The organism is Yoonia sp. KMU-150 (genome assembly GCF_056858355.1).
In genome coordinates this window covers 1-57671 of the sequence record NZ_JBXEQF010000003.1, presented here as the reverse complement: position 1 = coordinate 57671, position 57671 = coordinate 1, and the positions used below count along the sequence as shown (strand labels likewise).

The window sequence follows — 57671 nt, the reverse complement described above, 5'->3', positions numbered from 1 at the left end:
ACCGCATGCGCCGCGCGCGCTTCAAATGGGTAGAGGCGCTGCTCGACCAGATCCTCGCCGCCAAATCTCCCGGCGAAAAGGCCACGATCCTCGATATCGGCGGCCGGCGGGAGTACTGGAAACTGCTGGATGCATCCTACCACGACCGGATCGTGATCACGATCCTGAACACCGAAGAGGACGTGGGCAAGGAAAGCGCCGAGGATATCGGCATCGAAATCGTCACCGTCGTGGGCGACGGCACCGATATGCCCGAATATGCCGACGGGTCGTTTGATCTCACCCATTCCAATTCGGTGATCGAACACGTCGGGCTCTACCGCGACATGGCGGGGCTGGCGGCGGAAACCGCCCGGGTGGGCCGCGCCTATTACCTGCAGACCCCGAATTTCTGGTTCCCGCTGGAGCCGCATTACGGCGTGCCCTTCTTTCACTGGCTGCCCGAACCCTGCCGGCTCTGGCTGCATGCCCGCGTCAACGTCGGTTTCGCCCGCAAGACCGATTTCGCGGGTGCCATGACCCGCATCGACCACACCCGCATCGTGTCGCGCAGGCTCTTGCGCCACCTGCTGCCCGACGGTGTGCAGGAATCCGAAAAATTCGCGCTGCTGACCAAATCGCTGGTGGTCTATCGGGATTACCGCTGAAAACAGTGTCTGATACAAGCCATTCGCTGCCATATCCAAGGCGCGCCTGTCCCCTTCTTTTGGTCTGAAATACCTCGGGGGTGCGGGGGCAGCGCCCCCGTTCCGGCGACGTGCACCGCGCGGCGCAATCCCTTATATTCGCGCAACAATCGCCCAAATTTCGCCCGGATTGTTCACCATAAACACCCCCATGACGACGGGGCTGACCACATACGCACGCACCCTCCCCCTGCCGCGCGCGGGGCTGGTCTGGCTTGTCCTGCTCACCGCCGCCGCCCTGCCCGTCTTCTGGCTGGGCCTGCAATCGCTGGGGGCGGCCTGGCTCACCCCCGAATACAGCCACGGCCCGCTGATCCCGCTCATTTCGCTCTACCTCTTCCTGCGCGAATTGCGCCATGCGGCGGCCTGCGACCGCCCCGTCAACCGCATCCCCGGCATCGTGCTGATCGGCCTGGCGCTGGCGCTCGGTATTTTCGGCAACCTGATCCGCATCCCCGACGTGGTGACCTATGCGCTGATCCTCTGGGTCGGCGGCGTCACCCTCACCGGGTTCGGCTGGCACCGGGGCCGCCGCCACTGGGCGCCGGTGCTGCATCTGGTGTTCATGCTGCCGCTGCCGCAATTCGTCTACTGGCAGCTCACGATCTTTCTGCAGCTGATTTCCTCCGAACTCGGCGTCTGGTTCATCCGCCTGGCCGACATCCCCGTCTTCCTCGAAGGCAACGTGATCGACCTCGGCGTCTACAAACTGCAGGTCGCCGAGGCCTGTTCGGGCCTGCGCTACCTCTTCCCGATCCTGTCGTTCTCCTATCTCTACGCGATCCTTTATCGCGGCCCGTTCTGGCACAAGGCGCTCCTCTTCGTCATGGCGGCGCCGCTCACGATCTTCATGAACGCCTTCCGCATCGGCATGATCGGCGTGCTGGTCGACAGCTACGGCATCGGGCAGGCCGAGGGCTTCCTGCACTGGTTCGAGGGCTGGGTGATCTTCGGCGCCTGCATCGGCATCCTGTTTGCGACTGCCGTGGCGCTGCAACGCCTGACCCGAAACCCCCTGCCCCTGCGCGACGTGATCGACCTCGACTTCGACGGGCTGGGTGCGCAGGCGGCGCGCGTCACCCGCATGGCCGCAGCCCCCGGCCTGATCGCGGCCACGATGCTCAGCACCGCCCTCACCGCCGCTTTCATCCTCACCCCCGCGCCCGACCGCGTGGTGCCCGACCGTGACGCCTTCGCGCTCTTCCCGCGCCGGATCGGGGAGTGGTCGGCGACGGTGGTGCCGCTGGAGCCTGCGGTCGAACAGGTCCTCGCCGCCTCCGACTACATCAACGCGACCTATGCCGCCCCCGGCAGTGCGGCCACGGTGAACGTCTTTTCCGCCTATTACGACCGCCAGACCGAAGGGGCGGGCATCCATAGCCCCGAGGTCTGCCTGCCCGTCGGCGGCTGGGAGGTCTTCGGCATTTCCCCCACGCAGGTCAGCTTTCCAGACACTGTCTATGGCGATTTCACCCTCAACCGCGCGGTGATCCAGAAGGGACTGAGCCGCCAGCTGGTCTATTACTGGTTCGAACAGCGCGGCCGGCGCATGACGAACGACTATGCCGCCAAGGTCACCGTGGTCTATGACGCGCTGATGCTGGGCCGCACCGACGGCGCCATCGTGCGCTTCGTCACGCCCATTCTCGACGGCGAGACGGAGGCGCAGGCCGACGCCCGGATGCAGGCATTCATGGGTGAGATGCTGCCCGCCCTGCCGCGGTTCATCCCCGAATAGCCGTTGCACGCCCCACCGCACCCCCGGCTCACCTCTCCTTCACCCTGTCGCTCACATCCTGCGCGCCATCCCCTCATGCGGAAGGCCTGCACCGATGTCCCAGAACTCCACCCACCTCGACCTGCCCTATATCCAGCCCGCCCAGGCGCAAAAGCATGTGACCCATAACGAGGCGATCGAGCGGCTCGACCTGATCGTGCAGCTGACCGTACTGGATTTCGACGCCGACACCCCCGCCACATCGCCGCTGGAGGGCGAGACATGGGCGCTGGGGGCGGCTCCGACGGGCGTCTGGGACGGGCATGCCGGACAGCTGGCCAGTTTCCGCAGCGGCGGCTGGCTGTTCGTGACACCGGTGGCGGGCTGGCGCGCCTGGGGCGTCAACCCGGGGGTGATACGGGTCTATGACGGGACAGACTGGGTCTCGGCCGCGCAGACCCCGGTGCTCGACAACCTGCCCGGTGTGGGCATCGGCACCGCCTCGGATGCCACCAACCGGCTGGCGGTGACTGCCGATGCCACGCTGTTCAGCCACGCAGGTGCCGGCCACCAGCTCAAGCTCAACAAGGCCGGTGCGGCCGATACCGCCAGCCTGCTCTACCAGACCGGGTTTTCGGGGCGCGCGGAAATCGGGCTGGCGGGCAATGACGATCTCAGCGTGAAGGTCAGCACCGACGGTGCCGGTTTCACCGAGGCGCTGCGCATCGACGCCGCCAGCGGGGCGGTCACCATGCCCGCGAGCCTCAGCCGCCAGCATCTGCAATACCGCTACCGGCATTACCTTTACACCGATCACCGCTGGACCGCGCCCAGTTCCAACAGCGGATCTTTCAACGCGGTGCAGAACCTTGGCACCGGCACGGCACCCGCCGTCGATTACCGCTGCAAGGGCATCTTCCTGACAGCCGGAACACAGTTGCGCGGCTTCAGCCTGACCGGCAGCCTCAGCGATGCGGAGGTCACGGACCTCGATCTGTGCCTGCTGGTGCAGCACGGCCCCTGGGGCAGCGGCTGGTCCAGCGATGCGGCCACCACCCAGACCGTCCTCGATCTGGCCCCCGCCATCGGCTGGACCGGCGGTACGGCCACCCAGCGCAGCACGCACGCGCTGTCCCATACGATGGCCGAGGACGGGTATTTCCTCGTCGCCCTGCGCGCAACGCCCACGGCGACCCTGACCGCCACGCGCTATGCCTATATCGCGGGCATGCTGGATGTGGCGATGCCGGCCTCCTGATCGGCCTCAGCGCGTCACCCGGCCCCGCAGCCAGCCCAGAAACGCCTTGTCCGGGCTGGTCAGCTTTTGCCGCCCCGCCTGCATCCAGAAGGCGCGCCATTCGGCCTCCAGCGCGTAGATGTCGAAACCGGGCGCCATGTCTTTCGCGCGCGCCAGCGTCTCTGCGGCAAAGGCGGGCAGGCCCGGTTCGTCCTCCACCAGCCGCCTGGCGTGCACGCGGATCACGTCGCCCACCTCTTCCTCCAGCGCATAGTCGGGCAGGTTGTCGCCCTGGATCATCCGGCGCACGGCGGCGCGGAACACGCGCAACGGCGCGTCCGACCCCGCCTTGGTGTGCAGCGTGGCCACGGTCACCCGCCATTCGCGCTGCTGGCCGCAGTGCTTGCGCGCCAGCTCATAGACGCGGCGTTCCAGCGGTTTGCGCAGGGTGAAATAATCGCGTGACAGCGTCAGCACCGATTTCGCCGTCACCGCCCGGAACAGCCAGTCGGACAATGTAACGGCCACGCTGACCATACGGCCCCCACGGGACTTGCGCACGATCTCCCAGGCCTCGATCAGGCCGAAACCGCTGGTGGTCTCCTCCTCGCCGGTCACGATATTGGTGGTGATACGCGTGCCCGCCAGCCGCTCGAAGGCCTCGCGCAACCGGGTGTAGCTGTCGCCGCCCGTATCGCGCCGCGTGGCGAGCAGCAGGTCATGGGCGGTCAGCGTCAGGCGGCGGCTGATCGTCTTTCCTGCGTTCACCGCCGCCATCAACTGGCTGATGCAATAGATCAGGATGTCCTTGTCGTGGATCGTGGCCCGGCCCCGCACGCTCGGCGTCACGGTAATCGTCGTGCCCTTGTGATCGTAATGCCGGATCGTCCGGTCGGGCCGGGTGGAGAGCGAGAACATCGGATGTTCCAGCGATCCCAGATCCGCCTTCGGGCTCGCGTCGAAAAAATCGCAAACGAAAAAATCGCGCATCCCCGCCGGGCTGACTGCCGCCATCTGATACCTGCCTTCTTGCCTCGGCCGTTCGGATCGTTCGTCGCCCGGATACCGCCAACCCTCGTTTCGGGGTTTCAGTGACACCCTAAAGTTATCCACAGGTTCCTGTCCACGATTCTGTGCGCCACGCATCGGGGGATCGGAGTCACCGCTTTGGGGTATCGGAATCGCCCTATCGGGGTTTCAGAGTCGCATCGGTGTTTCGGAATCGCCTTTTGCGCTGTTTCCACAGGGATTTGTCAAAAACCCGTCACGCCATAACGTTCAACTAACAGATTCTAACTTCCCTTTTTTTTCCTTTGCGCCCACACTTGAGCCAGATTTCCCGTCAAAACCGTCGATTTACTGAGAAAAGAGAAGGAATGATCAACCTTTTCTTTCATGTGCGCCGTTTTGTGGTATCCGTATCAAAACAGCGCACATCAAGAGGCGATACATGAGCAGCACCGATCTTCCTCCGTATTTCCGGATCAACCCCGACGAGGCTCTTGCGGGCCTCGACGCACCCACATCGACGAACGGGTTCGCCAGCATCGCGCGCGCCTGCGAGGCGGGGCGTGACGATCTGGCGGGCCGTGGCCTGTCCGAAGACGGGCGGCGCACGTTGCGCAAGTTTTCCACATGGGAGATCACCCGCTACCTGATCCCCGTGGCGCAGGCCCATTTCCGCCGCGTGCTGAAGCAGAACCCCGATCTGCCGCAGGGGATGAGCGAGACGGAGACCGGCGCAAAGTGGTTCACGCTGGACGAGGTGCTGAAACTGCGCGCCTTCTTCGGCAGCCAGGGCTCCAAGGCCAAGGAATACCAGCCCTACCGCCCCGCGGGCCTGCCTGCGAAGATGGTCGCCGTCGCCAACTTCAAGGGCGGTGTGGGCAAGACCTCCACCGCGGCCCATCTGGCGATGTCGGCAGCCTTGGACGGCTACAAGGTGCTGGTGATCGACCTCGACTCCCAGGCCTCGATGACCTCCGTTTTCGGCGGCACGGTGCCCGACGAGTGGAAAACCGTCTTCCCGCTGCTCGCCCGCCACTACGCCGCCCACCTGCGCCACGACAACCAGCGCCGGATCGACCGGGGCGATGCGCCGATCCCGCTCGACGACACGCTGACAGAGGCGCTCGCCGTCAAGGCACAGGATCTGATCCAACCCACCCACTGGCCCAACATCGACCTGATCGGCGCGCAGCTGAACCTCTACTGGGCGGAATTCCAGGTGCCGGTCTGGCGCATGCAGGGGCGCGGCTGGAAGCTTTGGGATGCGCTGACGGACGTGCTCGATGCCGACGGCGTGCTGGATCAGTACGATCTCATTTTCGTCGATACCCCCCCTGCCCTGGGCTATCTCACGATCAATGGGCTGGCCGCCGCCGACATCCTGCTGGTGCCCGTCGGCGCCTCCTTTCTGGAATTCGACAGCACGGGCCGGTTCTTCGACATGCTGCACACCACCTTCTCCAGCATCGAGGAGGGCGAGAACCTCGCCGCCCGCGCGCTTGGCCGCCCCGAGATGGCGTTCCAGTGGGACGCGGTGCGCGCCGTCGTCACGCGTTATGACGGCAGCCAGCAGGCGGAACTCGCGGCCCTGATGCAGGCCTATCTCGGCCGCACCCTCAGCCCGCACCGGCAGGATTTCACGGCGCTGATCGGGCAGGCGGGCGAGCAGGTGCAGGGCATCTACGAGGCCGATTACCGCGATTTCAACCGCGAGACCTATGCCCGGGGCCGCGAGACCTTCGACGCGACCTACGCCGCCTTCAAGACCCTGCTGCTGGGGACATGGCGACGCGATGAGTTGGCCGCGCAACAGGCGGCGGAATGACCATAACTGAACATAATCCGTTTCGCGTGCGAAACCGCACCGTACGGTGGTGTGACGCATCGCTTACGCATCAGGCGGCAGGATGGCGCCCCGCAACAAAGGAGCCTGCCCCATGGCCAAACGCAAACGCCTGACCCCCGCCCGTCTGGACCCGAAACCGGACGCGCCGCCGCTGGAGACCAAATCCATGGAGGCCGCCCCGCCGGGGCAGCTGTTCCGCCCGCGCCCGCCGATCGCCGATGTGGCGCATGACGCTTCCGCCTCCGCCGCCCTGACCGAGGTCGCCCAGACCCTGTCGGACGCCCGTGCCGAGGGGCGGCTGATCCAGCGCCTGCCGCTCGACGCCGTCGACGCCACCTATCTGGTGCGCGACCGGATGACAGCCGACGCCGACGAGATGCAGGCGCTGATGGAGAGCCTCAAGGCCCGGGGCCAGCAGACGGCGATCGAGGTGACGGCGCTGGAAGATGGCCGCTACGGGCTGATTTCCGGCTGGCGGCGGCTGACCGCCTTGCGCCGGTTGCACGACGAAAACCCCGATATAGACACTGTCCTTGCCATTATCCGCACCCCCGCCGATGCGGCGGAGGCCTATCAGGCGATGGTCGAGGAGAACGAGGTTCGCGTTGGCCTGTCCTATTACGAACGCGCCCGGATCGTGGCGCGGGCGGTGGATCGCGGTGTCTACAAGCGTGACCGGGTGGCGCTGGCGGCCCTGTTCCATGCGGCCTCCGCACCGAAACGGTCCAAGATCGGGTCGTTCCTGCGGATCGTGCGCGCGCTCGACGATCACCTGCGCTTTCCCACCGCCCTGACCGAGCGTAACGGGCTGGCGCTGGCGCAGGCGCTGGAGGCGGACGAGACCGCGCGCGCCCGCCTGATCGGCGCGCTGGCCCGGGCCGATGCGCAAAGCGCCGAAACCGAACTGGCGGTGATCGACGGCATCCTCGCGCCCGCGCCGGCGGACACGGCATCATCCGCGTCCGCGACTCCTGCCCCCACGACCCCCGCCCCGCAGACGCCGCGCGCCGCTGCGGGACCCGCGCCGGAAACCCTGCCCAACGGGATCGTGCTGACCATGGGGCAGTCGGGACGGATCACCTTGCAGGGCGCGCGGATGGACGATGCCGGTTTCCGCAGGCGGCTGCGCGACTGGCTGGCAAGGAACTGATCGCCGGAACGCCGAGAGCCTGAAAAACAAGGGGCCGCCTGTGACAGATCGCAGGCGGCCCTTTTGTATTTTGTGAACATAATCCCTTTCGCATGCGAAACAATCTGTTTCCCGCCACCCCCGCCATTGCCCGATTTCCGCCATGCAGGCGACGCGGGTCAGCCCATGTTTACCGGCTGTTATGAGGCTTCGATTTATGGAGTGCAGGACAACCACCTGGGGGGCGGGTGCAGGCATGAAAGAGAGATCACATGGCGCTGACCGCTGCAGAACAATATCTGATCGAACTGATCAACCGGGCCCGGCTTGACCCGCTGACCGAGGCGGCGCGCTACGGGCTGGGGCTGAATGCCGGCCTGTCGGGCACGGTGATCAAGGAGATGGCGCTGCAGCCCGTGGCCCCCAGCACGATCCTCGAGCAGGCGGCACAGGGTCACGCGACCTGGATGCTGGCGACCGACACTTTCGATCATACCGGTGCGAACGGTTCGACCCCGGGCGGGCGGATCAGCGATGCGGGCTATAATTTCACCGGGGCTTGGGCCTGGCGCGAAAACCTTGCCTGGACCGGGACCACCGGCACCCAGGACCTTGAAGAGGCGATCACCGAACATCACGAGGGGCTTTACCGCAGCGCCGGGCACCGGGTGAACACGTTCTCCGAAAACGTCCGCGAGATCGGCGTGGCCCAGGTTGCAGGCGACTTCACCCATCAGGGGCAGACCTACAATTCCTCCATGCTCACCCTGAACTACGCCGCCACCGGCACCGGGCTCTTCGTGACCGGCGTGGCCTATGACGACACTGACGGCAACGGCTTTTACGGGATCGGCGAAGGTACGGATGGCGTCTGGATCCGGGCCGAGGGCGCGGGCGTGACCACGGCCGCCGCCGGGGGCTACAGCCTGGCCGTCGACGGCAATCACAGCCTGATCGTGGAACTGGGCGAGGGCGGCACACAGCTGGCCCGTGTGCGGGTCGATGCCGCCGACGAGAATGTGAAGATCGACCTCGTGACCCAAGGTGACGGCAGCAGCTATCTGGCGCTCTCGGCCAGTGCCACGCTGATTTCGGGTGTCGCGGATGCGCGCCTGCTGGGCAGCGCCGACCTCGATCTGGGCGGCAACGGCGATGACAACGCCCTGATCGGCAATGCCGGCAACAACGCCCTGCGCGGCTTCGGCGGCAGTGACGACCTGCTGGGCGGGCGCGGCGACGACGACCTGTTCGGCGGCAACGGCGACGATCTGCTGCGCGGCGGCACCGGGCGTGACGCGCGCTGGGGCGATCTGGACGCTGCGGGCGCCGCAGGAAATTCAGACCGGTTGATGGGCGAGGCGGGCGACGACCGTCTGATCGGACAATCGGGATACGACGTGTTGAACGGTGGCCTTGGTAACGATGTCCTGACCGGCGGCGGTGGGCGCGATACATTCGTGTTCACCGCCGGCCGCGATACCGTCACCGATTTCGCCGATAACGTCGATACGGTGGAACTCAACGCCATGACGCTGGGGCTGGACGGCGCAACCGTGGCAGAGGTGATCGCCATGGGCCGGATCGACGGCGGCGATGCGGTGTTCGACTTCGGCGGCGGCAACGTGCTGACGCTGGAAGGGCAGACCGATCTGGCGATGCTGATGAACGATCTGACGATTCTCTAGCAAAACAGTATCTAACGTCCGTTTAGACCCGTATATCCCGCGCATGGCAGCGCCGGTGCACGGCGGGTCTAGACGATGTCGATCGCCCCGGCGAGTCCGGCGAGATCGCCGTAGCCCGTCAGCGCCAGTTGATCGTCGGCACCGAAATCGAACGTCACCGTACCGCGCTGGACCGTGGCGTGCCGGTCCACGATCTGCTGTGCCGTCAACGTCCCGTCCCAGAGTGCCGCGTCCAGTGCCAGCCGGTCCAGCCCACCCATGAAATCGGTGACCGTGTCGTGTCCGCTGCGAAACACGAAGGTGTCGCGCCCGGCCCCGCCGGTCAGCATATCGTCGCCGTTGCCGCCGTCGAGCCGGTCGGCCCCGGCCATGCCCCAGAGCTGGTCCTGGCCCGCGCCGCCGAACAGCAGATCGATATTGCCCGCCGCCGTCCTGCCGTCGACGCTCTGCCAGCCGCTGTCGCGCCCGCCGCCGCCGTAGAGCAGATCGTCATCCGCCGCGCCGTAAAGTTGGTCGCGGCCCTGCCCGCCGAACAGCATATCGGCCCCCGCCGCACCATAGAGTTTGTCGGCCCCCGCCTGCCCCCAGATGATGTCGTCCTCCGCCGCCCCGCGCAGCGTGTTGGCGCGGGTGTCGCCGACGATCTCGCTGCGGGCGGGGTCGGTGGTGACGGCGGGTGTCGTGATGGCCGGGGCGGGGCGGTCGGGCAGGTCGGGCGCGGGCGTGGCCGGACTGGCATGGCCCGGCTGTGCCGTCAGCGGCAGCCGCGCGGGCCCCAGCAGGTCGGTCTCCGACAGGGCCTGTGCGGCGATGGTCGTCCCGTCGGCGCTGTGCAGGGTCAGATGGTCCGTGCCATAGGCGATCTCGATCCCCGTGGCGGTCGGGGTCATGACCAGTTGGTCGAGGCTGCGCAGGTTGGGCCAGCCCGCCAGATCGACCCGGTCGATGCCCACGGCGAAATCGGTGACCGTATCCGCCTGCCCGTCCGCTGCGAAAACGAAGATATCGGCCCCCGGCCCGCCGGTCAGCACGTCGACCCCCGCGCCGTCGGTCAGGATGTCGTCACCCGCGCCGCCCAGGAGCGTGTCGTTTCCGGCCCCGCCGATCAGCATGTCGCCACCCGCCGTCCCGTCGAGCGGGCCGCCCGCCGCCGTGGCCGTCTGCACCTGCCCCGCGGACCCGGTGTCGAAGCGCAGGCGAGTCAGGCCCGGCTCGGCCGCGGAGGCCACGAAGATGTCGATCCCGGTCCCGGCGCTGCGGGCGGTGATCGCGCTGACGTTGGCCAGCGTCATGTCGGGCGTATCGGCGATGCTGCCCCGGTGCAGCAGGGTGCCGTTCGGCAGCAGGGAAAAGACACTGATCCCGTCATCCGACCCGCCCGCGACGACATAGGGCTGCCCGTGGTGATCCACCGTCGCCAGGGCAGTGACACCGGCAAAACGCGTCGCCAGATCGTCGAGGATATGGCTGGTGACGGTCAGCAGCCCGTTCGGAGCGATCTCCATCACGCTGAGCGACCCGCTGCCGGCGGCGGCGAGCACGAGGAAAGCCTTGTCGCCGATCGTCGCGGTCTCCATCGCGGTGGGCGCGTCGATCCAGAGCCCGTGGCGCGGATAGAGGGTCTGCAGCGAGCGCAGATCGCCGTCGGCGGCGACGCGCCAGCCGGTGACGCCCAGATCGGTGTCCGATGTGGTGTAGAGATAGGCCGTGTCGCCGCGCGCGACGGTCGCCAGTGCGGTGATGTCGCGGGCCACGATATTGCCCGCATCCGGCGTCAGCGTGGTCTGTGTCAGATCGGCCTGTTCGTCGAAGACGAGCGTGGCCAGCCCCGCCCCGTTCTGCGCGCCGCCGAACACCGCCGTGCCGCCGCCCGAAAGCGCGACGCCGGTGGGATCGACCAACGTGCCGGCAAACCCGGAGGCCGCCCCAAGCGCCTGCCCCGGCCCCATGCTGCCGTCGGCGGCGATGCCGTGCAGGGCCATGCCGCCGCCTGCGGCCCCCCCGGTGAGCAGGGCGCCCACGCCGCCCTTGTCCACGAAGGTCAGCCCCGGCAGCGCACCGGGCAGCGCGCCTGTGCCGAAGGTGTCGCGGTCAAGCTGGGTCAGCTGGATGCCCGCAATGGTCCAGGCGGTGAGCTGCCCGTCATGGCGCGTGGTGCCGTAAAGCGTGTTTCCCCCCGGCCCCAGCGCCAGATCGGTGATCCGGGACATGGTCGCATCGAGTGTCGTGGTCACGGTGCGGATCAGGCGCAGGGCGGTCATGGGAAAGGGCGGGCTCCGGTCGGGCAGGGGCAGGTCTCGTCAGGCTGGGCCCATCTGTGACCGGGCCCGGGGCCGGGGCGGCGGCGCGAATGTGGCGGGGCTGCGGAGCTTGCGGCGGTTTTGCTTCAACTTCGTGCAGGCTTTGACTAAACTTGGCCGGGTCCGCCCGGCACAAGGAGACCGCCCATGCCCCCGCAATTCGGCACCAGCGGCCTGCGCGGCCTCGTTTCGGATCTCACCCCCGCTCTGGTGGCCGATTACACGCAGGCCTATCTGCGCGCCTGTGACGTGGGGCGGGTGGTCTGTCTGGGGCGCGACCTGCGCCCGTCCTCACCGGCCATCGCGGGCATGGTGGCGGATGCGCTGCGCGCCGCGGGTGTGCCCGTCGTCGATTGCGGTGCTTTGCCCACACCCGCGTTGGCGCTGGCCGCGATGGGGGCGGGGGCGGGTGCCGTGATGGTGACCGGCAGCCATATCCCCGCCGACCGCAACGGGCTGAAGTTCTACACGCCGCAGGGCGAGATCACGAAGGTGGACGAGGCGGCGATTCTGGCGAGATTGGGGCGGAAAATCTCAATGTTAGACTCTGATTATAGCGTAAATCCCGATGCCGGGGCTGCCTATGTGGCGCGCTACGTCGATGCCTTCGGCCCGGCGTTGCGCGGGCTGCGGCTGGCGGTCTACAGCCATTCCACGGTCGGGCGCGACCTGTTGCAGGATGTGCTGCGCGGCTGCGGGGCGGTGGTGACGGAGCTGGGCCGCTCCGACACATTCATCCCCGTCGATACCGAGGCCGTGTCGGAGGCGATGCGCGCGGACCTCTCGCACTGGGCCGCATCCGGGGATTTCGACGCGATCCTGTCGCTGGACGGCGACGGCGACCGGCCCCTGCTGACGGATGCCACGGGCACCGTGATCCCCGGCGATGTGCTGGGGCAGATCACCGGCAACTGGCTGGGGGCGGATGTGGCGGTGACCCCGGTGTCGTCCAACACCGGGGCGGAGACGCAATTCGCGCGGGTGATCCGCACCCGTATCGGTTCGCCCTACGTGATCGCCGCGATGCAGGCGGAGGGCGGGCGCGTGGTGGGCTACGAGGCGAACGGGGGCTTCCTGCTGGGGTTCGCGGCGCAAGGTCCGGCAGGCCCTCTGGCCCCGCTGATGACCCGCGAGGCGGTGCTGCCGCTGCTGGTGCCGCTGGTCGCGGCGCAAGGGCAGGGGCTGGCCGCGCTGGTGGCGGGCCAGCCGCAACGGTTCACCGTGACCGACCGGATCGCGGGGGTGCCGACGAACGTGTCGCAGGCGTTCGTTGCGAAACTGGACGGCGATACCGCCGCGCGCGAGGCGTTTCTGGCGCGGTTCGGCGCGGCGGAGGCGGGCGTGGACCGCACCGAAGGGCTGCGGATCACATGTGCGGACGAGCGGATCGTGCATCTGCGCCCCTCGGGCAACGCGCCGGAAATGCGCTTCTACTGCGAGGCGGCGACACGGGAGCGGGCGGCGGAGACAGTGGCGCAGGGTCTGGATATTCTACGCGATCAGTTGGTTAGAGACTGATTTCAGAGATTTTGCGCCGTGCCTGGCACGTCGCCCCGCCAGAGCATTTTCGGCAAGACAATGCGAAAGGCCGGGCGCAGCCTAGAGTTGGTCGACCTGGATAAAGCCCACGCCTGCGGACACCGCCTGGTTGGAGCGGATGATCCGGCCGCCGTCGAGCCAGTATTTGTTGGTGAAGACGAGGGTCGGGCTGCTGCAGGATTCCTCGAATTTCACGCCGCTGCGCGGGCCTTCGACGGTGTCGATCTGCTCGGGCCCGATGCGGGTCACGGTGCAGGTCAGGCGACGGGTGACGATCTGGTCCTCGCTGTCCAGAAAGGAATGCGCGCGGGTGACGGTGCCGCCGCCTGCGGCGATGGCGGCGCGGGTCTGCGGTGCGTCCACGCCCATCAGGTCGTCGTTGAACCCACGGGTGCCGACCAGAATGCCGTCGGTGAAGGTCATGGTGACCTCGCCCGGGCTGATCCATGTCGTCGTGTTGCCGTTGACCTGCGCGCGGGTCAGCGCGGCCACGGCACCGCGTCCGGTGAGGGTGACGAGCAGCAGGTCACCGGGGGCGGCATTGGCGATTTCGGGGCTGATGGCCGGTGTCGCCGCGGCCTCTTCCGCGCCGATGCCGGTCAGTTCGGAGGCGGCGCTCAGAAACGGGTTCTCGCGGTCCTCGTAAAGCGGGCCGCAGCCCGCGATCAGTGTCAGACCTGCGGCAATACAGATATATTTCATCGCCAGAACCGTCCCCAAGTGTCGCCCAGATAGCCGCCGGTGTGGCCGTCGCGCACGATGTTGTAAAGCCGCCCGTCGACGTTCAGCCGCGCGCCGCCGTCGCGGGTCAGCGACGACAGGCTGGTGGTCACACTGTCGCGGCTGGCGGTGCCCAGAAAGAAATCCGTGGGCACGGTGACGCGGATGCCCTTGTCGAAGGAGCCTTCGCCGAACTGGTCGAAGGGCATGTCGGTGAGGGTGAAATAGGCGCCGACCTTCCAGCCGTTGTCGAACTCACGATCCAGCGCGAAGGTCGCGCCCCAGTCGCCCGCCAGATAGCGGCCCACGTCGACCTGCGTGTGAAAGCCGTTGTCGAAGCTGTAGTAGCCCGACAGATGCCCTGTGACGGTGTCGAAATCACGGAAGCCGAACAGCTGGTCATAGTCGCGCTGCCGGGCGTAGTTGATCTCTGCGCCCACGGCGAAATCGCTGTCGACGGGTTTCCACAGCACCTCGGCCGAGACACCGCCGTACATCTGTTCCAGATAGCCCACGCTGACCCGGCTGTAGAGGTCGCGGCCGGGGCGGCCGTAATGGGCGACGGTCAGGGTCTCCAGCGTGGGCAGACCGTCGAGCCCGTAGAACCGCGCATCGGTGCGTACGTCGGGGTAGTCGTTTTCAAGCTGGAATTCATCGGCCAGCTCGCGCGCGCCCAGAAACGATTGCCGCACCGAGCCCTGCACGATCACGTTGGGCGAGATCCGGTAGCGCGCGGCCAGTTCCGCGCCGACGTCGAGCTGCACCGGATCGTTGCCGTTGAATACGATCAGTTTCGCATAGGGCCCCAGCCCCCACTGGAAGGCGGGGGAGGGGTCGGCGACCCGGGTATATCCGGCCAGCGAGCCGTCGGCGTCCTGGATGGTGGAACGGGCCAGAATCTCGGCCGCCCCCGTGGCGCTGTTTTCCAGCCGCTCCAGATCGCTGCGCGAGATCGTGGCCTGCGACAGCGGGATGCCGCGCTGCTGCGGTTCCAGCACGAAGGTTTCGACGGCGGCCGGCAGTTGCGCCGACAGCACGCGGGCGACCCGGCCCATGGCCTGCGCCTCGGAGCGGTAGGTCTCGTTGGTATAGCGGATGCGGGCCACGGTATCGGCGCGCACGTCGTAGGCGTCGAGCCGGATCCCCTCGGCGGCGAGGGCGGCTGTCAGCGCCTCTTCGGAGGTGCCCCATGTGGCGGCGGCGCGGGCATCGGCAGGGCGCACGCGCACCGGCGTGGGTGCGGTTTCCACGCCGCCGATGAAGGGCCGTTCGCGCGGGTTCAGCGTGAGGGTCACGCCGGCGGCGATTTCCGAGCCATGCAGATAGGCCAACGACAGTTCCAGATCGGGGCGGTAGCGGTAGGAGACGCCGACATTGATGGGCGAGCGGTTGTCGAGCACGCCGTTGTCGGTCTCGCGGGTATAGCCGTCGGCGGAATATTCCGCCTTGAAGCGCAGGGCGTCGGAATAGACATATTCGATGCCGCCGAAAAACGCCGCGTCGCCGCGGAAGAACTGCCGGGTCTCGACCTCGCCGCCGACGCCGAAATCGATGGCGGGGCGGGTCTCGAAGCTGGGGTCGATCACCCCCAGCGGGTTGGTGAAGCCGTTCCGCGACCCAAAGCGCCCCCAGCCGATGCCGGCGGTCACGTCGACGTTGCCGAAGCCCTTGGAGGCCACGATATATTCCGACGACAAGAGGCCGGTGCCCAGGAAATCCTGAAAGCCCACGGCCATGGCGGGCACCCATTCGCCTTCGTCCAGGAACCGGTAGCGCAGATCGAAACTGCGGTCGAAGGTGTCGATGGTGCCCGGCCCGTTCCGGTCCTGGATGCCGGCATAGCGGAAGGTGCCCGACAGACGCGGGGTGATCTGGAAGGTGAAGTTGGCGCGCTGCTGAAAGCCGAAACCGGTGAGCGAGGCGGCGATGCCGCCGTCGAACTCGGAGCGGGCGGTGGGCATCTCGATCAGGCCGGGGGTGCCGTAGAGCGTGTAGCTGACGTCCTGTGCCTGCGCGGCACCGCCCAGTAGCAGGGCCGTCACCGCCGCGCTGTGGAAAAACCTTGTCCTGGAAGACATGCAAACCGCTCCGTCTGAAAGATGGTCTCAGGCTTACCCTGCCCGGTGCGGCACGAAAAGCCGCAAAACAGACCCCGCGCGCAGGTTCGCCGAAACTTGTGTCTAATCCGACCCGAACAGGTCGCGCGAAAACACCTTGTCCGCGACATCCGCCAGATCGTCATGCGCGCGGTTGGCGATGATCACGTCGCAGCGCGCCTTGAAATCCGCAAGATCATGGGTGACGGCGGAGCCGAAGAAATCGGCCTGCGGCATTTCGGGTTCATAGACGATGACCGGAATGCCCTTGGCCTTGAGCCGCTTCATGATCCCCTGGATCGAGGACTGCCGGAAATTGTCGGACCCGGATTTCATCACCAGCCGGTAGATGCCCACCGTGGCGGGGTTCTTCGCGATGATGTGGTCGGCGATGAAATCCTTGCGGGTGCGGTTGGCGTCGACCACGGCCTGCATCATGTTCTGCGGCACGCTCGCGTAATTGGCCAGCAGCTGCTTGGTGTCTTTCGGCAGGCAATAGCCGCCGTAGCCGAAGGACGGGTTGTTGTAATGTGACCCGATCCGCGGGTCCAGACCCACACCGGTGATGATGTCGCGGCTGTCCATCCCGTGCGCCATGGCATAGCTGTCGAGTTCGTTGAAAAACGCCACGCGCATCGCGAGATAGGTATTGGCGAAGAGCTTGATCGCCTCGGCCTCGGAGGGGCCGGTGAACATGGTGGGGATGTTGCGCGCCGCGGCGCCCTGCTGCATCAGCTGCGCGAAACCCGCCGCCCGCGCGGCCCCGGTGCCGTCCGGCCCGGTATGGCCCACCACGATGCGGGACGGGTGCAGGTTGTCGTGCAGCGCATGGCCCTCGCGCAGGAATTCGGGCGCGAAGATGATCCGGTCGGTGTCGTATCGCGCGGCCAGATCCGCGGTAAAGCCCACCGGCACGGTGGATTTGATCACGATGGTCGCGGCGGCGTTGCTGTCCATGACCTGTGCCACCACGCCCTCGACCGAGGAAGTATCGAAGAAATTCGTGTCCGGGTCGTAGTTCGTGGGCGTCGCCACGATCACCAGATCGGCATCGGCAAAGGCCGCCTGCCCCTGGGTGGTGGCGGTCAGGCCCAGCTTTTTCTGCAGCAGGTAGCCGGCCATTTCAGGGTCTATGATGGGGCATTTGCGGGCGTTGACCTGGGCCACCCTGCCTGCGTCGATGTCCACCGCCGTCACGCGGTTGTGCTGGGCCAGGATGACGGCATTGGACAGGCCGACATAGCCGATACCGGCCACGGCGATATGGGGGAGGATAGGAGGGGTGTTCATGGGTCTGCTCTTGTTGGGGACATGGCCTTGTCCGGCATGGCCCTTGTCCGGGATTGCCCTGTCCGGGTCGCTCCGGTCAGGCTAGCGGCGATTGCGGGGCGGCAAAAGGCGGCCGCGCGGGTCTTTGGAACAACAGATCGGCTTTGTGATAAAAACCCCATGTTCCCCTGTCGTGCACTGGCATAGGTTGCAGGGAAAAGAGCCCGACAAGAGCAGGACACCGCCAATGACATTCCCATCGCCCCGGCGCATTCTGATCGTCGTGGAAAACCTGCCCGTGCCGCTGGACCGGCGGGTCTGGCTGGAGGCTACGACGCTGGTGGCTGCGGGTTACGAGGTCAGCGTCATCTGCCCGATGGGGCGCGGCTGGGACAAGCCCCGCGAGGTGATCGAGGGCGTGCATATCTACCGCCACCCCGAACCGCCCGAGGCGCATTCCGGTGCCGTGGCCTATGCGCGCGAATACTGGCACGCGATGCGGGCCTGGTTCCGGCTGGCGCGCGTGGTCTGGCGCGAACGCGGGTTCGACGTGATCCAGGGCTGCAACCCGCCCGATCTGATCTTCGTGCTGGCGTGGTGGTATCGTTTGTGGGGGGTGACCTACCTGTTCGACCATCACGATGTCTGCCCGGAACTCTTCGAAGCGAAGTTCGGCAAGCGCGGGCTGCTCTACCGCGTGATGCTGCTGTGGGAGCGGATCACCTTCGCCACCGCTTCCGTGTCGATTGCCACCAACGCAAGTTTCAAACGCATCGCCGTGCGGCGCGGCAAGATGAAACCAGAGGACGTGTTCGTCGTCCGCTCCGCGCCCAAGATCGACAATTTCGTGCCGGGTGAAGGCGATCGGTCGTATCGCAAGGGGGCCGGCACCGTCATGGGCTACGTCGGTGTGATCGGCCAGCAGGAAGGCATGGACCTGCTGGTCGAAGCCGCGGATCATCTGGTGAACCGGCTGGGCAAGCGTGACGTGCATTTCGTGATCGTGGGCTTCGGCCCGCACCTGGAAATCGTGCAGGACGACGTGAAATCGCATGGATTAGAGTCTTATTTCACCTTTACCGGCGCGCTTTACGGGGCCGATATGCTCGCCGTGCTGAACGCGGTGGATATCGGCGTGTCGCCTGATCCGAAGAACCCGATGAACGACATCTCCACCATGAACAAGGTGATGGAATACATGACGCTGGAAAAGCCGTCGGTGCAGTTCGACCTGACCGAGGGGCGGGTGTCGGCGCAGGGCGCGTCGCTTTATGCGGCCGCCAACGATCCGGTGGATTTCGCGGAAAAGATCGCGGAATTGATCGACGACCCCGACGCCCGCGCGCGCATGGGGCAGGAGGGCCGCGCGCGGGTGCTCGACGCGCTGTCATGGGGCCATTCCGCCCCGGTGCTGCTGGCGGCCTACGACCGGATCTTCGCGAAACGCGGGTGACACCGCGCGGCAGGCCGGTCTAGGGTGGCATCATGAAGCATGTGCCCAAAGAGACCACCGACGACGCGCTGATTCAGGAATTCCTGAACAGGGGCGGCAAAGTCAGCAAGGGCAAGACCAAGCCTGCCAAGGCGGAACTGGGCCTGAGCAACAACCAGTGGAACAACAAGCTGACCCGCGAGGAAAAGGCGGCGCGGGACAAAAGCTAGTCCAGCAGCCGCAGCAGGTAGTCGCCATAGTCGTTCTTGGCGAACATCGCGGCGCGGGCGCGCAGATCGGCGGCACTGATCCAGCCCGCGTCATAGGCGATTTCCTCGGGGCAGCCGACCTGCAGCCCCTGCCGGTTCTCCAGCGTGCGCGCCATGTTGGAAGCGTCGAGCATCGAGGCGTGGGTGCCGGTGTCGAGCCAGGCATAGCCGCGGCCCATTTTATGGACCTGCAGGGTGCCTGCGGCCAGATACATCTCCAGCAGCGACGTGATCTCGATCTCGCCGCGGGCGGAGGGGGTAAGGGTCGCGGCCTTTTCGGGGGCACTGCCGTCGAGAAAGTAGAGGCCCGTGACGGCATAGTCGGAAGCGGGGGTTTGCGGCTTTTCGGTGATGCTGGTGACGGTGCCGTCGGGGGCGAAGCCCAGCACGCCGTAGCGTTCGGGATCGCGCACGCGGTAGCCGAAGACGGCGTTGGCGTCACTGCGCGCGGCCTTTTGCAACAGTTCCGTCAGCCCGTGGCCGAAGAAGAGGTTGTCGCCCAGCACCATGGCGCTTGGCGCACCGGCGAGGAAATCGCGGGCCAGCAGATAGGCCTGCGCGAGGCCATCGGGGCTGTCCTGCGTGATATAGCTGAAGGTGAGGCCCCATTGGCTGCCATCCCCCAGCGTGCGCTGGAACTGGTGCTGGTCTTGGCGGGTGGTGATGATCGCGATCTCGCGGATACCCGCCAGCATCAGCGTGGTGATCGGGTAGTAGATCATCGGCTTGTCGTAGACGGGCAGCAGTTGCTTGGAGACGGCCATGGTGATCGGATAGAGCCGGGTGCCCGAGCCGCCGGCGAGGATGATGCCTTTGCGTGTCATGTGAGGTCCTTCAAGACGGTGGCCAGAGAGGCGCGCCAGTCGGGGCGGGTGATGCCGTAATCAGTCTCTAACGTTGTGCAATCGAGGCGGGAGTTCAGCGGGCGGATGGCCGGTGTGGGGTAGTCGGCGGTGGGGATCGGCGTGACCGCGCAGGTGATGCCGGCCTGCCGGAAAATCTCCTGCGCGAAACCCGCCCATGTGGTGTCGGGGGTGCCCGCGAAGTGGTAGATGCCGGATGTGGTGCGCCCGTCGGCAAAGGCGCGCGCCATCGTCAGCAGCGCATCGGCGATGTCGTCTGCCGCCGTTGGCCCGCCGTGCTGGTCACCCACGATGGTGAGCGCATCGCGCGTGGCTCCCAGCCGCAGCATGGTCTTCACGAAATTGCCGCCCGTCGCCGAGAACACCCAGGAGGTGCGCAGGATCGCATGGGTGCCGCCCGCCATCTGCACCGCCTCCTCGCCGCGCCGCTTGGTGGCGCCGTAGTGGTTGATCGCACCGGTGGTGTCATCGGGGAGCCAGGGCGCGTCGCCACTGCCGTCGAAGACATAATCGGTGGAGATGTGGATGAGGGGCAATCCGCGTCTGGCGGCGGCCCTTGCAAGCGTGCCGACCGCGAAATGGTTGATCTGTTCGGCGGCGTCGCGGTCCTCTTCCGCCCGGTCGACGCCGGTATAGGCGGCGGCGTTGATGATGACGTCGGCGTCGGTCGCCTCCACCGCGGCGCGGATCATGTCGGGCGCGCCGAGATCGGCCTGATCGCGGCCCAGACAGATCACCTCCGCGTCCCCGGCCTGTTTGCGCAGGGCGGTGGCGACCTGACCGCTTTCGCCGAAGACGAGGACTTTCATGACCCGGGGCTCCGCCCGTTGTCGCCTGAAACCGTCCCCCGGACGGTTTCCGAGACCGGCGCCAACCCCAACCGTGTGCCCACACCGTCGCGTGCCTGTAGCGGTTTCCACCAGTCTTCGTTGTTCAGATACCAGTCCACGGTCAAATTCAGACCCTGTTCCAGCGTGACCGAGGGCCGCCAGCCCAGCTCGTCACGGATGCGGGTAGGGTCGATGGCGTAGCGGGCGTCGTGGCCGGGGCGGTCGGCGACGTATGTGATGAGATCGGCGTAGGGCGCGGGGCCGGGGCGCTTTTCATCGAGGATCGCGCAGATCATGTGGACCAGATCGCGGTTCGTCGCCTCGTTTTCGCCGCCGATATTGTAGCTGCGGCCGACTTCGCCCTTTTGCACCACGCACAGCAGCGCGTCGGCGTGGTCTTCGACATAAAGCCAGTCGCGGATGTTGGTGCCTGCCCCGTAGATCGGGATCGGTTGGCCCGCCAGCGCGTTCAGGATCACCACCGGGATCAGCTTTTCGGGGAAATGGTAGGGGCCGTAGTTGTTGGAGCAGTTCGACAGCACTACGGGCAGCCCGTAGGTATGCGCCCAGGCCCGGACCAGATGGTCCGACGATGCCTTGGAGGCGGAGTAGGGGCTGCGCGGATCGTAGGGGGTATCTTCGGTGAAGAGGCCCGTTGCGCCCAGCGAGCCGAAGACCTCGTCGGTGGAGATGTGGTGGAAGCGGAAAGCGTCGGGTTTGCCCTGTGCCTCCCAATACCCCCGCGCGGCCTCCAGCAGGGTATAGGTGCCGGTGATGTTGGTGGCGATGAAATCGCCCGGCCCGTCGATGGAGCGGTCGACGTGGGATTCCGCGGCCAGATGCATCACGGCGTCGGGGGTATGGTCGGCGAATACAGTGTCTAACATGGCGCGATCACGGATGTCGGCCTGCACGAACGTATAATTTGGATGGTCGGAGACCGATGCCAGATTATCCAGACAGGCGGCATAGGTGAGCGCATCGAGGTTGACGACGCTGTGCCCCGCCGCGATCGCCTGCCGCACCACCGCCGAGCCGATGAACCCCGCACCGCCTGTGACCAGCAGCTTCATGGCGCGCCCTCGTAGATGAACGGGCTGTCGAAATCCGCGAAGGCGGGGGCGTGCGCATCCTTGTCCGACAGGGTCACGTCGTCACGGCCCCAGTCGATGCCCAGATCGGGGTCGTTCCAGCGGATCGCCCCTTCGGTTTCCGGCGCATAGGTATCGGTGCATTTGTAGAGGAACTGCGTGTCGGGCAGCAGCGTCAGGAACCCGTGGGCGAAGCCCTTGGGCACCAGCAGCTGCCTGCCGTTTTCCGCCGAGAGTTCCACCGCGACCCATTGCCCGTAACGGGGCGAGCCGCGCCGGATGTCCACGGCCACGTCCAGCACGGCGCCGGTCACCACGCGCACCAGTTTGTCCTGCGCGCGGGGCGGGGCCTGGAAATGCAGCCCGCGCAAGGTACCCGCGGGGGCGGAGAGCGAGTGGTTGTCCTGCACGAAATCCAGCGCGATGCCGTGGCGCGCCCATGTGGTGCGATTGTATGTCTCTGAAAAGAACCCGCGCGCATCGCCGAAACGGGGCGGCGTGATCTCCAGCACCTCGGGCAGGGCCGTGGGGGTGACTTGCATCGGTTCTCTCCCCCTGCACATGGACAGGCAAAGCTGCCATACATGCGGGGCCTTTTCTGCTCTGGCCTGATCGGGGCCGCTGATCGGCCCTTGTTTGGCGTCACGCTATCCAATGGGGCCGCGCGCTTCAAGTTTGCAGGCTGCCCGCGATTGGTTATGAGATGGCGACAATGATAAGGATTTTGCGTGATTGGGCCAAAGTTTGGCCTTAATCCCTGCGTAAATCCGTAAAGATACCCTGCAAGGGGGTCGGGGGCTGTGGCCTGCGTGCCACGCAAAACGCAAGCCCCTGAACGCAAGACGACAGATGTGCAGCACAATGAACCGGGTCGGGACACGATGAACATGATGAACGCGCAGACCTTCGAGACGGTCACCGCAGGGGTGAAACTGGTCATCTGGGATCTGGACGAGACGCTCTGGGACGGCACCCTGTCCGAGGAGGGTATCAAACCGGTGCCCGCCCATATCGACATGGTGCGCAGGCTGGTCGATCGCGGGATCATGTGCGCGATCTGTTCGAAAAACGATTTCGAGACCGCAAAGAAGGCGGTAGAGGAGCTGGGCATCTGGGATCTCTTCGTCTTTCCCCATATCGCCTGGTCGCCCAAGGGGCAGGCGATCCAGAAGATGATCGCCGACATGGGGCTGCGCGACGAGAACGTGCTGTTTCTGGACGACAACCATCTGAACCTGGAAGAGGCGCAGTTCTTCAACCCGAACCTGATGGTGGTGGATGCGTCCAAGCCGCTGGACGGGTTGCTCGACCTGCCGCAGTTGCAGGGCAAGGACGATGCGGGCCACAGCCGCCTCAAGCAATACAAGGTGATGGAGCAGAAACAGTCCGAACAGTCCGAGGCGGGCCTGTCGAACACCGAATTCCTGCGCCAGTCCGAGATCAAGATCCGCATCGTGACGGATGTGGAAAACCACATGGACCGGGTGCTGGAGATTTTGAACCGCACCAACCAGCTGAATTTCACCAAGGTGCGCGCCAACACGCCCGCCGAGCGCAAGGACCTCGATGAATTGCTGGCGGTATCGGGGATGCACGCCGGGCTGATCGAGGTGCAGGACCGCTATGGCGATTACGGCATCGTGGGCTTTTTTCTGGTGCGCACGAAGTTTTCCGGCACCACGGTGCATCACCTCGCGTTTTCCTGCCGCACGCTGAACATGGGCGTCGAACAATGGGTCTGGAATTATCTGGGCCGCCCGGAATTCAAGGTCGTGGGGCCTGTGGCCGGGTCGCTGGAAGACCCCGAGGTCGTCGACTGGATCACCGAAGTCACCGATTTCGATACCGGCGCCAACCAGATGGAGGAGCGCCGGTTGTGCATGGTCGGCGGCTGCGACCTGCTGCAGGTGTCGTTCTACTGCGGCACCAACCGCGACGAATTCGTCAACAAGCAGGACGACCAGGGGATGCTGGTGCGCTATGACGACGTGGGGTTCTTCATCAACCCGCGCGACATGGCGCTGAAACACAACCGGTCGCTCAAGCGGTTTCTGGGCTACACGCTGGATGACATGCTGGAACTGGACAGCAGCCTTGGCAAGGCCGACCTGATCCTGCTGTCGATGTATTTCTCGGTGCCCTCGGACAACCTTTTCACCTACGGCGGCGAGGACTTCGGCGGTAAATACTGGGGCACGGTGCCGCCGCGCCGGTTCAAGAAGCTGATGAAGGACCCCGACGCCGCGGCGCGTTTCGCCAAGGAGATGCACCACCGCCGCCTGCCGCTGGACGCGCGGCTGGAGATGACGCGCCAGTCCTTCGCCCATGCCGCCGCCCACCGCGATCCGGCCACCCCGCTGTTCATCCTCGGGGCCGCGACGGAACACGGGCAGCAGGCCGAACGCACGCAGGAGGTGCGGCAGGCCTTCAACGCCATGTGCCGGGGGTTCTGTGCCGCGACGCCGAACACGATCTTCGTCGATGTCGATGCGCTGCTGGAGCCGGAGGAATTCGCCGACAGCGATCACTATACCCGCACCGGTTACTTCAAGATCGCCGATTTCGTGAACAAACAGACCGCCGCCATCGCCGCTGCCCGTGCCGAGGGGGTGATGCCGGCGGTGGAGGCCGCAGCGGCACCGGCCCGGATAGAGACACGGACACAGCCTCAGACACCGGCGGCCAGTGCCGCCCCCGCACCACCCGCGGCAGCCGCCCCGGCGCGCTATGTCGCCAAGACGGTCCGCCGCGACAAGGCGGACAGAGCAGACAGCCCCGAGGGGGCCACGGACAGGACCACAGATATGACCACCGATGAAAAGACACCCGCCGCAGAAACGCAGGCGACACCGGCCCCTGCCGCCCCGGCAGAGGCCCCCGCACCGCAGGTCGACATGAGTGGCTGGGACGACAGTGCCGTCGTGGTGCCAGACGAGGTGCGCCACCCGCCCCATGCCGCGCGCCGGCAGGAGGTGCCCGATTTCGTGCCCTCCGAGATCGGCACGCTGGACAACCCCTCCAAGATGGAACGCTACATGGGGTTCCTGGTGCAGGAGTGGGACAGGATGGCGAAAACGCCATTGCATGATCCCGCGCAGCCGCCGCTGAGCCAGACGAACGTGCTGGATCACACCGTCGGCGTGGTGGGGGAAACCCCGGGCCTGCGGCTGGAATTCGGCGTCTGGCGCGGCAATTCGATCAAGCGCTGCTCGACACGCTTCCCGGGCCAGCACTGGTATGGCTTCGACAGTTTCGAAGGCTTCCCCGACGATGGCCGCATCGACTGGCAAAAGCCGTTCAAGGTGATCGAGATGCCCGACACCGGGCCGAATGTGACACTGGTGAAGGGCTATTTCTCGGACACGCTCGATCCGTTTTTGGCGGAAACCCCCGGCGAGGTCGCTTTCGTGAACGTGGATTGCGATATCTATTCCTCGACCGTCGATATCTTCACCGCACTGGAAAAGCACGACCGGATGCGCGCGGGGCTGGTGATCTACTTCGACGAGCTGATCAACTATGCCGATTACATGTGGAACGAGAGCCTGGCCCTCTTCGAGATGTGCGAGCGCACCGGGCTGGGCATCGAGTGGATCTGCCATGACCACAAGCTGCGCACGCCGGAACAATCCGCGCAGTTCTTCCACGACGGCGATCATCCCACCTGGATGGAGGACATGCGCGCGGGCTACTGGATGCAGGCCTCGTGCCGGATGACGGACGGCGGGATCGACTGCGGCCCGATGGGCGATCAGGCGTACCGCGACAAGCTGGTGTGGATGCTGCAGGGCTATGACGCGCAGGAAAAGCGCCGGTTGGACGAATTGCATGCCCGCAACGCCCGCCTGAAAGACGCAGAGGACGAGCGCGCGCGCCGCTATGTCGAACGCAAGCGTCTGGAAAAGCAGCGCCAGCTGGAAAACCAGGCCCGCCGCCAGCAACAACAGCGCAACGGCTGAACCGACCCTATTTCAGACAGAAAGATATTTGACCGATGACCGAGACCCTGAAATCACCTTACGACTTCAAAGAGATGCTGTTCGTGGACAACCCCTTTGACAGTATCGAGCTGGATGGCATCGACGGCGAGGGGCTGGACACCGATGTGCAGGGCTGGGGGTCAAACCACGGCATCTTCAAACAGGCGATCAAGCACTACAAACCCACCACCGTGATCGAACTTGGCACATGGAAGGGCGCATCGGCCATCCATATGGCAGGCCTGTTCAAGGAAGAGGGGATTGCCGCGCAAATCCTGTGCGTGGACAACTTTATCGGCTTTCCCAGCTACTACCTGCGGCCCGAACAGGCGCACAAGGAATTCAAGATCAAGGGCGGCATCCCGCGGCTGTACTGGACGTTCATGAAAAACGTCCACGAGGCGGGCCATGCCGACATGATCACGCCACTGGTGCAGCAAACGGCAGCGGCCGCGCAGATCTGCGTGGGCAAGCGGATCAAGGCGGACATGATCTATGTCGATGGCGATCACACCTATGAAGGCTGCCGCGATGATCTGAAAAACTTTACCCCTGTGCTGAACCACGACGGGTTTTTCATCTGCGACGATTACCAGTGGGATGGCGCCAAGCGTGCGATGCACGAATACATCGAAGAAACCGGCTGCAACCACGTGATTGCGGGCAACAAGGTGGTGCTGGCGCAAAACCGCGACCTGTCAGAGCTGGACAAGATCATGACGGAAATGGCCGAGAAACACGCCATGTTCCAGGCCCGCAAGAAAGCCGCAGCCGAGGCCGCCGCGGCAGAGGCCGCGGAAACCGGCAACGGCTGATCCCGCCACAGGCACCCACATCCGACAGCACCCCTGTCACCGCATCACGAGGAACACGCGCAATGGCCGTCAAAAAAGCCAAGAAGGCAGATACCGCAGCAACACCGGCCAAACCCGCGCCGCAGATGGCCGTCGTGCCGGAGACGGCCGAGGAGAGCATGCTGGCGCGTGCCGAAAAGCTGATGGTCGAGGCCAGCCGCATGCTGAGCCAGATGCAGGTGGCGACCCGGTTCAATTCGGCGATTCGCGCCGACGGCACCTGTCCGATCTTCTATCAGGACGTGGTGCAGCATATCGCCCTGCCATGGGCCGATTTCGAACAGTACCAGATGTTCCTGCTGGCGCGTCGCGCGCCCAAGGACGACGTGTTCCTGCGCCAGTTGATCGACCTGATCCCCAGCCTGAAGGGTCGCGCGCTGCTGGACGTGGGCAGCTTTACCGGCAGCCACGCGATGATGTTGCGCGCGATCATGGCGCCGAAAGAGACGCATCTGTTCGAACCGCAAAAGACTATGAAAGACGCGCTGGAGACGACGATTCGTGTCAACGACGCAGGCAAGGACGTGACCCTGCACACCGACATCATCGACGAGGACGGGCAGGAGATCATCATGAGCGCCTACCGTCCGGATCGTCTGTCGGAGGCGACTTATCTGCGCCGGGCCGAGGGGCCTTTGCACGCGAAATCGCTCGACAGCTACAAGTTCAAATCCGTCGGCATGATCAACCTCGATTTCAACAACGCCAAGATCAACGCGCTGCGCGGGGCCGCGGGGATCCTGAAAAAGGACCGCCCCGTACTGACCATGGACCTGACCGCGCGCGACATCGACGAGGTGCGCAGCTTCCTGGAGCCTTACGACTACGAGGACGTGCGCGCCGGGCAGAACAGCATGATCTTCCTGCCTAAATAGGCTCTGTTCAAGGGGATCAGACGCATGTCCACCATCTTCGTCACCATGGTCTATAACGATCCGGTCTTTCTGGATATCTGGGTGCGCTACTATTCCAAGCACACCGACCGGGCCAACCTGCATATCATCACCCACGGCCCGGGGCAGGACTATGCCCACGAGATGGGCGCGGGCTGTGTGCTGCTGGAGGCCCCGCGCGATCCGCAGAACCCGCGGCTGGATCAGGACCGGTTCGCCTTCATCAACGACTATTGTTCGGAGCTGACCAAGACCCACGACCGGGTGATCTACAACGATGTCGACGAGATCGTGGTGCTGGACCCGGCCCATGGCGGCGGGCTGGTCGACTATATCGAAGGGGTCGACCCGGCCATCCAGGTGATCACGCCGCTGGGGCTGGAGGTGGTGCACCGCAAGTTTCTGGAAAACGACTACGACTACAGCCGCGCGATGTTCACGCAGCGCAAGTACATCCGCATGAACGGCTGGTACACCAAGCCCTGCATCACCAATACGCCGATCGTCTGGGGGCCGGACGGGCACGGCTGTTCGCACGACAGTCTCTATCTCGACGACAATCTCTATCTCTTTCACCTCAAGTGGTTCGACGACCAGTTCCATATCCAGCGCCACAAGGACCGGCTGAAACTGCGGTTCAAGGATGACGATGGCGACGAGGTGGTGATCGGCGCGGGCAGCTGGGGCTGGTCGGAGATGACCTATCAACTGGTGACCAACAGTTTCCTGCGTCATGGCTTCGACAAGCACGACAAAGGCTTCGACTTTACCCGCCACCGGGACCGGGTGAAGGGCAGTTTCGTGGGCAACGCCAACAATATGTACAAGACCGACTGGTTCGTGGACGGCGATTTCCGGCTGCTGCCGGAACGGTTCGTCGGTGTGATCTAGTGTCTGATACTGGTATTATACCCGTTCTGCTTTGCGGCGGGTCGGGCACGCGGCTCTGGCCCCTGTCGCGCAAGAGCTATCCCAAGCAGTTCTCGCGGCTTCTGGGTGACGAAAGCCTGTTTCAGGCCTCTGCCCGGCGGCTGAGCGGGCCGGGCTATGGCCCGCCTGTGGTCGTCACGGCCAATGATTTCCGCTTCATCGTGACCGAACAGCTTGCGGGCGCACGGATCGCGCCTGCCGCCGTGCTGATCGAACCGGAGGGGCGCGACACCGCCCCCGCCGTGCTGGCCGCCGCGCTGCATCTGGCGGATGACCCGGACGCGCTGATGCTGGTGGCCCCGTCCGATCATGTGATCCCCGACGATGCGGGTTTTGCGGATTGCGTGGCGCAGGCGGTGCCGGCGGCAAAAGCGGGGCAGATGGTGACATTCGGGATCACCCCCGACCGACCCGAGACCGGCTACGGCTATCTGGAATGCGACACCGATGCAGGGGATACGGGGGTCATTCCGCTCAAGGCCTTCGTCGAGAAACCCTGTGAAAAGCGCGCCGCCGAGATGCTGGCGGCAGGCGGCTATCTGTGGAACGCGGGCATCTTCCTGTTTTCGGTGCGCACCATACTGGAGGCCTTCCGCGCCCATGCGCCTGACATGGTTGCCGCCGTTGAACAGGCCGTGGCGCAGGCACACTGCGATCTGGGGTTCACCCGGCTCGATCCCGCGGCCTGGGCGGATGCGCCCGCGATCTCGCTCGACTACGCGGTGATGGAAAAGGCGGAGAACCTGAGTGTCGTGCCCTACACCGGGCGCTGGTCCGATCTGGGCGACTGGGCCGCCGTCTGGCGCGAGACGCAGGAGGGCGGCATGGCGCTGTCGGGGCCTGCGACGGCGCTGGATTGCGACGCGACCCTGTTGCGGTCGGAGGTGGAAGGCCAGGCCATCGTCGGCATCGGGCTGCGTGACATCGTGGCTGTGGCGATGCCCGACGCGGTACTGGTGGCCCACAAGGACCGCGCGCAGGACGTCAAGCAGGCGGTGGCCGCGCTGAAGGACAAGGGTGCCGCGCAGGCCGACTGTTTCCCCAAGGATCATCGCCCCTGGGGCTGGTTCGAAAGCCTGGCTGTCGGTGACCGGTTCCAGGTCAAGCGGATCGTGGTCAACCCTGGTGCCGCGCTGAGCCTGCAAAGCCATCATCACCGGTCCGAACACTGGGTCGTGGTGGCGGGCACGGCACGGGTCACCATCGGTGAAAACACTGAATTAGTGTCTGAAAACCAGTCGGTCTATATCCCGCTGGGCACGCAGCACCGGCTGGAAAACCCCGGAAAGCTGCCCATCGTGCTGATCGAGGTGCAGACCGGCGGCTATCTGGGCGAGGACGACATCATCCGTTTCGAGGACGTCTATGCCCGCGACTGACGCGGACGTCTTAACCCTGATTTCACCCCTTGCATGGCAGACCGGACAACGGGCCTGTGCCGCAATGCGCGGGCTTCGTGAAATTGCCCGGATGTTTCCTTAAAAAAGGACGGCTGCCCGGGGAAAGGATGACCCATGACACAGATGCCGTTCCCCACCGCCCTTCGCCTGCCGCTGGCAGCCCTTTGCCTTGCCGCCCTCGGGGCCTGTGGCGGGGGCGGCGGGGCCACGTCCTCCGCCGACATGACGCCGGAAGAGCCGGTGATCCCCACGCCAGCGGGCGGCGGCGACACGCCTGCCGCGCCGGCCGATCCGGGTGATCCGGTCCCGGTGGTCACCGGGCCGCAGACGGCGGCGGAACAGCGCGCCTCGGCGACGGCACTCGTCGGGCGGTTCGCGCCCGGCGGTCAGCCGGTCTATACCGCGCTCTCGGCGGTGCCGACGACGGGCAGTGCCGTCTACAACGGGTATTTCTACGGCACGCTGGCCGATACCGGCGATGCAGTGACCGACAGCCTGATCGGGCGGATGCGGATGCGGGTGGGCTTCAACGCGAGTTCCGTCGGGATCACCGGTACGATCAGCGATTTCGCCGCGGCCGACGACAGCGCCGTCGCGGGCACGCTGACCCTGTCGAACGGCGCGCTGAATCGGCGCAGCAACCCCAACAACGACGCCACCCTGACCGCCAGCGTGACCGGCACCCTGACCGACGGCGCGGGCCGCGACCTGGCACTGGGCGTGCGGCTGGAGGGCGATTTCCTGGGCACCGTGCCCGACGGTGTGGGCGGAGAGGCCCTGGGTGCCGTCACGGTGAACGGCGCCAGCCAGGATTTCGACGGCGGCTTTATCGCGCAGCGGTAGGGGTCAGCCCGCCGGAAACGACCGGCCCGAGACATTCACCCGGCCCCAGTCACGATCGGGAATCCACAGCCCCGTGCGGGCGTCGTGTACCTGCCATACAGCATCTGTCAGGTTCAGGGTATCCGGGTGGATCGCCTGTTGCGTCGCCGTGGCGAAACGCAGCCTGACGATCCGGCGCAACTGCACCGCCTGTGCCAGCGCGCGGATGCGCGGATCCTCCGCCGGGGCGGCGGGGGTCAGGGTGAACGCCGCTATCATGGCGGTGACATGGGCGCGGGTCCTGTCGGGCAGGCTTTCGACCAGTTTGGCGCGGGCCTGCCGGGCCGCCCCGTCCAGGCCGACCGCCGCCAGCATCGGGTTCTCGGCCGCCAGGATCAGCCCCAGGGCGCGGGCCTCGTCCTCGGCCAGCCCGGTCAGGCGGGTGCGGTAGTCGAAGCCCAGCTCGATCCCGCCCTGATTACCCTGATACGCGATGATCGGCAGCCCGGCCTCGGTCATGGCGTCGATGTCGCGCAGGATGGTGCGCGGCGTGACCTCCAGCTCACGGGCCAGCTGTACGGAGGTCTGCCGTCCGCGGTTTTGCAAAATCAGCAGGATCTGGAGCAGCCGGGCCGCGCGCATCGGGACCATCCGAACATGACAGTAGATGTCATATAAGACCTGTTAGGGCTGGGCACGTCAACAAGGGGAGAGGACATGAAGCGTTACGAAACCCGAACCGAGATCGCTGCCGATATCGCGGATGTCTGGCGGGTGCTGACCGAAACCATGCCCCGCACGCCGGTGCCTTTCGGCATTCTGCGGCTAGAGGGAAGGCTGGCACCGGGCGCGCGGATCAAACTGTGGTCGGAGGTGGCCCCAAAACGCGCCTTCGTGCTGCGCGTGGTGGAGATGGAACCGCCGCACCGGATGGTCTGGCGCGGGGGGATGCCGCTGGGGCTGTTCACCGGCACCCGCAGCTTTGATCTGACACCGCAGGGGCGGTGTTGTGTCTTCGCCATGCAGGAGGTTTTTACCGGCCCGCTGGCGGGGCTGATCACCCGGTCCATGCCCGACCTGACCCCGAGTTTCACCAAATTCGCGACCACATTGAAAAGGAGGGCCGAAGACCGATGACCGACGTGACATATGGATCAGGCACGCAAGACGACCCTTGGGTTCTGAAGACCCCGCCGCTGACCTCGGATTTCGAGGTCTGGAAAGACACCGACCAAGACCCCGCCGCACTGGTGGTGCAGGTCGGCAAGACCCGGCTGTCCTACCAGCTGCGCGCGCTGGAGGACGCTCATGCGATGCTGCGCGCGCATGGTGACTGGATGCCGCTGGGCAACGCCGACGAGGGCAAGCCGGTGAAGGCGGGCACGCTGGAGCACTGGGCGCGCGCGGCGGACAACCCGGTGGGCGGCTACTATGGTCTGCGCAAGGGCTACCGCGGCCGCTTTGCCAATTACGTCGCTCCGGTGCTGGAACTGCTGGGGCTGGTGGAGTTGGAACACAACGCCCGCAGCAACCGAGTGCGGGCGATCTGAAGCAGGCGAGATGCCTCCCGCTACCCCCCGTACCCCCCCGGGTTCTGGGACTGCCAGTCCCAGGTGCTTTGCGCCATGTCGTGCAGGTCGTGGGTGGCTTTCCAGCCGAGTTCGGCGTGCGCGCGGGCGGGGTCGGCCTGCATCGCGGCGATGTCGCCGGCGCGGCGCGGGGCCACCTCGCAGGGGATGGGCTTGCCGCAGGCGGTCTCGAAGGCGGTGACCATCTGGCGCACGGAATAGCTTTGCCCGGTGCCGATGTTGAACGCCCGCGCGCCGGTATGATCCAGCGTATAGTCGAGGGCCGCCACATGGGCGCGGGCCAGATCGACCACATGGATATAGTCGCGCAGGCCGGTGCCGTCGGGGGTGTCGTAGTCGTCGCCGTAGATCTGCAGCACCGGCTGCTTGCCCACCGCCACCTGTGCCACGAAGGGCATCAGGTTGCCGGGCGTGTCGGAAGGGTCCTCGCCGATGCGCGCGGACGGATGCGCGCCCACCGGGTTGAAATAGCGCAGCATCACCGCGCAGGCGTCCGCATGGGCGGCGCACCAGTCGGTCAAAAGGCTCTCGGCGGCCAGTTTCGTGCGGCCATAGACGGAGGTGGGGTTGGTCGGGTGATCCTCGTCGTAGGGCAGGTATTCGGGGTCGCCGTAAACGGTGGCGGAACTGGAAAAGATGATCCGCCGCACATCCGCCTGGTCCATCGCGTGCAGCAGGGCGCGGGTGCCGCCGACGTTCACGTCATAGTATCCCAGCGGGTCGCGCATGCTGTCGCCCACCGCCTTGAGCCCTGCGAAATGCACCACCACGTCGGGGGCGAAACCGTCCATCACCTGGGTCAGCGTCACCGGGTTGCGCACGTCGCCGTCGACCGCGGTGACGGTGCCGTTGGACAGCGTCCGCACCCGGTCGAGTGCCACGGGCGAGGAGTTGCAGTGATTGTCGAGCACGCAGACGGTATGGCCCTGACCCAGAAGCTCCAGCAAGGTATGGCTGCCGATATAGCCGGCGCCGCCGGTCACCAGAACACGCATGATGATTAACCCTTTTCCGTCCCCTGCGTTCTAGGAAGCGCCGGGCGATGTTGCAACGCCTGCCTGCGGGGAATTGTCCCGAAGGCGGGTCACGTCAGGTCGGTCCGCGACGGCGGGCTGCACGGCCGGATCACGCCAGCGCGTTTTCCAGTAGGCGCTGTGCCGTTTCGAAATCCTGCGGCGTGTCGATGTCGATGTTTTCGCGCGGATCGTCGCACAGCACGGCGCGCGAGCCGGCATGATAGAAGCTGCGGGTGTCGCGCAGGACATCCGCCCGCACCAGATAGAGCGCGCCGTTGACCATCACGGTCTGCGGCAGGTCCTGGGTGCGCGCGCCCAGATGGTCGGGAAACAGCGGTGTGACGGATCGGTCCGCGCTCATGGTGAACATATGATAGGGCGGGGTGTCGACGGGGGCGACCCCGATCACCGAGGGCACGTCGGCATGGGCGTCCAGCAGGGCCGTGGCCTCTTGCCAGCGCGCGGTGACACGGAACGGCGAGGTCGGCTGCAGCAGGGCGATCCGGTCATAGGGGCCGTGGGCGGCCTCGGCCTGGTCCAGCGCGTGCAGCGCCACGTCGACGGAGGTGGCGGTATCATGCGACAGCACGGCGGGGCGCAGGCCGAAACTTTCCGCCCCGGCATCGGTGGCGGCGGTCAGGATCTCGGTGTCGTCGGTGGAAATCACCACCCGATCGAAAAGCCCGGTGCGCTGCGCGAAGAGCACCGTCCACTGCACCAGGGGGCGTCCGTGAAACGGCAGCACGTTCTTGCGCGGCACCCGTTTGGAGCCGCCGCGCGCGGGGATCAACGCCAGTGTCCGTGCCATGGTCGGTCCTTTCCTTGCATCAGCGCTTGCTTGACAATTGCAGGTCCTTATACGACGCAACCATGGGTGCATAGGGGCAACGAGGGTAAACTGCGGGATGTCGGCGACAGCGCCTTGTCTGATCGTTTTCGGGGCCGGTGGCCATGCCGCCGTGGTGGTCGACGTGGCCCGTGCGATGCATCCTGACCGCGAGATCCATCTGTATGATCATGCCGCCGACCGGGCCCCGGTGCTGGGGCTGGACGTGGCCGCGGGGCTGCCCGATCCGGCGCTGCTGCCGCCGGCCCGGTGCCGGACCGTGGTGGCGATCGGCGATTGCGCCGCGCGCCGGCAGGTGGCCCGCGATCTGGAGGCGCGCGGCTATGTGCCGGACATTCTCGTGCATCCGCGCGCCACGGTCAGCGCCGCGGCCACGCTGGGCCCCGGCACGGTGGTCTGCGCGGGGGCGGTGGTGAACCCGCGGGCCACGGTGGGCGCGGGGGTGATCGTCAATACCGGGGCCATCATCGAGCATGATTGCAAAGTGGCCGCGTTCTGTCATATCAGCCCCGGAGCGGTGCTGGCCGGCGGTGTCGTGCTGGGCGCGCAAAGCTGGATCGGCGCCAATGCAACCATCAGGGAAACCAGCGTGATCGGGGCCAATGTCGTGGTGGGAGCGGGCAGTTTCGTGGGCAGCGCCCTGGCCCCCGATGCCACCTATGTCGGATCGCCCGTGCGCCGCGTAAAATGAAGGCCCGCGCCGCGCGCAAAATGAAAGCCCGCGCGGTGCGCAAAATGAAAGCAAGTGATCAATGACCGTCTTTTTCATCGCAGAAGCAGGTGTGAACCATAACGGCGATCTGGAGACCGCCCTGCAGCTGATCGACATCGCGGCCGGTGCCGGGGCCGATGCGGTCAAGTTCCAGACCTTCAAGGCCTCCAGCACCGTCAAGCCCGGCACGAAAACGGTGGACTACCAGAAGACCCACACCGCCGAGGACAACCAGCACGCGCTGCTGCAGCGGCTGGAGCTGAGCGAGGCCGATCACGTCACGCTGGCGGCGCGCTGTCGCGAAAAGAACATCGAGTTCATGTCGACCGCCTTCGACCGGGACTGCGCCGATTTCCTCAATTCCATCGGGATCCAGCGCATCAAGGTGCCCTCGGGCGAGGTTACCAACCTGCCCTTCATCAAATACCTCGCCGCCACCAACCTGCCGATCATCCTGTCCACCGGCATGGCCACGCTCGACGAGATCGCCGATGCGGTGGCGGCCATCAAGCAGGTCCGCGCGGACAAGGGGTTCCCCGAACCCTTTGCCGATATCGTGTCGATCCTGCATTGCACCAGCGCCTATCCCACGCCGCCCGAGCAGCTGAACCTGCGCGCGATCCACACGCTGCGCGACGCCTTTGACTGCCCGGTGGGCTATTCCGACCATTCCGGCGGGATCGAGGCGGGCTATCTGGCGGTGGCGCTGGGGGCCACGGTCTATGAAAAGCACTTCACGCTGGATCGCACGATGCCCGGCCCCGACCATCAGGCCTCGCTCGAACCCGGTGAGCTGACCCAGATGATCGACAACATCCGCCGCGCCACATCCATGCTGGGCACCGGCGAGAAGGTGCCGCAGCCCTGCGAGGTGCAGGCCCGCGATCTGGTACGCCGCAGCCTTTATGCCGCCCGCGACATCGCGGCGGGCCAGACGATCACCGAAGACGACATCGCGATCCTGCGCCCGCCGCACGGGCTGGCGCCCAAGCATCACGACGCGCTGGTGGGCCGCACGGCCGGACGCGCGATCGCGGCGGGCGATCCGTTCGCGGACGGCGATCTGTGACGGCCGCACCGCTGCATATCGCCTATCTGTCGGGCACGCGGGCCGATTTCGGGCTGATGGCCCACAGCCTGCAGGCGCTGGACGCCGATCCCGGCATCACGCTGGAGGTGGTGGCCACGGGTCAGCATCTCGACCCCGCCTATGGCGATACCATCGCCGATATCCGGGCCAGCGGGCTGACGGTGAACGCGCTGGACCCGCTGGCGATGACCGGGGCGGACGGGGCCGAGATGGCCCATGCGGTGGCCGGGCAGACCGCCCAGATCACCGCGCATTTCAGCGCCCGCAGGCCCGATCTGGTCATCCTGCTGGGTGATCGGGGCGAGATGCTGGCGGCGGGTCTGGCGGCGGTGTTCCTGGGGATACCGGTGGCGCATTTCCACGGCGGCGACCGGTCCGGCACGGTGGACGATCAGTTGCGGCAGGCGATCACCGGTCTGGCGCATTACCACTTTCCCGCCACGCCCGGCGCCCGCGACCGGCTGATCCGCATGGGCGAGGTGCCGGCCCATATCCACATGCTGGGCGCGCCGGGGCTGGACGAGATCCGCGCCTTCGTGCCCGATCCGGGGCTGCGCGACGCCTTGGGCATCGGTGCGGATGACCCGCTGGCCACGGTACTGTTTCACCCCGTCGTGCAGGATGCCGCGCTTGCGCAGGACCAGGCGCAGACCCTGATCGAGACCGTGGCGCGCAGCTTTGCGGGCACCGTGGTGGTGCTAGCGCCCAATTCGGATGCCGGGGCCGCCCGGATCGCGGCCTATTACCGGCAGGCGCAGGACTGGCTGGCGGCACAGGACGGGTTGGCGGCGCAGTTCATCTGGGTCACCCATCTGCCGCGCGCGCAATACCTGTCGCTGATCGCCGAGAGCGACCTGATGCTCGGCAATTCGTCGTCCAGCATCATCGAGGCGGCATCGCTGCGCACGCCGGTGGTCAACGTGGGCGACCGGCAGACCGCGCGCGAGCGCAACGACAGTGTCTTCGACTGTCCGGTCACCGGTCCCGAGATTACCGGGACGATCAGCCGGGCGCTGGCCTATGACGGGCTTTACGACAATCTTTACGACCAGGGCGGCTGTGCGGCGCGTCTGGGGGCTGTGATCCGGTCTCTCGATCTGTCATCCGCTATTTTGAAAAAACGATTTACATATTAGATTCAAACGCATCGGAAGGCGACGACAAGATGATAAAGCAGAACCAGATTGCGACGGTCACGGTTGACCAGACGATTATGGAAGCGATTCAGGTGCTTGACAAATCGGCGCTGGGGATCGCGCTGCTGGTCGATGGGCAGGGTCTGTTCCTGTCCACCGTGACCGATGGCGATCTGCGGCGGCAGCTGATCGAGGGGGCGACGCTGGAGACACCGCTGTCCGCATTCCCGCCGCATCAGGCGATCGTGGCCGACGAGACCGCCACACCGCAAAGCCTGCTGGCGCTGATGAACGAGAACACCATCAACCAGGTGCCGGTTTTGGATACCACGGGCAAGCCGGTGAACATCGTGCACCGCGCCGACATCCACGCCCCGATCCTGCTGTCCACGCCGCATCTGGGCGAGGAGGAGCTGGAGTTCGTGAACGAGGCGTTCCGGTCGAACTGGATCGCACCCGTCGGGCCGCATATCGACGCCTTCGAAAAGGAAATCTGCGCCCATGTGGGGGCCGGTGCGGCCTGTGCGGTCAGCTCGGGCACCGCGGGTCTGCATCTGGGGCTGCGGCTGCTGGACGTGGGCCCCGGCGATACGGTCTTCGTCTCCGACTTCACCTTCATCGCCAGCGTGTCGCCGATCGCCTACCAGCATGCCACGCCGGTGCTGATCGATTGCGAGCCGGACAGCTGGAACATGTCGCCGCGCGCGCTGGAGCGGGCCTTTGCGGCGGCCAAGGCGGCGGGCCGGATGCCCAAGGCGGTGATCGCGGTGGGGCTTTACGGGCAAAGCCCGGACATGGATCCGATCCTGGAAATCTGCAACAGCCACGGCGTGCCGGTGCTGGAGGATGCCGCGGAATCGTTGGGGGCGACCTACAAGGGCAAGTCCAGCGGCACCCTGGGCCGGATCGGGGTCTATTCGTTCAACGGCAACAAGATCATCACCACCTCGGGTGGCGGCATGATCGTCAGCGACGACCCCGCCCTGATGGCGCGCGCCAAGAAGCTGTCGACCCAGGCGCGCGAACCCGAAATCCACTACGAGCACACCGAGATCGGCTATAACTACCGGATGAGCAACATCCTGGCCGGTGTCGGCCGGGGGCAGTTGCGGGTGCTGGAGGACCGTGTCGCGCGCCGCCGCGAGATCAACGAGATCTACCGCAAGGGTCTGGCCGATATCGCCGGTGTCGCCTTCATGCCCGAACCCGAGTGGAGCCATTCCAACCGCTGGCTGTCGTGCATCACATTCGACTGCGACCCCGAAGACAACGTGCCGGGGCGGCTGACGAAACACCTGCAGGGCGAGTTGGTCGAAGTCCGCCCGCTGTGGAAGCCGATGCATATGCAGCCGGTGTTCCAAGGCACTGAATTCCACGCCCATGACGACGGCAACGCCGCCGTGTCGCGCCAGATCTTCGGCACCGGCATCTGCCTGCCGTCGGGGTCGAACATGGCCGATACCGATGTGGAGATGGTGATCGACGCGATCAGGGATGCGGCCGCGGCGGTCCTGCCGGGCTGAGACGCCCGGCCCGGGTGCGGCCTGTCAGACCGCCTGCCGCCGTGGCCGCCCTGCGGCGGGGGCGGGGGCCGTGGTCTGCGGGATCAGCAGCGTGGTCAGTGCCGCGCGCGTGGCCTCCTGCATCTGCCGGGGGGATTGCACGGCCGTCGCGTCGAAACTGGCGAAGACCCGCGCCCAGCCGTCATCGAAATGCGCCGTGGTCGCGGGGCCGAGTGCGGTCAGCGGCTGATCGGTCATGTCGGGCACCAGCCCGGCGGCGACGAACCCGTGCGGGTCATGGCCCAGCCGGTCCAGATCGCCCGCATAGACGGTAGGTGTGCCCGCGTGCAGCAGTTCGACCGCGATGCCGCTGCCGGGGATCACCACCAGATCGCAGCCACGCGCGAAATCGGCCACGTCGCTGTCGGCGTCGCTGATGGAGATGCGCGGATCGGTGCACAGCGCGCGCAGGTCGGCCGTATCCTGGGGATGCCGGCGCAGCACGATGCGGGTCACCTGCGGGTGGGCGCAGAGTTCGGCCAGCCGTCGGGTCACCGCGGCATGTGACCAGACCCGCGACAGGCATTTGCCCACGGTGCCGATGGTCTGCGGATGGCGGATCGGGTCGGGGCCGGTGGCGAAGGCCGACAGGATGCAGGTCGCCCCGCCGACCGGCCCGCGATTGCGATAGGCGGTCAGGCTGGCCTGGTTGGACAGCAGCGACAGGTCGAATTTCAGCGGCGGATAAAGCGGCGAGATCGGCGCGTGCTGGCGATAGATCGCGGCCAGACCGCAGGCCTGTGCCGCACAGCGCAGCCCCACCTGCATCGGGCTGTGATCGTTGGCCACGATGACCCCGCGCGCCTGGCAGCGCGACAGCTGCGCGGTGAAATGCACCCGTGCGGCCGCGGTCAGCAGCAGCTGTGTGGCCAGCAGCGTGTGGCTGCCGCGCCAAGGCGCCAGGGTCCGGGACAGACCCGCGATCTGGCGCAGGCGCAGGCCCGCCCGGAGCCGCGCGCCAAAGCCCGCGCGCCGGTGCGCGTGATACTGCACCAGCGGCGTGTCATCCAAGATGGCGCTGACCTGCGCCAGCACCCGCCGGTTATTGCGCGTGGGGCCGTAGAACAGCACGTCGGCCCTGCGGTCGCAGTGGCGCAGCTGCGGATGCACCAGCACCGCGGCGACGATCGCAAGCCCCCGTGTGGGCGCAAAGCGGATCAGCCGCGCGAACAGGCGCAGGCCGATCTGGACCAGCGGGCTTTTGCGGCGCAGCTCCTTGTGGAAATCGACATAGGTCGCATCGCCCCACAGGGTCGCGATGTCCATGAACATCTGGGTATCGCTTGCGGGGTGTCCGGCGGCAGGCAATTGGAAAGGTCCTTGTCAGGGGGCACTGTGCGGGACCTGGGAGAGAGGCGCATACACTTGCACCCACGGGATAAAATACGCTAAGAGCCAATGCAAGAACATCGTCTAGAACATCCGGATTACGAGCACAGACATGCTTTTGAAGCGCCTGACGGATGTGGTTCTCGCGGTTGTTCTGTTCGCCCTTCTGGTCTGGTTCATCCCGCTTGTCGCCCTGCTGATCAAACGCGACAGCGCCGGTCCGGTGTTCTTTCGCCAGACCCGTGTGGGCCAGCATGGCCGCCTGTTCGACTGCATCAAGCTGCGCACCATGAAGGTCGGCACGGCGGGCATGGGCACCCACGAGATCGGCACTGCGGCGATCACCGGGTTCGGCCGGCTGCTGCGCCGTACCAAGCTCGACGAACTGCCCCAGATCTGGAACGTGCTGCGCGGCGAGATGTCGTTCGTCGGGCCGCGTCCGTCCCTGCCGATACAGGACAAGGTGCTGGAAGAACGCAGGAAACGCGGCGTGATGGCGGCGCGTCCGGGGGTGTCGGGGCTGGCGCAGATCCACGATGTGGATATGTCGCACCCGCGCCGGCTGGCGGCCTATGACGCGCTTTATATCCGGCGTGCGTCGTTTTGCCTGGACCTCTATATCATCGTCATGACGGCGGTGGTGGGCTTCAGGCCCGGGGCGCTGGGACGCGCGCGCGCGGGACGCGGCTGAGTACCCGCGCGCGGGGCAAAATCAGCGGTGCGGCGCGCGCAGCCGGCGGCCGATCCGCCGCAACACGGTGCCTGCGGCGTAATGGGCGAAATAATAGGCGCTGCGCAGCGGGCCGAGGTTTTCCATCCGGCGGTAAACCGCCCAGGTGCCCGCCGCCGCACCGATCTTGTTGGACGACAGCGATCCCGACAGCCGCCGGTAGGTGGCCAGCGTGCCCGGCACCGCCCGCGCGGTTCCGCCGTCCCGCAGCAGCCGCAGCCAGAGCCCGTAGTCCTGCCGCTTGCGTGCGGGCGGCATCGTCACCCGGCCGTAAACCTGCGTGTCGTACATCGCCGTCAGGCAGCCGATGACATTGTGCCTGAGCAGGGCCTGGTAATCGGTGGCGGGCGGCACCGCCACATGGGCCCGGAGGCTGCCGTCCTCATTGATGATGTCATAGGCGCCATAGCTGAGTCCGGTCCCGGTCTGGCGCATCATCGCGCATTGGCGGGCCAGCTTGTCGGGGTGCCACATATCGTCGGCATCCAGAAAGGCGATGAAGCGGCCGCGCGCGGCGGTGATCGCCCGGTTGCGGGCCGCCGCGGCCCCTGCGTTGTCCGGCAGGCGGTCGAGGACGATCCGCGGATCCTCTGCAGCCATGGCCTGCAGGACAGCCCATGTGCCGTCGGTCGAGGCATCGTCGACCACCCGCCATTCCCAGTCGTCCAAGGTCTGCGCCCGGATGCTGCCCCAGGTCGCGCCGATGAACCGGGCGCAGTTGTACGCCGGGGTCACGATTGTCACGAGGGGCGGGGCAGGGGTCATCGGTGGCCGTGCGGTGAAGATCGGGGTCAGGTGGCCCCTGCGGGGCCGCCATCCCGGCGACCTACATGCCCCGGCGCAAAGATGCAAAGCCCCCCGGCGACCGCCCGCACGTCCCGATATGTCGTCCGGGTACGCCGACGGGGGCAGAGGCAATCTGTTCATTGCCGCGACGCTCCGGTATCATCGCCGGTGACGTGCCCGCGCGCAGGGGGCCGGGCGGCACGAGAGGGTGTTTCATGACGATCAGCAGCGCGGTCCGGGTGCGCAACGCAGGTGGCCTGTGACGACGCAGGTGGCCCCCTACCGCGCCCGGCTGCGCGAGGCGCAGGGTCTGTTTCGCGCCAAGGAGCAGAGCCGCGCCTTCGAACTGGCCCGCGGGCTGCGCGCGGATTTTCCGCAGGCCGAGGATGTCGCGGCCTTCTACGGGGCCGGTGCGCGCTATATCAACGGGGCGATGCGCCAGAGCTTGCGTGACGAAAATTACGACATGACGATCTATTACGCGCGCATGCTGCTGGACGATCCGACCCATGCCACGCCTGCCCGCGACGCGCTGCTGGAGGCGGCCCGGGCCGGGCGCACGCCGCAGGACCGGGTGGCGCTGCTCTATCCGCTGTGCCGCGACGATCCCGGAGCGACCCGCTACTGGAGCGAGATCGCCCTGTGCGTGGGTGACCTGCCGCCCGACGACGCGGCCATCGCGATCGGGTTCGACGTGCTGACGGTCCTGCCGGGGCACCGGCTGGCGCTGGACGGTCTGGCCGGGCTGGTGGCCCGTCAGGCCGCCGCACCCGCGCCCGCTGCCGCGGAGGGCGACCCGTGAGAGAGGACCTCGATCCAGAGACGATCGCGCGGTTCAGAGCCTTTCTGGAGCCGCATCTGTCCGCCGCCGCCGCACCCGACACGGCAGAGGGGGAGACCGGTGGAGAGGCCGGCGGGGCCGCACCGGACGGCACGGAGGCGGGGGTCGCGCCGGATGCATCCCCGCGCCGCGCGGCCTATGCGATCCTGCGTGCCGAGGCGGTGCGGCAGGCGGCCGGTCTGCCCGCCCCCGCCGCCTATCGCCTGCGGCTGGCGGCGGAATATGCCATCCAGGATGCCGAACGCGCCACCGATCCCCTGCCGCGGACCGGCGAAGCCCCTGCCGATGTCTGGAGCCTGCTCGACCCCACGTCGCAGCATTATGCGCTGGATGCCGATCCGGCTGCGCCGCAGGCCCTGTCGCGTCCGGCGCAGGCCATCGTGCAGGGCCGCGGGACCGGGCGCGTGCGCGCGCACCACCGGTCGCTGACCGGGCGGCTGACCATGATCCTGAGCCTGTGGCTGCACGGGCTCAACCGCGAGGCGGCACAGGACCGGATCGGCTATGTTTGGCTGGTGATGGACCCGCTGATCCAGATCATCGTGATCTGTATCGTGCCGCTGTTTCTGCAGCCCGAGAACGTCTACGACATGGCCACTTTCCCCTTTGCGGTGATCGGTGCCTGTTTCTGGCTGGTGTTCCGGGTGTCGGCGATCGGGGCGCTGTCGGGAGGCGGGGTGCTGAAACCGCAGCTCGAACATCCCGCGATCCGCCGTTTCGACATCATGGTGGCCCGGTCGCTGAACGCGCTGATCAACTATTTCATCGCCGGATTCTTTCTGCTGGGCATGGCGATGTTTCTGGGGATGACCGAAGGGCCGCAGCATTTCCCGCTTTTCATGGCCTGCTTCCTGACCAGCTGGGTGATGGGGATCAGCTATGGCACGGTGCTGAATTCGCTGGTCCAGCTTTATCCCGGGCTGCGCCGGATCAATGCCTATGTGCTGCGTTTCATCGGCCTGATGTCGGGGCTGTTCTATGTGCCCGAACAATTGCCCGAGCAGCTGGCCGAGGTGATCCTCTACAACCCGCTTCTGCATCTGGTGCAGCTGGCACGGACGTTCTGGTTCGTGGAATACACCACCTATGACGCCAGCGTGCCCTATATCTTTTTCTGGGCGCTGGTGCTGGCACTGCTGGCGCTGGTCTGCCTGACGATCGACGAAAAACGCCCCGACACGGTGCGCGCATGAGTGCGGTGAGCTTTCACGACGTGTCGCTGAGCATCCTGCAGGGCGGCAAGCGGCTGCCGGTCGTGGCCGGGGCCAGCCTGTCGCTGCCGCCGCGCACGCTGGCGCTGATCGGTGAATCGCGGCTGGCGGCGGTGGCGGTGATGGACATGCTGTGCCGCAGGCTGGTGCCGCAGCAGGGCGAGATCGTCTTCGGCGGCGCGGTGTCCTGGCCGATCGGCCATCCGGGGCCGTTTTCGGTGGCGGTGACGGGGATGCAGGCGATTTCGCATTTCGCCACCGTTTACGGCTACGACCGCAATCATGGCGTGGCCTTCATGAAGGCGGAATTCGCGGCCCCCGCGCTTTTGACCCGGCCGATGTTCACCTGGCCCAAGACACTGCAGGCCCAGTTCGGCATGCTGATGGCGCTGATTCCCGATTTCGACGTCTATATCGTCGACACCAATCTGATCATGCCCGACGACATCGCCTTTTCGCAGCAGTTCCTGAAGCTGTTCCATCTGCGCCGGCAGGGCTGCACCACCCTGATCACCGCCCGTCAGACACGGGTGCTGCAGGCGCTGTGCGACGGCGCGCTGGTGGTGGCGCGCAAGCGGATGTATGTGGAAAACGACCTGGATGCGGCGCTGGCGATCAGCAACAGGATCGTTCTCAACGACACCGCCGAAGAGGCCGACAGCGCGGACGACGGCGACGACCTGCTGTTCATTTGACGCGCCGCCGCAGCGCGCGCGTCAGTCGCCGGCCATCCGCCGGCGTTCCATCTCGCGGCGCATGTTTTGGGCCGCGGAGGGGGCCAGCAACTGCCGGTTCTGCGCCACATAGGCCGCGCGGCTGTCCTGCAACCGCTGCCAGACCGGGCCACGGGCGGCGAAATCGCGGATCCGATCCTGCAGCGCGGCCCCGGTTTCGGCCACGCTGGCCACGCCCATGTCGTCGAGCCGGACCGGCACGATCCCGTCGTTGAAATTGCACGCGATCACATCTGTGCCCAGCAGGGCGGCCTCGAGCCCCACGTTGGAGAACCGGGTGATCATCACGTCCGCCGCGATCAGGGTCTGCGGCAGGTCGATCCGGTCGAGCGCGAAGACGCCCCGATGGCGCGCGCACAGATCGGCCAGATATTCGGGATAGCCCGGTTTGGCCGTCGGATGCAGCCTGATCCCCAGACGGGTGTCGGGCATCTCGTGCAGATTTTCCGCCACGCTTTCGATGATCAGCCGGTCCTCTTCGAGAAACGGCGAGCAGGCAAAGACCAGCAGGCGCTTGTCCTGCATGTCGACGATCCTGCGCACGGCGGTGCGGTCCATCTTGCGGGCCGCCTGCTGGACCAGACCGACCTTGGCGCAGCCGGTCAGCACCGCCTGGCCGGGGGCCAGCCTGAAGTAATCCTCGAACAGTTTCCTGGACTGGGTCTCGATGGTGAACTGCACATCCGCCAGGGTGGGCTTGTAGCGCGACCGGGGGCCGACGAAGACGGTCTGCACATCGAAGCTGTCGATCCGCGCGCTGCGCGCGGCCAGCGTGGCGACCCGCGCGATATAGTCGCGCCCGGGCAGCAGGGCCACGGCATAGGGCGACCGGTCGGCCACGATCCGGGCGGTCAGCGCGCCGGCACGGATATGCTTGAGCACCCGGTCCCCGAAGAACAGGCCCAGTTGCCGGTGTGCGCACAAAAGCAGCGCGGTCTCGATCAGCGACAGCGGCTCCTGCGCCTGCACCTCGCGCACCAGCAGCGGCAGGGTGATCTGGCGCAGCGTCGGCGTGCTGCGCCGCAGGGGCGACCACAGTTCGAATGCAGGCGCATAGATCACCTCGTCGTGCCAGTCGCTGAGCACGGTGTCGAAGAAGCTGAGCACCTGGTTGCGATCACGCTGGCCGGCGGTGGGGACGAAGACCACCCGGCCGGTCTTTTGCAGCTCGCGCCCCAGTTCGATCAGATCGGTGCGGTAGTTGCGATCGAAGTTGCGCCCGATCAGCAGGGCGGTGTCCCGGGGCGGCACCGGGGCGTCGTCGGGAATGCCCAGGGCCGCGACAAGGGCGGTGCGCAGCGGATCGACAGAGCTGCCCTGGACCCCGTCGAAGGTCTCGGCCAGCAGATCGCGGGCCAGCGTCGCGGGCGTGGTGGCCGAGGCCAGCGTCGTCAGCGGTGCCACCAGCGATGTGGGTGCGGTGATGTCGAAGGCGCGCAGCCCGGCCAGCCAGGCGCGGGCCAGTTCCGGGGTGCCCGCCACCAGCGCGGTCTGCCGGGCGGGGGCCTCCTGCAGCCGGTGCAGCACGCTCCAGAAGTCGATGCAGGCCGCGAACAGCAGGTCGTCGAGTGGCAGTTCCAGCGCCGCCAGCCAGGCCTGCGCCTCGTGCGGGCCGATCAGGTCGCGCAGGCCGGTGATCAGGCGGTGTGCCAGGGCTGCGGTCAGGGTGCTGAGCCGGGTTTCGGCATCGCTGTAGATCGGGACCCGCTGGTCGGTCATCAGCCGGGGCGCGACCGCAAGCCCGGCCGGCGTGGCCCGTCCCAGACGGGCCGGGGGCTGCGTGCGCAGGTTGCCGGCTCCCATCAGCGTGATGTCGGGGGCGGTATCGTCAGGCCCGTGTCCCAGCAGACCCAGCGGCACCCGCCCCGAGACGATCCAGCGCGTGGACTGCTCCATGGCGCGCCGGGCGGTTTCGGGCGCGCTGTCCGCTGCCGCGGGCGCGGATGCGGGGCGCGGCCAGGTGAAGGCCTGCAGCAGGCTGATTTCGGCGGTCTGGAACGCGTGGTCCTCCTCGATCTCAAGCGGGTGCAGCAGGGTGCCGGTGCCGCGCAAAAACAGCTGCACCGCCAGTCTTTCGGCTTCGGGCAGCGGCCCGTCGTCCCGGGACAGATCGGTCAGGGTCTGCGTGAACGCCGGTACGGGAGCAAGATCCGGCACGATCAGCAGCACCTGTTTGAGGGCGGCGTAGTCGCGCGTGTTCAGCCCCTGCGCGATGAACCCCAGACAGATCATCGCAGAGTGTTCGGGGGCCGCGGTCAGCCGGTTGCGCAGGGTGGAATAGAGCGGCCTGATCGCATCGTTGCGGATCTGCGGCACGATGTCGTCGGGCAGCAGGGTGTCCAGATCGCCCTGCAGGCGCAGGGCGTCCAGCACCCGGTCGACAAAGGCGGGCGTGTCGATCCGGTCACCCGCCGCATCCGGACGCCAGCGGTGCCGCAGCCTGTGGAGCAGCGCCCGGGTCCGCCCCACCGGCAGCATGACGCTGCGCAGGTCGATCCGGCGGTCGATATCGGCCTGCAGCGTGGCAGTCAGTGCCGCATCCTGCGGGGCGGCCAGGAAGCCGGGACCGGGCCGTCGTTCGAGCAGGGTCACGATATCGCAGGCCAGGGCCTTGCGCGGGGCCGGGCGAAACGCATGCGACAGGCTTTGCGTCCAATACGGCAGATATTGTTCGCGCGGGTTGCGCCAGCGGCGCGCGGTATCGCGCAGCCGCATGGCAGAGCTGCGCCGCCGCCCCGTGTTGCGCACCGACAGCCCGCGCCGGGCCGGGTGTCCGGGCAGGAAACCGGCCCAGACCGCCGGTTGCCGGAACTGGACCACGGCGTGTGCGCCCAGCACCCGCACGAAGGTGCGGCTGCCGGCGTCGAAAAGACGCGCGGTCTGCAGTTGCGCGGGCGATTGCCGTCCCAGCATCTGCCGGTTGCTGAGCGCCTGCGTGGTGAAGAACCGCAGCGGCAGGGCGATTTCCGTGGCCAGCCGCGCCTGCACGCGGGTGTTCCGGCGCAGGCCGATCTCGCCCAGCCAATGCGGCAGGGCCTGTTCGTGCGGCGGTCGCCACAGGCGTGTCGCGGCCTGCCAGCGGGCGTGCCAGGCGGCCGGTTGCACGGCCGCGCGCGCCGACCGGCGCAGGGTCTGCCAGCCGCGGCTGGCCACGGTCCCGCCTGCAAGCAGCCCTTGCCGGCGCAGGGCCGTCCGGGTGCCGGGCAGGCTGCGCAGCAGGGCCTCCTGCCGGGGCGGGCGCGGTGTCGCGGTGGTCTTGGCCAGCCGTCGTGTCATATCGGCCTGGCCCGACAGGCTGGGCCAGCCGGGATGTCCGCCGCTGGCGCGCAGGGCCGGTGTGCCAAGATAGATGACCGCCCGGGGTGCCGGCAGGATCCGCAGCGCCAGTGCGATTTCGGCGGCCAGGCTGCGCTGTTCGCGCAGGTTCCGGCGCAGGCCGATTTCGTTTTGCCAGTAGGCGACGCTGCCGCGATGGGCCGGGTGCCAGCGCCGGATCAGCCGGGCGGCCAGTGCGCGCCATCCGGCGGGCGACAGGTGCCTGTCCGACCGGTGCCGCAGGGTTTGCCAGCCTGTCGTCAGGGTCTGCCGTGCGCGCTGTGCCGCGGTCAGGCGCCGGTCGCGGAGCCGCTGCCGCCGCAGGGACCCGCGCGCGCCCGACACGGTACGCAGCACGACGGCCGGGGCGATCCGTGCCCGGGCGCGTCGCGGTCCGGTCAGGGTCAGGGCCCGCCGGACGCTGTGCGCGGCGGAAACCGGCAGCGTCGCCTGCGGGTCGGTCAGCATACCTGCGGCTTGCAGCGGTGGCAGCAGGCGCAGGGCCAGGGCGGCCTCGGTGGCGGGGGCTCTCTGATCGCGGATGCTGCGGCGCAGGCCGACGGCATCGAGCCATTCGCCAAGAGCCTGTTCGCGCGGTGCGCGCCAGCGGCGTGTCGCTCCACGGGCAAGACCGGCCCACCAGCCGCGCCGCAACACGGTTGTTTGCAGGCGTCGGCGGATGGCGCGCTCCGGTGAGGCCGCCGGAGCGGGTGGCGCTGCGGGTGCTGCGGGTGTGGACAGATAGGCTGTCGCATGCGGCACGAGCCGCGCGGGCAGGATCGTGTCGATGACCCGGTGGCGATGGGCATGCCGGTTGCGGTGCAGCCTGCCGTCCTGCAGGGCCACCGCCAGCGAAAGGGCCCGGGGGTCCTGCCAGCGGCGCAGGGCCTGCCGCCAGTGATCTAGCCTGTGCGTGCGCCGGGGCGGTGCCGCGACGGGCCCCGCCGGTGCGGGCGGGCGTTCCAGATAGGCGGCGGTGCGGGGCGTGGCCGCAAGCCGCAAGGGGGCTGCCGCGGCGATGGCCGCCTGCCGCTGGGCCTGCAGATTGCGGGGCCGGTCGCCCCGCGTCAGCATCCCGGCGGCAGCCATGTGACGCGGGTCCTGCCAACGCCGCCGCAGGCTACGGCCCTGCGCCGCCCACCAGCCGGGGGTCAGCAGCGTGGCGCGCAGCGGGTGGTGCGGAGTGGCGGGTGTTGGCGTGACTGTCAGGGCGGGGCTGTCGGCGGGTGCTTCGGGCGCGGGCAGATAGGTGACCGCATGCGTCAGCGGGGCCAGCCTGTGGTCCAGGACCTGCAGCACCGCCAGATGACGCTGGACCCTGACATTGCGGCGCAACCCGGTGCTGTCCAGCGCGCGGGTCAGCGAAAGATGCTGCGGGTCCTGCCAGCGCCGCCGCAGGCTGCGACCCTGTGCCGCCCACCAGCGGGGGGCCAGCAGCGTGGCGCGTAGTCCGGTGCCGATCCGCGCGACGATCCGGCGGGGCGACAGCGGGTCGCGGGTCGGTGCTACAGGGTTTTCCGGCAGGGCGATCCGGTCCGGCACACCCGCCCCGCCGCGATGCCGCAGTGCGGCCATAAGCGCCCGCGACCGCTGGGCGCGGATATTGCGCTGCAGCCCGGCCGCATCCATCTGCCCGCCCAGATCGGCCAGTGTGGGGTCCTGCCAGTGCCGGGTGCTGCGCCGCAGATACCCCCGCCAGCTCTGCAGGGCCGGATCGGCGGGGGCGGGCCGCAGGGCGGGCCTGCGGGCAAAGCGCGGCAGGGGCGCGCCGGGCGGAACACTGCCGGGCACCACCGCCATGTGCCAATAGGGCGAGAAAAGCGTGCGGGGCGGGGGCGCGTCACCCCCTCTGTCGCCCAGAACCAGCCTCGACCGGCCACCCTGCGGCAGCGTCAGGTCCAGCTGTGCGGCGTCGCGGGCGACGCCCTGTCCGTTCCGCACCGCGGCCCGGCCCTGTGTCACGCAGGCCAGCGCCAGATTGCGGGCGCGCCGCCCGCCCCCGCCCCGCGCCACCGCGTCCAGCCAGGTGCCGAGCGCGAATTCCGCCGGGTCGCGAAGCGAACCGTCGGCCGGATCAGGCGGCACGGGGCGGGGGCTGCGGCGGAACATCGGGTGGCGCGATGCGTGGCGGGATCAGGACAGCACGACGGCTGCCGGGGTATCGGATGCGCGCAGGGTCTCGGAGTGCGGGCCGGGCAGGCACCAGCCCTGTGCGGGGTCGACGATCTGGCCGTCGTCGTCGACATAGCGCGACAGCAGCAGGGCCACGATGGCGATCAGCGCAGCGGCGTCCAGCGTCCGGCGACGCTGGAACGCCGCGATATCGGTGGTCAGCCCGTAGCCGGCCCAGAACGGCCGCCCGGTCACGATCACCCGGTGCCCGGCCAGGCAGGCGATCAGCCCCAGCGGCGATTCCCGCACCACGACGGTGTCGCAGGTTTCCAGATGCGACAGGAAGGCGCCGATGACTTCGGTATTGTACCACGGCTCGAACAGATGGTCCTGAAACAGGGTCTGTTCGGCCCCTTCGGCATGGGTCCGTGCCACTTCGACCAGATCGCCGTTGTCTTCGGCGCTGGCCGAGGAGGACAGCGTCCGGTTGCCGTTGGCCACGATCAGGCAGCCGCTGCCCGCAGGTGTCATCGCGAGGTTTTCGTGCAATGCGGCACCGTCCTGCAGCAGGGCGTCACGGCCGTCCAGATCGAAGCTGTCCAGAAAGATGTCGATTTCCGTCTGCCGGCGCGCGCCCAGCCAGGCCCCCATCGTGTCGATCAGGAACCCGATCGCCAGCTTGCCGTCCTTTTCCAGCGCCGGCAACGGGGCGTAGGAGGCGTTGAAGACCGTCACGTCCAGCCCGTTGGTCACCGTGTCCACATGCCGCTTGGGCGCGCGGTCGAAGACCAGCAGCGCCATGTGCCGCTTGGTCAGTGCCGCGCGCAGTTCGGCCAGATGCACGTTGGGCGGGGCAAACCGTTTTTCGTATTCGGGGTAGGCGGCATCGAAAAGGTCCCACATATCCTCTTCCAGGCCGAAGACCACCGCGCGGTAGGGGGCCTTGGGAAAGCTGCGCAGCGACACCAGCCGCGAGGTCCGCAGCCCGGTCGCATACTGGAACCGGCGCCACAGGAACAGGGGGCCGCGGATGACCCGGGCAAAACGCTGGAGAAGGGAAGCCATGATCGGAACCTCGTGTTGTCTTTAGCGGTGCCGGCGCGTCATGCCATCAGATGCGGCGGTAGTCACGGATAATAGTGCGCAGCAGCACCAGCACGCCGAAAAACAGCAGGGCCGCGACGAAGACCACCAGCGTGTGAAAGACCGGGCGCGGGAAAACCCGTTCGCTGGGCAGCGACGGGTCCGAGATCAGCAGCAGGTATTTCTGTTGCTGCAGGGCGACCTGGCGCGCGGTTTCCAGCGACGACATCGCGATTTCGAGGTTCCGGTCGGCGAATTCCACCTGGGCGGCCAGCCGTTCGAATTCGTCGATCTTGAGCGACAGTGTCGTGGCCGACGGCCCCGCCAGCCGGTCGCGCGCATTGTCGAGCTGGCCCAGAAGCACGTTGCGCTGGTCTTCGAGCGCGCGGATGCGCGGGGCGAAGCGTTCCGGCGAATCCGCCTCTTCCAGCAGCGAGATGTCGGAATTGACGGTCGAGAGTTCCATTTCCAGATTGGCGATCAGCCCCTGCAGGGTGGCGGCCTGCGACATCGGGTCGAACGCGCCGTTCTCGTTGCGCCAGGCGGTCAGGGTGCTGCGGGTCTCCAGCAGGCGGGCCTGGCCCTTCTCGACCTCGGATTCGTGGAACGACACCTGGTCCTGGATCGCCTGCGTGTTGATCTGGTTCACGAAGCGTTCGAAGATATCGAGCAGGGCCGCCGAGATGTCCTGCGCCACATGCGGATCGAAGGCGGAGACCTCGAGTGTCACGATGTTTTCGGTGGTCGAGATCCGCGGTTTGACCATCCGGGTGTAATAGCGCAGCACGTTGTCGGCCGACGTGGTGTCATGCAGCCGGGTCAGCCAGTCGCCGTTGGGGGCGGCGTAGTGTTCGCGAAACCCGTAGCTGTCCTCCAGTGCGGCCAGCGCATCGCCCGACTGGATGAAGCGGCGCAGGGTGTAGATCGAATTGGGCTCGCCGCTGGCCACCCCCAGCGAGGTCATCAGCCCGGCCAGCCCCGCCCCCGAGCTTTGTTGCCGGTCCTCGATGGCGAATTGCGCCTGGCTGCGATAGAGCGGCGCCTCGGTGCGCAGCGCATAGCTCAGCGCCAGGGCGGTGGGCAGGATCACCACCAGCACGAACATCACCCGGGCGAAGGGAAAGCTGCGGGGCAGGGTGACGTCGCTGCGGACAGAGGTGGCGTCGGCCATGGGGGCTCACAGTTCTGGAACGGGTCCTGACAGCATATCAGGGAATGGCGTAGGTGATCTGTTTTTCTGCATCCGGCAGCGGCAGGTCGACGGTGCGCCCCTCGCGCGCGGCATAGTGGAAGGCGGCGAAGACCTCCATCGTCTCCAGCGCCTGTGCGATACCGCTTTCGGTGGGGCTGTCGGAAAACACGTCTTCGATAGTGGCGATGGCATAGGCGATCAGATCGGGCGGGCTGGTGTCGAAGGGCGCATCGACCAGCGGCAGGCCGTACATCCGCAGGGATTTGTCCTGATCCTCGGGGCGGCGGTGGCGGAAGGTCCAGGTGCCGCCTTCGGTGGTCCAGGCCACGATGCCCTTTTCGAAGATGAATTCGGTGCTGGCCACGATGCCGATATCGTCGCCCAGGTCGATGATCGCGCGCTTGCCGCCGGGATAGACCAGCAGCGCCGTGCCACCGGGGTCGAAGAACTGTGCGCCGCGGTTGTCGGGCGGGGTCTCGGCGCTGAGCACGCCCAGCACCTGCTGCGGCAGGCCGCCCAGCAGGTTGTTGCACAGGTCGATCCAGTGGGTGCCGACGCAGCCCATCGACCCGCCGCCCATCTTGATGACGACCGACCGCAGCGCGCCGGTGCGCGGATCGCCGTCCAGCGCCTTGAGCGCCGCGGTATTGGCCGAATAGCGCCGGCCGTGGTTGACGATGATGCGCGCGCCTTTCTCGCGGGCCAGCTTCTGCAGCGCCAGACCGTCCGCGACGCTCTGGCTGAGCGGCTTTTCGATGATCAGCCGGGTCTTGCCGGCCATGATCAGCTGCGTGGCGGTGGACACATGGTGGTCGGCGGTGGTGCAGATCGCGTAGGCCTGCGCGTCGCTGGCCAGCACATCGTCGAAATCGCGGGTGTGCACGGCGGCCAGGTCGGGTTCCTGCGCCACCGCCCAGGGGGTTTCCCCGGGATCGAAGATCAGTGCCAGCTCGTGGCCCGATTGCCGGATCGCCTGGGAAAAGCGGTGCCCCATGCGGCCCGCGCCGATCAATGCGATTTTTGCCATATCAGGTGTCTGCCTTGTAGTTCGCGATGGGGTCATAGACGCGGCGCACCGCGTCAAGCTGCTGGGCTGCGGTCACCAGCACGGGGTCGGGTGTGGCGGCCAGGAAGGCTTCGGTCTGGCGGTAGAGACCGGGTTTGAAATCGGCGTCGATCTGGCCGTCGATCGCGACCGTCTGGGCCTGGAAGCTGCCGCGCGGCATCACCGCAAGCTGCTCCATCGGGCGCAGGATCAGCCGTTCGTCGGGCAGCACGATCTCCAGCCCCCAGCGGCCCGGGCCGCGCCAGTCGGCGTAATAGCTGAACTGCGCGCCGGACTGCGTGACCCCCATGCCGCGGAAATCGGCCCCCGCGGGATGCCAGGGCAGGCTGCCGGTCACAGTATTGGTCATGGTGTCGGGAAAGCCGCACAGATGGAACGCGAGGTCGATCACGTGGCTGGAATTGGCCAGCACCCACCTGTCCTTGATCGGGGCCGGGGTCGGCAGGGCCGCGATCCGGGGGGCATCCTCGCAGAATTCGAAATTCACCGACAGGATGGCGTCGGCGGCGGCGATGCGGCGGCGCGCCTCGATCACCGAGGCGAAGAACCGGCGGTTGTAGGCGATGGCGACGAAGGCACCCGCGGCTTCGGCGGCGGTAACGACGGGGGCCAGTTCCGCGGCGGTCAGGCAGCCGGGCTTTTCCACCAGCACCTTTTTCACACCCGCCTGCACCAGTTGCAGCGTGGCTTCGGCCAGCCGGTCCACCGGCAACGCCACGATGGCCGCGTCGGGTGTGGGCAATTCGGCCAGCGCCCGCGCCAGCCCGTCGGTGGCGGCGGTCATGCCGTGGGTTTCGGCCAGCGGGACCGCTCGGGTGGCGCTGGTGGCCACGATCGTGACCGGCCCCGTGTCCATCGCGGCCAGCACCTTGGCGTGCAACGCCGCCATCGGCCCTGCACCAATCAACCAAATCGACATATGTGTGACCCCTTCGGCCTTGTGAATATCTTCTGAAATACCGGCGATCCGCCGCGGGGGCCTATATACACCGCGGTCCTGCGGTCACAACCCGAGCAGGCTGCCGCGAGCCGCGATGCCGATGAATTTGTCCAGCTCGGTGACGATCGCATTGGCCACATAGACCAGATCGTTGTTGCGGATGTTGATCTGCTGCAGCCAGAAGAAGGAATTGGGGTCCAGAAAGCTGATCTGATAGACCACCGGCACGCCCGAGGGCGTCACCTTGAGCTCCGTGCCCGGCGGCAGCAGGCTGCGCGCGGTGTGTTCGCTCTCGAAGCGGAAAATGAAGACCCCGCCGCGGTCGGCGATGCTTTCCGACAGGCCACCGGCCAGCGACAGCGCCCCCGCCACGGTCTGGTCGGCGAATGTGATCGGATATTGCCCGGCACTTTGCACCGCCCCCAGCGCGTTGAAGACCTGCGGTTCGCTGAGTACGAACAGCGTGTCGCCGGGCAACACGTAGATGTTTTCGGAAGGCACGTTGATGATGGTGCGCAGCGGCACGGTTTCGATCTCGTCGTTGCGCACGAGGCGGATCACCGCCTCGGATTCGGAGACCTGCATCCCGGCCTTGGCCAGCACCGTCAGCAGCCGGTCGCCGCGCGGCGACAGGTCGATCTGCCCGGTGCGGCTGGCCTCGCCCAGCACGGTGGCGGTGTTGACGGTGGATTCCACCGTGCTGACCAGCACCTGCGGCTCGATGGCGCGGTCCGACAGGGCCCGCTCGATGGCGCCGCCCAGGGCGCGATGGGTGTTGCCCGCCGCCCGGAACCGGCCGCCGAAGGGCACCTCGATGGATCCGCTCTGGTCGACGACCTGCGGCGGCAGCGCCACCTGGCGCGCACCCGACAATTCCCCCGAGGAGCCGTTGGAAAAGAGCCCGTTGGGCGCGCTTTCGAAAATCGTGATGGTCAGCACGTCGCCCACCGCGATCATCTGCGCGGGCGGCGGCTGACGGTTGCCGAACCGGCCGCTCAGGCTGGGTTCGCCCTGGCTGGCCAGCCTGCCGACCAGCTCTTCGGTGACCTCGATCACATGATAGTTGGCCCGGTCGGTTTCGGTGTCGACGGCACCTTCGGTGATGCTCACCGCCAGCGGTCCGCTGCCGGGGGCAATCCCGCAGCCCGACAGTGCAAGCCCAAGAACGACGGCAATCAGACGCATCAGCAATGTCGGTTTCCTTTTGCCCGCAGACCCGCTGCCCCAACCGGTTCAGGTCTGCCCCGTGTTTTGGCACAAAGCGTGCAGCCGGTCCACACCTGCGGGCGGCGGGCGCGGTCTTCTGCCTGCGGCTGTGGCGGTCACGCCGGGGCGGGGGCCGGGATCAGACGTCGTCGCCGGGATCAGACGTCGTCCTGCGGCGGGCGGTAGCCGTCGACCCGCGCCGCGATCAGGGCGCGCAGGCGGTCCTCGGCGGCGGCGGCGATACTGGCGCGCACCGCATCGAGCATCGCATCGGTCTGCGCCTGGTCCAGCATCGCCTCCTGGGCGCGCATGATCTTGGGGTGCGGTGTCTTGCGCTGGCTGGCGGTGTCGATCAGCAGTTCCTCGTAGAGTTTCTCGCCCGGGCGCATGCCGGTGATCTGGATCTCGATGTCGCCGTCGGGGTTGGCCGCGTCACGCACCGTGCGGCCCGACAGTTCGATCATCTTGCGGGCGATGTCGATGATCTTCTGCGGCTTGCCCATGTCGAGCACGAAGACGTCGCCGCCCTGCGCATAGGCCCCCGCCAGCAGCACCAGGCGGGCGGCCTCGGGGATGGTCATGAAAAACCGCGTGACCTCGGGGTGGGTCACGGTGAGCGGGCCGCCGGTGTCGATCTGTTTCTGGAACAGCGGCAGCACCGACCCCGAAGAGCCCAGCACGTTGCCGAAACGGACCATGGCGAACTTGGTGTCGGGATGCCGGGTCTGGCGGTCCTGCACCACCATCTCGGCCAGCCGCTTGGTGGCGCCCATCACGTTGGTCGGGCGCACCGCCTTGTCGGTGGACACCAGGATGAAGCGGTTGATCCTGGCCTCCGCCGCGACATCGGCGACGATCTGGGTCCCCAGCACGTTGTTGCGCGCGCCTTCCAGCTCGTTCTCCTCGACCAGCGGCACGTGTTTGTAGGCGGCGGCATGCAGAATGATCTCGACCGCCTCGTCGGCCACCACGCGGGCCACGCGGGATTTGTCGGTGACCGACCCCAGCCGGGTGACGACGCGGATGCCGCGGGTCTCGGCCATGCCGCGCAATTCGCGGTCGATGGCATAAAGCGCGTATTCACTCTGTTCGAACAGCACGATCACGCCGGGGTTGCAATCGACCAGCTGGCGGCAGAGTTCGGACCCGATGGAGCCGCCCGCCCCGGTGATCATCACCACCCGGCCGGCATAGGCGCGGGCGATCTCGGGCGTGTCGAGCGCCACCTTGTTGCGCCCCAGCAGCTGGTCGGGATTGACCGGGCGCAGCGTGGCCTCCAGCCCGCGCCCCGACATCAGGTCGATATAGGAGGGCAGGACCTGCACCTCGACCCCGTCGCTGGAGAATTGTTCGATCAGCGCGTCCTGGCGTTTCTGCGGCACCGAAGGCATCGCCAGCAGGACCTTGGAAATCCGGTGTCGCCGGATCAGCGCGGCGTGGCGCGCGGGATGGTGCACCGGCACGCCCGAGATCACCACGCCCTGCAGATGCGGGTTGTCGTCGAAAAACAGCACCGGGCGCACCTCGGCCGATTGGCGCAGCGCCGAGGCCAGCTGGATGCCCGCCGATCCCGCACCGTAGATCGCCACCGAGGACCGGTTGTGCACATGCGGTGGCCGCTTGGTCCGGCCCAGCAGGCCAAGGGCGGCCAGCCGCCAGCCGACCGTGGCGGCAAAGACCAGCGCGCCGAACACCAGCGCCACGCCACCGGCCTGGGCCAGCCCCAGGATCAGCCCCAGCACCCAGGCGACGACCCCCAGCCCCGTCGCCAGCGCCAGCAGCAGCCCCATGGTCCGGGCGTCGAAACTCTGCAGCTTGACCTGCGGCAGGCGCAAAAGCTGCACGCAGCCCGCCCCGCACAATGCCAGCACCGGGGCCAGCACCCACAGCGGCAGCGCGCTGCCGGGCAGGCGGGTCGTGCCGAACTGCAGCAGGCAGGCCAGACCGAAACAGACCAGAACCGCCAGGATATCGGCCACGAAAACAATGGACTTCTTTGCCGATCGGGGCAGACGGTCCGGCTGGGACAGGAACATGGATCGACCTTGCTCTTTTGGTAAATCGTTGAAACCAATAGTGCGTTTGCAATCGTTTGACCACAGGTGTCTTGTCCGCGCGCGCGGCAGCCCCCGGCACCCGCGGCGGCGTGTTCAGCCGATGGCCAGATCGTCCAGCAGCAGGGTCTTGTCGGTCCCGAAGTCGAGAACCGTGATGCGGAACCCGTAGCTGTTGCCCAGGATCACGTCATCGCCGCTGACGGTGGCGTCGTCGATCAGCTCCTGTGCGGTATAGGGCGGATCGCTATGCCCGTCGGATGTGATGGCCAGCGTATCGACGTCGTCCAGGAAATCGAAGATCCGCTCGGTGCCGATCTGGTCGGTGACAAAGACGAAACGGTCCGCATCCGCGCCGCCGTAAAGCTGGTCGTCACCCATGCCGCCGGTCAGCGTATCGGCACCGTCGCCGCCGAAAAGACGGTCGTTGCCGCCATCGCCCGACAGGCGGTCGTCACCCGCCTCGCCATAAAGGATATCGGCCCCGCCCTGCAGGGGCGGGGTGAAGCTGTAGGGTCGCTGGG

The 57671-nt window shown here is 67.0% G+C and carries 47 protein-coding genes (1 of these 47 running past the window's edge); 25 read left to right on the top strand and 22 right to left on the bottom strand.

The features are described from left to right. From AC04PH_RS16735 to AC04PH_RS16725, 3 genes are all read left to right on the top strand, one after another. Positions 1–647, top strand: the 3' portion of a protein-coding gene (locus AC04PH_RS16735) for a class I SAM-dependent methyltransferase (RefSeq protein WP_483066980.1). 40 nt of this gene lie to the left of the window's left edge; only the last 647 of its 687 coding nucleotides appear in the window; the start codon falls outside the window, past its left edge; its stop codon occupies positions 645–647. A gap of 190 nt (positions 648–837) precedes the next feature. Further along, positions 838–2424: a VPLPA-CTERM-specific exosortase XrtD gene (xrtD, locus tag AC04PH_RS16730; protein WP_483066979.1), complete on the top strand. Its 1587-nt coding sequence runs from the start codon at positions 838–840 to the stop codon at positions 2422–2424. A 94-nt stretch (positions 2425–2518) separates the two neighbouring features. Next, positions 2519–3661: a DUF2793 domain-containing protein gene (locus AC04PH_RS16725; RefSeq protein ID WP_483066978.1), complete on the top strand. Its 1143-nt coding sequence runs from the start codon at positions 2519–2521 to the stop codon at positions 3659–3661. Positions 3662–3667: 6 nt separating this feature from the next. On the opposite strand, the gene AC04PH_RS16720 is transcribed toward AC04PH_RS16725, so the two are convergent. Next, positions 3668–4654 (bottom strand): replication initiator protein A, encoded by a 987-nt coding sequence (locus tag AC04PH_RS16720; protein WP_483066977.1) that lies wholly within the window; start codon positions 4652–4654, stop codon positions 3668–3670. A 436-nt stretch (positions 4655–5090) separates the two neighbouring features. Here AC04PH_RS16720 and AC04PH_RS16715 point away from each other — a divergent pair, with 436 nt between their 5' ends. The 3 genes from AC04PH_RS16715 to AC04PH_RS16705 all read left to right on the top strand — a co-directional run bounded on the left by AC04PH_RS16715 (position 5091) and on the right by AC04PH_RS16705 (position 9308). After that, positions 5091–6473 carry an AAA family ATPase gene (locus tag AC04PH_RS16715; protein ID WP_483066976.1) on the top strand — a complete coding sequence of 461 codons (1383 nt, stop codon included), beginning with the start codon at positions 5091–5093 and terminating at the stop codon, positions 6471–6473. Positions 6474–6585: 112 nt separating this feature from the next. Then, positions 6586–7644 carry a ParB/RepB/Spo0J family partition protein gene (locus tag AC04PH_RS16710; RefSeq protein ID WP_483066975.1) on the top strand — a complete coding sequence of 353 codons (1059 nt, stop codon included), beginning with the start codon at positions 6586–6588 and terminating at the stop codon, positions 7642–7644. A 251-nt stretch (positions 7645–7895) separates the two neighbouring features. After that, positions 7896–9308, top strand: a complete 1413-nt coding sequence (locus AC04PH_RS16705; RefSeq protein ID WP_483066974.1) for a CAP domain-containing protein — start codon at positions 7896–7898, stop codon at positions 9306–9308. A 68-nt stretch (positions 9309–9376) separates the two neighbouring features. On the opposite strand, the gene AC04PH_RS16700 is transcribed toward AC04PH_RS16705, so the two are convergent. Beyond that, positions 9377–11569: a calcium-binding protein gene (locus AC04PH_RS16700; protein ID WP_483066973.1), complete on the bottom strand. Its 2193-nt coding sequence runs from the start codon at positions 11567–11569 to the stop codon at positions 9377–9379. A 186-nt stretch (positions 11570–11755) separates the two neighbouring features. Here AC04PH_RS16700 and AC04PH_RS16695 point away from each other — a divergent pair, with 186 nt between their 5' ends. Continuing rightward, entirely contained in the window at positions 11756–13126 is a 1371-nt protein-coding gene (locus AC04PH_RS16695) for a phosphohexomutase domain-containing protein (protein ID WP_483066972.1), read from the top strand. Between the two features lie 81 nt (positions 13127–13207). On the opposite strand, the gene AC04PH_RS16690 is transcribed toward AC04PH_RS16695, so the two are convergent. The 3 genes from AC04PH_RS16690 to AC04PH_RS16680 all read right to left on the bottom strand — a co-directional run bounded on the left by AC04PH_RS16690 (position 13208) and on the right by AC04PH_RS16680 (position 17253). Further along, entirely contained in the window at positions 13208–13849 is a 642-nt protein-coding gene (locus tag AC04PH_RS16690; protein WP_483066971.1) for a YjbF family lipoprotein, read from the bottom strand. Continuing rightward, positions 13846–15945 (bottom strand): YjbH domain-containing protein, encoded by a 2100-nt coding sequence (locus AC04PH_RS16685; RefSeq protein WP_483066970.1) that lies wholly within the window; start codon positions 15943–15945, stop codon positions 13846–13848. Before AC04PH_RS16685 ends, AC04PH_RS16690 begins: the two co-directional genes overlap by 4 nt. Positions 15946–16047: 102 nt before the next feature. After that, positions 16048–17253, bottom strand: coding sequence for a nucleotide sugar dehydrogenase (locus tag AC04PH_RS16680; protein WP_483066969.1), 1206 nt, complete (start codon positions 17251–17253; stop codon positions 16048–16050). Between the two features lie 226 nt (positions 17254–17479). Between AC04PH_RS16680 and AC04PH_RS16675 the strand changes: the two genes are divergently transcribed. Together AC04PH_RS16675 and AC04PH_RS16670 are read left to right on the top strand one after the other, a co-directional pair. Then, positions 17480–18685: a glycosyltransferase family 4 protein gene (locus AC04PH_RS16675; RefSeq protein WP_483066968.1), complete on the top strand. Its 1206-nt coding sequence runs from the start codon at positions 17480–17482 to the stop codon at positions 18683–18685. Positions 18686–18717: 32 nt separating this feature from the next. Continuing rightward, positions 18718–18894: a hypothetical protein gene (locus AC04PH_RS16670; protein WP_483066967.1), complete on the top strand. Its 177-nt coding sequence runs from the start codon at positions 18718–18720 to the stop codon at positions 18892–18894. Here AC04PH_RS16670 and rfbA read toward each other — a convergent pair. From rfbA to rfbC, 4 genes are read right to left on the bottom strand one after another with little or no spacing between them, the layout of a single operon-like run. Then, positions 18891–19757: a glucose-1-phosphate thymidylyltransferase RfbA gene (rfbA, locus tag AC04PH_RS16665; protein ID WP_483066966.1), complete on the bottom strand. Its 867-nt coding sequence runs from the start codon at positions 19755–19757 to the stop codon at positions 18891–18893. The two genes, AC04PH_RS16670 and rfbA, sit on opposite strands and share 4 nt — an antisense overlap. Further along, positions 19754–20605: a dTDP-4-dehydrorhamnose reductase gene (rfbD, locus tag AC04PH_RS16660; protein ID WP_483066965.1), complete on the bottom strand. Its 852-nt coding sequence runs from the start codon at positions 20603–20605 to the stop codon at positions 19754–19756. The genes rfbA and rfbD overlap by 4 nt, the downstream gene beginning before the upstream one ends. Beyond that, positions 20602–21699 carry a dTDP-glucose 4,6-dehydratase gene (gene rfbB, locus AC04PH_RS16655; RefSeq protein ID WP_483066964.1) on the bottom strand — a complete coding sequence of 366 codons (1098 nt, stop codon included), beginning with the start codon at positions 21697–21699 and terminating at the stop codon, positions 20602–20604. The genes rfbD and rfbB overlap by 4 nt, the downstream gene beginning before the upstream one ends. Further along, positions 21696–22259, bottom strand: a complete 564-nt coding sequence (gene rfbC, locus AC04PH_RS16650; RefSeq protein WP_483066963.1) for a dTDP-4-dehydrorhamnose 3,5-epimerase — start codon at positions 22257–22259, stop codon at positions 21696–21698. Before rfbC ends, rfbB begins: the two co-directional genes overlap by 4 nt. Before the next feature lie 339 nt (positions 22260–22598). Here rfbC and AC04PH_RS16645 point away from each other — a divergent pair, with 339 nt between their 5' ends. The 6 genes from AC04PH_RS16645 to AC04PH_RS16620 all read left to right on the top strand — a co-directional run bounded on the left by AC04PH_RS16645 (position 22599) and on the right by AC04PH_RS16620 (position 30617). Then, positions 22599–25676: a hypothetical protein gene (locus AC04PH_RS16645; protein ID WP_483066962.1), complete on the top strand. Its 3078-nt coding sequence runs from the start codon at positions 22599–22601 to the stop codon at positions 25674–25676. Positions 25677–25711: 35 nt separating this feature from the next. Then, complete coding sequence (locus tag AC04PH_RS16640; RefSeq protein WP_483066961.1) at positions 25712–26512, top strand: class I SAM-dependent methyltransferase; 801 nt, start codon at positions 25712–25714, stop codon at positions 26510–26512. Between the two features lie 62 nt (positions 26513–26574). Continuing rightward, entirely contained in the window at positions 26575–27426 is an 852-nt protein-coding gene (locus AC04PH_RS16635) for a class I SAM-dependent methyltransferase (protein WP_483066960.1), read from the top strand. A 24-nt stretch (positions 27427–27450) separates the two neighbouring features. Next, entirely contained in the window at positions 27451–28335 is an 885-nt protein-coding gene (locus AC04PH_RS16630) for a hypothetical protein (RefSeq protein WP_483066959.1), read from the top strand. Beyond that, on the top strand, positions 28335–29753 hold the full coding sequence (locus AC04PH_RS16625; RefSeq protein WP_483066958.1) for a mannose-1-phosphate guanylyltransferase/mannose-6-phosphate isomerase: 1419 nt from the start codon (positions 28335–28337) through the stop codon (positions 29751–29753). Before AC04PH_RS16630 ends, AC04PH_RS16625 begins: the two co-directional genes overlap by 1 nt. 135 nt (positions 29754–29888) lie before the next feature. Next, positions 29889–30617, top strand: coding sequence for a hypothetical protein (locus tag AC04PH_RS16620; protein WP_483066957.1), 729 nt, complete (start codon positions 29889–29891; stop codon positions 30615–30617). A gap of 3 nt (positions 30618–30620) precedes the next feature. Here AC04PH_RS16620 and AC04PH_RS16615 read toward each other — a convergent pair whose 3' ends face one another. Then, entirely contained in the window at positions 30621–31238 is a 618-nt protein-coding gene (locus AC04PH_RS16615; protein WP_483066956.1) for a helix-turn-helix transcriptional regulator, read from the bottom strand. 75 nt (positions 31239–31313) lie between these two features. Here AC04PH_RS16615 and AC04PH_RS16610 point away from each other — a divergent pair, with 75 nt between their 5' ends. Further along, complete coding sequence (locus tag AC04PH_RS16610; protein WP_483066955.1) at positions 31314–31733, top strand: SRPBCC family protein; 420 nt, start codon at positions 31314–31316, stop codon at positions 31731–31733. Next, positions 31730–32146 (top strand): DUF6855 family protein, encoded by a 417-nt coding sequence (locus AC04PH_RS16605; RefSeq protein ID WP_483066954.1) that lies wholly within the window; start codon positions 31730–31732, stop codon positions 32144–32146. The genes AC04PH_RS16610 and AC04PH_RS16605 overlap by 4 nt, the downstream gene beginning before the upstream one ends. 20 nt (positions 32147–32166) lie before the next feature. Here the strand turns inward: AC04PH_RS16605 and galE are convergent, their stop codons facing one another. Together galE and AC04PH_RS16595 are read right to left on the bottom strand one after the other, a co-directional pair. After that, positions 32167–33180, bottom strand: a complete 1014-nt coding sequence (galE, locus tag AC04PH_RS16600; RefSeq protein WP_483066953.1) for a UDP-glucose 4-epimerase GalE — start codon at positions 33178–33180, stop codon at positions 32167–32169. A gap of 130 nt (positions 33181–33310) precedes the next feature. Beyond that, the gene (locus AC04PH_RS16595; RefSeq protein ID WP_483066952.1) at positions 33311–34009 is read right to left on the bottom strand and encodes an acylneuraminate cytidylyltransferase family protein; all 699 of its coding nucleotides are present in this window, start codon (positions 34007–34009) and stop codon (positions 33311–33313) included. A gap of 97 nt (positions 34010–34106) precedes the next feature. On the opposite strand from AC04PH_RS16595, the gene AC04PH_RS16590 reads away from it, so the two are divergent. From AC04PH_RS16590 to AC04PH_RS16575, 4 genes are all read left to right on the top strand, one after another. Further along, complete coding sequence (locus AC04PH_RS16590; RefSeq protein WP_483066951.1) at positions 34107–34739, top strand: acetyltransferase; 633 nt, start codon at positions 34107–34109, stop codon at positions 34737–34739. 61 nt (positions 34740–34800) lie between these two features. Beyond that, positions 34801–35829 (top strand): N-acetylneuraminate synthase, encoded by a 1029-nt coding sequence (gene neuB / locus AC04PH_RS16585; protein WP_483066950.1) that lies wholly within the window; start codon positions 34801–34803, stop codon positions 35827–35829. Beyond that, entirely contained in the window at positions 35826–36986 is a 1161-nt protein-coding gene (gene neuC, locus AC04PH_RS16580) for a UDP-N-acetylglucosamine 2-epimerase (RefSeq protein WP_483066949.1), read from the top strand. The genes neuB and neuC overlap by 4 nt, the downstream gene beginning before the upstream one ends. 29 nt (positions 36987–37015) lie before the next feature. Then, positions 37016–38509, top strand: coding sequence for an aminotransferase class I/II-fold pyridoxal phosphate-dependent enzyme (locus AC04PH_RS16575; RefSeq protein WP_483066948.1), 1494 nt, complete (start codon positions 37016–37018; stop codon positions 38507–38509). A gap of 24 nt (positions 38510–38533) precedes the next feature. On the opposite strand, the gene AC04PH_RS16570 is transcribed toward AC04PH_RS16575, so the two are convergent. Continuing rightward, positions 38534–39820, bottom strand: coding sequence for a hypothetical protein (locus AC04PH_RS16570; protein ID WP_483066947.1), 1287 nt, complete (start codon positions 39818–39820; stop codon positions 38534–38536). 169 nt (positions 39821–39989) lie between these two features. Between AC04PH_RS16570 and AC04PH_RS16565 the strand changes: the two genes are divergently transcribed. Further along, on the top strand, positions 39990–40568 hold the full coding sequence (locus tag AC04PH_RS16565; RefSeq protein ID WP_483066946.1) for a sugar transferase: 579 nt from the start codon (positions 39990–39992) through the stop codon (positions 40566–40568). 21 nt (positions 40569–40589) lie between these two features. Here AC04PH_RS16565 and AC04PH_RS16560 read toward each other — a convergent pair whose 3' ends face one another. Further along, positions 40590–41372, bottom strand: coding sequence for a glycosyltransferase family 2 protein (locus AC04PH_RS16560; RefSeq protein WP_483066945.1), 783 nt, complete (start codon positions 41370–41372; stop codon positions 40590–40592). 280 nt (positions 41373–41652) lie between these two features. Here AC04PH_RS16560 and AC04PH_RS16555 point away from each other — a divergent pair, with 280 nt between their 5' ends. Genes AC04PH_RS16555 through AC04PH_RS16545 form a run of 3 tightly spaced genes read left to right on the top strand, consistent with a single transcriptional unit; the run spans position 41653 to position 44140 of the window. Continuing rightward, positions 41653–42195, top strand: a complete 543-nt coding sequence (locus AC04PH_RS16555) for a hypothetical protein (RefSeq protein ID WP_483066944.1) — start codon at positions 41653–41655, stop codon at positions 42193–42195. Further along, complete coding sequence (locus tag AC04PH_RS16550) at positions 42192–43427, top strand: ABC transporter permease (RefSeq protein WP_483066943.1); 1236 nt, start codon at positions 42192–42194, stop codon at positions 43425–43427. The genes AC04PH_RS16555 and AC04PH_RS16550 overlap by 4 nt, the downstream gene beginning before the upstream one ends. Next, on the top strand, positions 43424–44140 hold the full coding sequence (locus AC04PH_RS16545) for a hypothetical protein (RefSeq protein WP_483066942.1): 717 nt from the start codon (positions 43424–43426) through the stop codon (positions 44138–44140). Before AC04PH_RS16550 ends, AC04PH_RS16545 begins: the two co-directional genes overlap by 4 nt. A 21-nt stretch (positions 44141–44161) precedes the next feature. Here AC04PH_RS16545 and AC04PH_RS16540 read toward each other — a convergent pair whose 3' ends face one another. The 8 genes from AC04PH_RS16540 to AC04PH_RS16505 form a co-directional block, all read right to left on the bottom strand. Next, a complete protein-coding gene (locus AC04PH_RS16540) occupies positions 44162–49603 on the bottom strand; it encodes a hypothetical protein (protein ID WP_483066941.1) in 5442 nt (1813 codons plus the stop codon). A 24-nt stretch (positions 49604–49627) separates the two neighbouring features. Further along, positions 49628–50671, bottom strand: coding sequence for a capsular polysaccharide export protein, LipB/KpsS family (locus AC04PH_RS16535; RefSeq protein WP_483066940.1), 1044 nt, complete (start codon positions 50669–50671; stop codon positions 49628–49630). A gap of 46 nt (positions 50672–50717) precedes the next feature. Then, positions 50718–51860, bottom strand: coding sequence for a KpsE/RkpR family capsule polysaccharide export protein (locus tag AC04PH_RS16530; protein ID WP_483066939.1), 1143 nt, complete (start codon positions 51858–51860; stop codon positions 50718–50720). Between the two features lie 37 nt (positions 51861–51897). Then, a complete protein-coding gene (locus tag AC04PH_RS16525; protein WP_483066938.1) occupies positions 51898–52908 on the bottom strand; it encodes a Gfo/Idh/MocA family protein in 1011 nt (336 codons plus the stop codon). A 1-nt stretch (position 52909) separates the two neighbouring features. Then, entirely contained in the window at positions 52910–53866 is a 957-nt protein-coding gene (locus tag AC04PH_RS16520) for a Gfo/Idh/MocA family oxidoreductase (protein ID WP_483066937.1), read from the bottom strand. 84 nt (positions 53867–53950) lie between these two features. Next, the gene (locus AC04PH_RS16515; protein ID WP_483066936.1) at positions 53951–55072 is read right to left on the bottom strand and encodes a polysaccharide biosynthesis/export family protein; all 1122 of its coding nucleotides are present in this window, start codon (positions 55070–55072) and stop codon (positions 53951–53953) included. 179 nt (positions 55073–55251) lie between these two features. Further along, entirely contained in the window at positions 55252–57129 is a 1878-nt protein-coding gene (locus AC04PH_RS16510) for a polysaccharide biosynthesis protein (protein ID WP_483066935.1), read from the bottom strand. A 114-nt stretch (positions 57130–57243) separates the two neighbouring features. Beyond that, the coding region (locus AC04PH_RS16505; protein WP_483066934.1) for a calcium-binding protein at positions 57244–57671 on the bottom strand (428 nt) is incomplete at its 5' end.

What these genes read in the sequence shown, in the direction of transcription:
- xrtD (WP_483066979.1), top strand. Translation starts at nt 838, where the DNA reads ATGACGACGGGGCTGACCACATACGCACGCACCCTCCCCCTGCCGCGC.
- AC04PH_RS16725 (WP_483066978.1), top strand. Translation starts at nt 2,519, where the DNA reads ATGTCCCAGAACTCCACCCACCTCGACCTGCCCTATATCCAGCCCGCC.
- AC04PH_RS16720 (WP_483066977.1), bottom strand. Translation starts at nt 4,654, where the DNA reads ATGGCGGCAGTCAGCCCGGCGGGGATGCGCGATTTTTTCGTTTGCGAT.
- AC04PH_RS16715 (WP_483066976.1), top strand. Translation starts at nt 5,091, where the DNA reads ATGAGCAGCACCGATCTTCCTCCGTATTTCCGGATCAACCCCGACGAG.
- AC04PH_RS16710 (WP_483066975.1), top strand. Translation starts at nt 6,586, where the DNA reads ATGGCCAAACGCAAACGCCTGACCCCCGCCCGTCTGGACCCGAAACCG.
- AC04PH_RS16705 (WP_483066974.1), top strand. Translation starts at nt 7,896, where the DNA reads ATGGCGCTGACCGCTGCAGAACAATATCTGATCGAACTGATCAACCGG.
- AC04PH_RS16700 (WP_483066973.1), bottom strand. Translation starts at nt 11,569, where the DNA reads ATGACCGCCCTGCGCCTGATCCGCACCGTGACCACGACACTCGATGCG.
- AC04PH_RS16695 (WP_483066972.1), top strand. Translation starts at nt 11,756, where the DNA reads ATGCCCCCGCAATTCGGCACCAGCGGCCTGCGCGGCCTCGTTTCGGAT.
- AC04PH_RS16690 (WP_483066971.1), bottom strand. Translation starts at nt 13,849, where the DNA reads ATGAAATATATCTGTATTGCCGCAGGTCTGACACTGATCGCGGGCTGC.
- AC04PH_RS16685 (WP_483066970.1), bottom strand. Translation starts at nt 15,945, where the DNA reads ATGTCTTCCAGGACAAGGTTTTTCCACAGCGCGGCGGTGACGGCCCTG.
- AC04PH_RS16680 (WP_483066969.1), bottom strand. Translation starts at nt 17,253, where the DNA reads ATGAACACCCCTCCTATCCTCCCCCATATCGCCGTGGCCGGTATCGGC.
- AC04PH_RS16675 (WP_483066968.1), top strand. Translation starts at nt 17,480, where the DNA reads ATGACATTCCCATCGCCCCGGCGCATTCTGATCGTCGTGGAAAACCTG.
- AC04PH_RS16670 (WP_483066967.1), top strand. Translation starts at nt 18,718, where the DNA reads ATGAAGCATGTGCCCAAAGAGACCACCGACGACGCGCTGATTCAGGAA.
- rfbA (WP_483066966.1), bottom strand. Translation starts at nt 19,757, where the DNA reads ATGACACGCAAAGGCATCATCCTCGCCGGCGGCTCGGGCACCCGGCTC.
- rfbD (WP_483066965.1), bottom strand. Translation starts at nt 20,605, where the DNA reads ATGAAAGTCCTCGTCTTCGGCGAAAGCGGTCAGGTCGCCACCGCCCTG.
- rfbB (WP_483066964.1), bottom strand. Translation starts at nt 21,699, where the DNA reads ATGAAGCTGCTGGTCACAGGCGGTGCGGGGTTCATCGGCTCGGCGGTG.
- rfbC (WP_483066963.1), bottom strand. Translation starts at nt 22,259, where the DNA reads ATGCAAGTCACCCCCACGGCCCTGCCCGAGGTGCTGGAGATCACGCCG.
- AC04PH_RS16645 (WP_483066962.1), top strand. Translation starts at nt 22,599, where the DNA reads ATGAACATGATGAACGCGCAGACCTTCGAGACGGTCACCGCAGGGGTG.
- AC04PH_RS16640 (WP_483066961.1), top strand. Translation starts at nt 25,712, where the DNA reads ATGACCGAGACCCTGAAATCACCTTACGACTTCAAAGAGATGCTGTTC.
- AC04PH_RS16635 (WP_483066960.1), top strand. Translation starts at nt 26,575, where the DNA reads ATGGCCGTCAAAAAAGCCAAGAAGGCAGATACCGCAGCAACACCGGCC.
- AC04PH_RS16630 (WP_483066959.1), top strand. Translation starts at nt 27,451, where the DNA reads ATGTCCACCATCTTCGTCACCATGGTCTATAACGATCCGGTCTTTCTG.
- AC04PH_RS16620 (WP_483066957.1), top strand. Translation starts at nt 29,889, where the DNA reads ATGACACAGATGCCGTTCCCCACCGCCCTTCGCCTGCCGCTGGCAGCC.
- AC04PH_RS16615 (WP_483066956.1), bottom strand. Translation starts at nt 31,238, where the DNA reads ATGCGCGCGGCCCGGCTGCTCCAGATCCTGCTGATTTTGCAAAACCGC.
- AC04PH_RS16610 (WP_483066955.1), top strand. Translation starts at nt 31,314, where the DNA reads ATGAAGCGTTACGAAACCCGAACCGAGATCGCTGCCGATATCGCGGAT.
- AC04PH_RS16605 (WP_483066954.1), top strand. Translation starts at nt 31,730, where the DNA reads ATGACCGACGTGACATATGGATCAGGCACGCAAGACGACCCTTGGGTT.
- galE (WP_483066953.1), bottom strand. Translation starts at nt 33,180, where the DNA reads ATGCGTGTTCTGGTGACCGGCGGCGCCGGCTATATCGGCAGCCATACC.
- AC04PH_RS16595 (WP_483066952.1), bottom strand. Translation starts at nt 34,009, where the DNA reads ATGGCACGGACACTGGCGTTGATCCCCGCGCGCGGCGGCTCCAAACGG.
- AC04PH_RS16590 (WP_483066951.1), top strand. Translation starts at nt 34,107, where the DNA reads ATGTCGGCGACAGCGCCTTGTCTGATCGTTTTCGGGGCCGGTGGCCAT.
- neuB (WP_483066950.1), top strand. Translation starts at nt 34,801, where the DNA reads ATGACCGTCTTTTTCATCGCAGAAGCAGGTGTGAACCATAACGGCGAT.
- AC04PH_RS16575 (WP_483066948.1), top strand. Translation starts at nt 37,016, where the DNA reads ATGATAAAGCAGAACCAGATTGCGACGGTCACGGTTGACCAGACGATT.
- AC04PH_RS16570 (WP_483066947.1), bottom strand. Translation starts at nt 39,820, where the DNA reads ATGTTCATGGACATCGCGACCCTGTGGGGCGATGCGACCTATGTCGAT.
- AC04PH_RS16565 (WP_483066946.1), top strand. Translation starts at nt 39,990, where the DNA reads ATGCTTTTGAAGCGCCTGACGGATGTGGTTCTCGCGGTTGTTCTGTTC.
- AC04PH_RS16560 (WP_483066945.1), bottom strand. Translation starts at nt 41,372, where the DNA reads ATGACCCCTGCCCCGCCCCTCGTGACAATCGTGACCCCGGCGTACAAC.
- AC04PH_RS16545 (WP_483066942.1), top strand. Translation starts at nt 43,424, where the DNA reads ATGAGTGCGGTGAGCTTTCACGACGTGTCGCTGAGCATCCTGCAGGGC.
- AC04PH_RS16540 (WP_483066941.1), bottom strand. Translation starts at nt 49,603, where the DNA reads ATGTTCCGCCGCAGCCCCCGCCCCGTGCCGCCTGATCCGGCCGACGGT.
- AC04PH_RS16535 (WP_483066940.1), bottom strand. Translation starts at nt 50,671, where the DNA reads ATGGCTTCCCTTCTCCAGCGTTTTGCCCGGGTCATCCGCGGCCCCCTG.
- AC04PH_RS16530 (WP_483066939.1), bottom strand. Translation starts at nt 51,860, where the DNA reads ATGGCCGACGCCACCTCTGTCCGCAGCGACGTCACCCTGCCCCGCAGC.
- AC04PH_RS16525 (WP_483066938.1), bottom strand. Translation starts at nt 52,908, where the DNA reads ATGGCAAAAATCGCATTGATCGGCGCGGGCCGCATGGGGCACCGCTTT.
- AC04PH_RS16520 (WP_483066937.1), bottom strand. Translation starts at nt 53,866, where the DNA reads ATGTCGATTTGGTTGATTGGTGCAGGGCCGATGGCGGCGTTGCACGCC.
- AC04PH_RS16515 (WP_483066936.1), bottom strand. Translation starts at nt 55,072, where the DNA reads ATGCGTCTGATTGCCGTCGTTCTTGGGCTTGCACTGTCGGGCTGCGGG.
- AC04PH_RS16510 (WP_483066935.1), bottom strand. Translation starts at nt 57,129, where the DNA reads ATGTTCCTGTCCCAGCCGGACCGTCTGCCCCGATCGGCAAAGAAGTCC.